General features: G+C 65.6%; 54 protein-coding genes and 1 tRNA gene (1 of these 55 cut by a window edge). 34 read left to right on the forward strand and 21 right to left on the reverse strand.

Going from position 1 to position 55,915, the window contains the following annotated elements; translation table 11 throughout:
- The first annotated feature begins 770 nt into the window (after positions 1-770).
- Positions 771-1,874 carry a hypothetical protein gene (locus DY468_RS11685; protein ID WP_164604983.1) on the forward strand — a complete coding sequence of 368 codons (1,104 nt, stop codon included), beginning with the start codon at positions 771-773 and terminating at the stop codon, positions 1,872-1,874.
- A 12-nt stretch (positions 1,875-1,886) separates the two neighbouring features.
- Here the strand turns inward: DY468_RS11685 and DY468_RS11690 are convergent, their stop codons facing one another.
- Entirely contained in the window at positions 1,887-3,173 is a 1,287-nt protein-coding gene (locus DY468_RS11690) for an MgtC/SapB family protein (RefSeq protein WP_246700954.1), read from the reverse strand.
- Between the two features lie 475 nt (positions 3,174-3,648).
- Between DY468_RS11690 and DY468_RS11695 the strand changes: the two genes are divergently transcribed.
- The 3 genes from DY468_RS11695 (at position 3,649) to DY468_RS11705 (ending at position 8,667) form a co-directional block, all read left to right on the forward strand.
- Positions 3,649-3,804, forward strand: a complete 156-nt coding sequence (locus tag DY468_RS11695) for a DUF3096 domain-containing protein (protein ID WP_013500996.1) — start codon at positions 3,649-3,651, stop codon at positions 3,802-3,804.
- A gap of 91 nt (positions 3,805-3,895) precedes the next feature.
- On the forward strand, positions 3,896-6,913 hold the full coding sequence (gene ppdK / locus DY468_RS11700) for a pyruvate, phosphate dikinase (RefSeq protein WP_164604984.1): 3,018 nt from the start codon (positions 3,896-3,898) through the stop codon (positions 6,911-6,913).
- Positions 6,914-7,236: 323 nt separating this feature from the next.
- Entirely contained in the window at positions 7,237-8,667 is a 1,431-nt protein-coding gene (locus DY468_RS11705) for a cell wall hydrolase (protein WP_164604985.1), read from the forward strand.
- 76 nt (positions 8,668-8,743) lie between these two features.
- Here DY468_RS11705 and DY468_RS11710 read toward each other — a convergent pair whose 3' ends face one another.
- From DY468_RS11710 to nadA, 4 genes are all read right to left on the reverse strand, one after another.
- Positions 8,744-9,406, reverse strand: a complete 663-nt coding sequence (locus DY468_RS11710; RefSeq protein WP_164604986.1) for a hypothetical protein — start codon at positions 9,404-9,406, stop codon at positions 8,744-8,746.
- 167 nt (positions 9,407-9,573) lie between these two features.
- Positions 9,574-10,449 (reverse strand): carboxylating nicotinate-nucleotide diphosphorylase, encoded by an 876-nt coding sequence (gene nadC / locus DY468_RS11715; protein WP_164604987.1) that lies wholly within the window; start codon positions 10,447-10,449, stop codon positions 9,574-9,576.
- Positions 10,450-10,464: 15 nt separating this feature from the next.
- Positions 10,465-12,081: an L-aspartate oxidase gene (locus DY468_RS11720; RefSeq protein ID WP_164604988.1), complete on the reverse strand. Its 1,617-nt coding sequence runs from the start codon at positions 12,079-12,081 to the stop codon at positions 10,465-10,467.
- A gap of 93 nt (positions 12,082-12,174) precedes the next feature.
- Positions 12,175-13,287 (reverse strand): quinolinate synthase NadA, encoded by a 1,113-nt coding sequence (gene nadA, locus DY468_RS11725; RefSeq protein WP_164604989.1) that lies wholly within the window; start codon positions 13,285-13,287, stop codon positions 12,175-12,177.
- A 354-nt stretch (positions 13,288-13,641) separates the two neighbouring features.
- Between nadA and acuI the strand changes: the two genes are divergently transcribed.
- Together acuI and DY468_RS11735 are read left to right on the forward strand one after the other, a co-directional pair.
- Entirely contained in the window at positions 13,642-14,628 is a 987-nt protein-coding gene (gene acuI / locus DY468_RS11730; RefSeq protein WP_164604990.1) for an acrylyl-CoA reductase (NADPH), read from the forward strand.
- A gap of 114 nt (positions 14,629-14,742) precedes the next feature.
- Complete coding sequence (locus DY468_RS11735) at positions 14,743-15,342, forward strand: hypothetical protein (protein WP_164604991.1); 600 nt, start codon at positions 14,743-14,745, stop codon at positions 15,340-15,342.
- Between the two features lie 65 nt (positions 15,343-15,407).
- Here the strand turns inward: DY468_RS11735 and DY468_RS11740 are convergent, their stop codons facing one another.
- A complete protein-coding gene (locus DY468_RS11740) occupies positions 15,408-16,733 on the reverse strand; it encodes an aminotransferase-like domain-containing protein (protein WP_349644270.1) in 1,326 nt (441 codons plus the stop codon).
- Positions 16,734-17,122: 389 nt separating this feature from the next.
- Here DY468_RS11740 and DY468_RS11745 point away from each other — a divergent pair, with 389 nt between their 5' ends.
- Positions 17,123-17,866, forward strand: coding sequence for an alanyl-tRNA editing protein (locus DY468_RS11745; protein WP_164604992.1), 744 nt, complete (start codon positions 17,123-17,125; stop codon positions 17,864-17,866).
- A gap of 2 nt (positions 17,867-17,868) precedes the next feature.
- On the opposite strand, the gene DY468_RS11750 is transcribed toward DY468_RS11745, so the two are convergent.
- The 4 genes from DY468_RS11750 to DY468_RS11765 all read right to left on the reverse strand — a co-directional run bounded on the left by DY468_RS11750 (position 17,869) and on the right by DY468_RS11765 (position 22,780).
- Positions 17,869-20,562, reverse strand: a complete 2,694-nt coding sequence (locus DY468_RS11750; RefSeq protein ID WP_164604993.1) for a DUF2339 domain-containing protein — start codon at positions 20,560-20,562, stop codon at positions 17,869-17,871.
- Positions 20,563-20,613: 51 nt separating this feature from the next.
- Positions 20,614-21,594, reverse strand: coding sequence for an NUDIX hydrolase (locus tag DY468_RS11755; RefSeq protein ID WP_164604994.1), 981 nt, complete (start codon positions 21,592-21,594; stop codon positions 20,614-20,616).
- On the reverse strand, positions 21,591-22,097 hold the full coding sequence (locus DY468_RS11760) for a tyrosine phosphatase family protein (protein ID WP_164604995.1): 507 nt from the start codon (positions 22,095-22,097) through the stop codon (positions 21,591-21,593). Before DY468_RS11760 ends, DY468_RS11755 begins: the two co-directional genes overlap by 4 nt.
- A 65-nt stretch (positions 22,098-22,162) precedes the next feature.
- Positions 22,163-22,780 carry a YfbR-like 5'-deoxynucleotidase gene (locus DY468_RS11765; RefSeq protein WP_164604996.1) on the reverse strand — a complete coding sequence of 206 codons (618 nt, stop codon included), beginning with the start codon at positions 22,778-22,780 and terminating at the stop codon, positions 22,163-22,165.
- A gap of 183 nt (positions 22,781-22,963) precedes the next feature.
- Between DY468_RS11765 and DY468_RS11770 the strand changes: the two genes are divergently transcribed.
- Positions 22,964-23,125: a hypothetical protein gene (locus DY468_RS11770; protein WP_164604982.1), complete on the forward strand. Its 162-nt coding sequence runs from the start codon at positions 22,964-22,966 to the stop codon at positions 23,123-23,125.
- A 6-nt stretch (positions 23,126-23,131) separates the two neighbouring features.
- On the opposite strand, the gene DY468_RS11775 is transcribed toward DY468_RS11770, so the two are convergent.
- Entirely contained in the window at positions 23,132-23,788 is a 657-nt protein-coding gene (locus tag DY468_RS11775) for a DNA-3-methyladenine glycosylase I (protein WP_164604997.1), read from the reverse strand.
- Positions 23,785-24,666, reverse strand: a complete 882-nt coding sequence (gene ygfZ / locus DY468_RS11780; RefSeq protein WP_164604998.1) for a CAF17-like 4Fe-4S cluster assembly/insertion protein YgfZ — start codon at positions 24,664-24,666, stop codon at positions 23,785-23,787. The genes DY468_RS11775 and ygfZ overlap by 4 nt, the downstream gene beginning before the upstream one ends.
- Positions 24,667-24,813: 147 nt before the next feature.
- Between ygfZ and DY468_RS11785 the strand changes: the two genes are divergently transcribed.
- Together DY468_RS11785 and DY468_RS24620 are read left to right on the forward strand one after the other, a co-directional pair.
- On the forward strand, positions 24,814-26,148 hold the full coding sequence (locus DY468_RS11785) for a dihydroorotase (RefSeq protein ID WP_164604999.1): 1,335 nt from the start codon (positions 24,814-24,816) through the stop codon (positions 26,146-26,148).
- A gap of 511 nt (positions 26,149-26,659) precedes the next feature.
- Positions 26,660-26,815, forward strand: coding sequence for a hypothetical protein (locus DY468_RS24620; RefSeq protein WP_165825304.1), 156 nt, complete (start codon positions 26,660-26,662; stop codon positions 26,813-26,815).
- A 25-nt stretch (positions 26,816-26,840) separates the two neighbouring features.
- Here the strand turns inward: DY468_RS24620 and DY468_RS11790 are convergent, their stop codons facing one another.
- The 4 genes from DY468_RS11790 to DY468_RS11805 all read right to left on the reverse strand — a co-directional run bounded on the left by DY468_RS11790 (position 26,841) and on the right by DY468_RS11805 (position 28,612).
- A complete protein-coding gene (locus tag DY468_RS11790) occupies positions 26,841-27,104 on the reverse strand; it encodes a hypothetical protein (RefSeq protein WP_164605031.1) in 264 nt (87 codons plus the stop codon).
- Positions 27,105-27,234: 130 nt separating this feature from the next.
- Positions 27,235-27,612 (reverse strand): TIGR02301 family protein, encoded by a 378-nt coding sequence (locus DY468_RS11795; RefSeq protein WP_164605000.1) that lies wholly within the window; start codon positions 27,610-27,612, stop codon positions 27,235-27,237.
- Positions 27,613-27,674: 62 nt separating this feature from the next.
- A complete protein-coding gene (locus DY468_RS11800; protein ID WP_164605001.1) occupies positions 27,675-28,118 on the reverse strand; it encodes an NUDIX hydrolase in 444 nt (147 codons plus the stop codon).
- Positions 28,115-28,612: a hypothetical protein gene (locus DY468_RS11805; RefSeq protein WP_164605002.1), complete on the reverse strand. Its 498-nt coding sequence runs from the start codon at positions 28,610-28,612 to the stop codon at positions 28,115-28,117. The genes DY468_RS11800 and DY468_RS11805 overlap by 4 nt, the downstream gene beginning before the upstream one ends.
- Positions 28,613-28,673: 61 nt before the next feature.
- On the opposite strand from DY468_RS11805, the gene DY468_RS11810 reads away from it, so the two are divergent.
- The 3 genes from DY468_RS11810 to DY468_RS24995 are packed head-to-tail and all read left to right on the forward strand — an operon-like array spanning position 28,674 to position 29,996.
- Positions 28,674-29,447, forward strand: a complete 774-nt coding sequence (locus DY468_RS11810) for an SOS response-associated peptidase (protein WP_164605003.1) — start codon at positions 28,674-28,676, stop codon at positions 29,445-29,447.
- Between the two features lie 25 nt (positions 29,448-29,472).
- Positions 29,473-29,703, forward strand: coding sequence for a hypothetical protein (locus tag DY468_RS11815; protein WP_164605004.1), 231 nt, complete (start codon positions 29,473-29,475; stop codon positions 29,701-29,703).
- Positions 29,700-29,996: a type II toxin-antitoxin system RelE/ParE family toxin gene (locus tag DY468_RS24995; RefSeq protein ID WP_164605005.1), complete on the forward strand. Its 297-nt coding sequence runs from the start codon at positions 29,700-29,702 to the stop codon at positions 29,994-29,996. The genes DY468_RS11815 and DY468_RS24995 overlap by 4 nt, the downstream gene beginning before the upstream one ends.
- Before the next feature lie 2 nt (positions 29,997-29,998).
- Here DY468_RS24995 and DY468_RS11825 read toward each other — a convergent pair whose 3' ends face one another.
- Both DY468_RS11825 and DY468_RS11830 read right to left on the reverse strand, forming a co-directional pair.
- Entirely contained in the window at positions 29,999-31,426 is a 1,428-nt protein-coding gene (locus tag DY468_RS11825; RefSeq protein ID WP_164605006.1) for an FAD-binding oxidoreductase, read from the reverse strand.
- Between the two features lie 119 nt (positions 31,427-31,545).
- Positions 31,546-32,532: an L-threonylcarbamoyladenylate synthase gene (locus tag DY468_RS11830; protein ID WP_164605032.1), complete on the reverse strand. Its 987-nt coding sequence runs from the start codon at positions 32,530-32,532 to the stop codon at positions 31,546-31,548.
- A gap of 243 nt (positions 32,533-32,775) precedes the next feature.
- Between DY468_RS11830 and DY468_RS11835 the strand changes: the two genes are divergently transcribed.
- The 4 genes from DY468_RS11835 to DY468_RS11850 all read left to right on the forward strand — a co-directional run bounded on the left by DY468_RS11835 (position 32,776) and on the right by DY468_RS11850 (position 36,182).
- A complete protein-coding gene (locus DY468_RS11835; RefSeq protein ID WP_164605007.1) occupies positions 32,776-33,678 on the forward strand; it encodes a helix-turn-helix domain-containing protein in 903 nt (300 codons plus the stop codon).
- A 125-nt stretch (positions 33,679-33,803) separates the two neighbouring features.
- Positions 33,804-35,090 (forward strand): MFS transporter, encoded by a 1,287-nt coding sequence (locus DY468_RS11840; RefSeq protein WP_164605008.1) that lies wholly within the window; start codon positions 33,804-33,806, stop codon positions 35,088-35,090.
- Entirely contained in the window at positions 35,083-35,985 is a 903-nt protein-coding gene (locus tag DY468_RS11845) for an amidohydrolase family protein (protein WP_164605009.1), read from the forward strand. Before DY468_RS11840 ends, DY468_RS11845 begins: the two co-directional genes overlap by 8 nt.
- Before the next feature lie 120 nt (positions 35,986-36,105).
- A tRNA-Pro gene (locus DY468_RS11850) sits at positions 36,106-36,182 on the forward strand.
- A gap of 305 nt (positions 36,183-36,487) precedes the next feature.
- Here the strand turns inward: DY468_RS11850 and DY468_RS11855 are convergent.
- Both DY468_RS11855 and DY468_RS11860 read right to left on the reverse strand, forming a co-directional pair.
- On the reverse strand, positions 36,488-37,009 hold the full coding sequence (locus DY468_RS11855) for an SseB family protein (protein WP_164605010.1): 522 nt from the start codon (positions 37,007-37,009) through the stop codon (positions 36,488-36,490).
- A 34-nt stretch (positions 37,010-37,043) separates the two neighbouring features.
- Positions 37,044-38,915, reverse strand: a complete 1,872-nt coding sequence (locus DY468_RS11860) for a sigma-54-dependent Fis family transcriptional regulator (RefSeq protein WP_164605033.1) — start codon at positions 38,913-38,915, stop codon at positions 37,044-37,046.
- Positions 38,916-39,236: 321 nt separating this feature from the next.
- Here DY468_RS11860 and DY468_RS11865 point away from each other — a divergent pair, with 321 nt between their 5' ends.
- The 10 genes from DY468_RS11865 to DY468_RS11910 all read left to right on the forward strand — a co-directional run bounded on the left by DY468_RS11865 (position 39,237) and on the right by DY468_RS11910 (position 49,043).
- Positions 39,237-40,280, forward strand: a complete 1,044-nt coding sequence (locus DY468_RS11865; protein ID WP_164605011.1) for an NAD(P)-dependent alcohol dehydrogenase — start codon at positions 39,237-39,239, stop codon at positions 40,278-40,280.
- Between the two features lie 41 nt (positions 40,281-40,321).
- A complete protein-coding gene (locus DY468_RS11870; protein WP_164605012.1) occupies positions 40,322-40,699 on the forward strand; it encodes a hypothetical protein in 378 nt (125 codons plus the stop codon).
- Positions 40,699-40,974 (forward strand): hypothetical protein, encoded by a 276-nt coding sequence (locus DY468_RS11875; protein WP_246700956.1) that lies wholly within the window; start codon positions 40,699-40,701, stop codon positions 40,972-40,974. Before DY468_RS11870 ends, DY468_RS11875 begins: the two co-directional genes overlap by 1 nt.
- A gap of 108 nt (positions 40,975-41,082) precedes the next feature.
- Entirely contained in the window at positions 41,083-42,756 is a 1,674-nt protein-coding gene (locus DY468_RS11880; protein ID WP_164605013.1) for an aromatic/alkene/methane monooxygenase hydroxylase/oxygenase subunit alpha, read from the forward strand.
- Between the two features lie 105 nt (positions 42,757-42,861).
- The gene (locus tag DY468_RS11885) at positions 42,862-43,905 is read left to right on the forward strand and encodes an NADH:ubiquinone reductase (Na(+)-transporting) subunit F (RefSeq protein WP_164605014.1); all 1,044 of its coding nucleotides are present in this window, start codon (positions 42,862-42,864) and stop codon (positions 43,903-43,905) included.
- A 67-nt stretch (positions 43,906-43,972) separates the two neighbouring features.
- On the forward strand, positions 43,973-45,037 hold the full coding sequence (locus DY468_RS11890) for an aromatic/alkene monooxygenase hydroxylase subunit beta (protein ID WP_164605015.1): 1,065 nt from the start codon (positions 43,973-43,975) through the stop codon (positions 45,035-45,037).
- 79 nt (positions 45,038-45,116) lie between these two features.
- Positions 45,117-45,476, forward strand: a complete 360-nt coding sequence (locus tag DY468_RS11895; protein WP_164605016.1) for an MmoB/DmpM family protein — start codon at positions 45,117-45,119, stop codon at positions 45,474-45,476.
- Between the two features lie 96 nt (positions 45,477-45,572).
- Complete coding sequence (locus DY468_RS11900; RefSeq protein ID WP_164605017.1) at positions 45,573-46,613, forward strand: amidohydrolase family protein; 1,041 nt, start codon at positions 45,573-45,575, stop codon at positions 46,611-46,613.
- A 4-nt stretch (positions 46,614-46,617) separates the two neighbouring features.
- On the forward strand, positions 46,618-47,382 hold the full coding sequence (locus tag DY468_RS11905; protein WP_164605018.1) for a metal-sulfur cluster assembly factor: 765 nt from the start codon (positions 46,618-46,620) through the stop codon (positions 47,380-47,382).
- 32 nt (positions 47,383-47,414) lie between these two features.
- The gene (locus DY468_RS11910; protein ID WP_164605019.1) at positions 47,415-49,043 is read left to right on the forward strand and encodes a molecular chaperone GroEL; all 1,629 of its coding nucleotides are present in this window, start codon (positions 47,415-47,417) and stop codon (positions 49,041-49,043) included.
- Between the two features lie 234 nt (positions 49,044-49,277).
- On the opposite strand, the gene DY468_RS11915 is transcribed toward DY468_RS11910, so the two are convergent.
- Positions 49,278-51,257 (reverse strand): sigma-54-dependent Fis family transcriptional regulator, encoded by a 1,980-nt coding sequence (locus DY468_RS11915; RefSeq protein WP_164605020.1) that lies wholly within the window; start codon positions 51,255-51,257, stop codon positions 49,278-49,280.
- Between the two features lie 431 nt (positions 51,258-51,688).
- On the opposite strand from DY468_RS11915, the gene DY468_RS11920 reads away from it, so the two are divergent.
- The 7 genes from DY468_RS11920 to DY468_RS11950 all read left to right on the forward strand — a co-directional run.
- The gene (locus tag DY468_RS11920) at positions 51,689-52,084 is read left to right on the forward strand and encodes a VOC family protein (protein ID WP_164605035.1); all 396 of its coding nucleotides are present in this window, start codon (positions 51,689-51,691) and stop codon (positions 52,082-52,084) included.
- 181 nt (positions 52,085-52,265) lie between these two features.
- Positions 52,266-52,526, forward strand: a complete 261-nt coding sequence (locus DY468_RS11925) for a PH domain-containing protein (protein WP_164605021.1) — start codon at positions 52,266-52,268, stop codon at positions 52,524-52,526.
- Between the two features lie 124 nt (positions 52,527-52,650).
- Entirely contained in the window at positions 52,651-53,325 is a 675-nt protein-coding gene (locus DY468_RS11930; protein WP_164605022.1) for a Crp/Fnr family transcriptional regulator, read from the forward strand.
- A 113-nt stretch (positions 53,326-53,438) separates the two neighbouring features.
- Positions 53,439-53,627 carry a YgaP family membrane protein gene (locus DY468_RS11935; RefSeq protein WP_110788005.1) on the forward strand — a complete coding sequence of 63 codons (189 nt, stop codon included), beginning with the start codon at positions 53,439-53,441 and terminating at the stop codon, positions 53,625-53,627.
- A gap of 77 nt (positions 53,628-53,704) precedes the next feature.
- Positions 53,705-54,082, forward strand: a complete 378-nt coding sequence (locus DY468_RS11940) for a carboxymuconolactone decarboxylase family protein (protein WP_164605023.1) — start codon at positions 53,705-53,707, stop codon at positions 54,080-54,082.
- 133 nt (positions 54,083-54,215) lie between these two features.
- On the forward strand, positions 54,216-55,295 hold the full coding sequence (gene ribB, locus DY468_RS11945) for a 3,4-dihydroxy-2-butanone-4-phosphate synthase (protein ID WP_164605024.1): 1,080 nt from the start codon (positions 54,216-54,218) through the stop codon (positions 55,293-55,295).
- 60 nt (positions 55,296-55,355) lie between these two features.
- Positions 55,356-55,915 carry the start of an acyl-CoA dehydrogenase gene (locus tag DY468_RS11950; RefSeq protein ID WP_107354472.1) on the forward strand. 655 nt of this gene lie beyond the right edge of the window, so 560 of the gene's 1,215 nt are visible here — the first part of the coding sequence; it begins with the start codon at positions 55,356-55,358; the stop codon falls past the right edge of the window.

Genomic DNA, 55,915 nt, shown 5'->3' on the forward strand with positions numbered 1-55,915 from the left:
TTTTCCAGGCGCCGGTCACCGAACCGTCCCAAACCAACATCCATCTGCTCCTCCTCGTCCGCGACCGATATCGAGTCAGAGAAAGCTGCCGCCCGCAACAGACAAAGCAGATGTGTGAATGTCGTAGGGCTCGACCCGGCAATCCATCCTTCTTTGTGAAGAGTCTTCGCAGACGCGCTACGCGCGTGATGGATGCGCGGGTCGAGCCCGCGCATGACGCCGGGTGTGGGGCTGCCTCCTTGCCGTGGCCGCCACGAGTCATTCCGGGGCGCTCGCGTCAGCGAGCGAACCCGGAATCTCGATGTGGTCGTGCTCGGCACACGCCACGCGCCACGCGCCTCGCTGCGTCACCCTCTGCAATAACTTCGAGATTCCGGGTCTGCGTGCTGTCGCACGCATCCCGGAATGACGGTGCTTGTGGCGAAGGTGTCCGGCGTCTGCTCCGCCCTCACCACGAGTCATTCCGGGGCGCCGCGTAGCGGCGAGCCCGGAATCCATAACCACCGATGTTGGTGGTGGAGCAGGGCGTGTCGACGGCTGTGCCTCCCGGTGAGTTCAGCGAGTATGGATTCCGGGCTCACCAGCTTCGCTCGTGCCCCGGAATGACGGAAGGGGGAGGGCGTGTCCTCGAGGAAGACCCCCGTACCCCTCAAAACCTGCACCGATCAGCAACATTACGAAACAATTAACCGGTCGTTAACCATGTCCTGACAGGTTGGCGGTCGGTAACGGTTCCTTAACCGTCCTCCTCGGCAGCGGGGCGCTACGCCATGACCAGCATCACCAACGGGCTGAACAATTACGCGCAGTACGGCGCCGCCTATGCGCGGACCGCCGGCGTGCAGACCTCGCTGGCCACGATCCTGAACGGCAGCGGCGACGACGTGCTGCCAAACGCCAGCAACAATGCGGCGACGCAATTGACGCTGTCGGCGGCGGCGCGGGCGCAGCTCGCCGGCGGCTCGTCCAAGGACTTCTCCGCGGTGATCAGCGATAGCCGCGCCGCGATCGACAAGCTGTACAAGGCGTCGGGCGTCGCGGCGCCTTACGATGCCAGCGGCAAGCCGACCATCGATCTGTCGGGGCTGGACCGCCGGGCGCTGTTCGCGATCGCCTCCAATGCCGGCGGCGGGTTCACCGACGCCGAGCAGACGCTGGCAGCGGCCACGCGTATCGCGCAGTTCAACGACGCGCTGTCGCCGGCGACGCAGACCGCCAATCTGATCGGCGACTTCAGCACCGTCTACAAGGCGGCGGCGAGCTATCTCGACAGCGCCTCCAGCGAAGAGAAGGCGACCGCGACCTGGCAGACCGAGCGCGCCGCGATCACCAAGGGGCTGGCGGCGACGCAGAGCGATCCGTCGAAGATTCCCTCCGGCATCAGCAACGATCCGGTCGCCGCCTATCTGGCGCGCTATCCGTCCGGCAGCACCACCACGGCCAAGGATTTCGGCAGCGTCGCCAAGCAGGCCCGGGCCGCGCTCGACGATCAGGCCAAGCAGGCCACCGCCGCTGGCAAGCTGCTGGTGTACGATCCGGCGCGCAAGACCGGCCAGCAGGCGGATCTCTCGGCGCTCGACAACCGCGCGCTGTCGGCGATCTCGCTCAACAAGGACGACCTGTTCTCCAAGGAAGAGGTGTTCGCCGCCAAGCGCGAGCTCGACGGCCGCAATCGCGCCAGCATTCTGGCGGCGCTGAAGCAGAGCCAGACCTCCGGCAATCCGGCGGATTTCAGCCTCGGCCTGCTCAACACCTATGCGGGCATGAGCGCCGAGGAGCGGACCGCGACCAACTGGACGCCGGCATTCCGCGACAACGCGGTGCAGAGCTACAAAGCCACCAACTCGCTGCTGTCGATGCTGAAGCGCGGGTAGGCTCGCCGCCGCTCACGCTGCGATCCGCGCGAGCCACGCCGCCAGCGCGACACCGCCGATCGCCAGTCCCACCAGCACCACTGCACTCGGCCAGGTCCGCCGGCCTCCGAACGCGACCGCATAGGCGGCCTTCAGGACGTTGTTGGAGGAGGCCGCGATCAGCACCGCGATTGCCACCGCATGTTCGCCGATGCCGGCGGTGCCGCCCTGCGCCAAGTTGAGTACGAAGGGGTCGATGTCGGAGAAGCCGACGATCGCGGCCAGCCAGTAAATGCCCTGCGTGCCGAATTCGGTTTTCACCCAGGTCGAGGCCAGCGAGATCGCCACGAACAGCACCGCGAACACCGCGGCTGCGCCGAGTTCCAGCGGGTTGCCGCGCTCCGACGGCTGGGTGGCTTCGCCGCCCGGCGCCTTGATGATCAGATATTGCAGCGCTGCAATCGTCAGGGCGACCGCGGCGAGCCCGAGCATCGGTGCCGCAAGGGCGCGCGCCAGTGTCATGTTGAACACCGCGATCACCACCAGGATGCGCAGATACATGATGCCGGTCGCGAGCGTAATCCCGGCCGTCGCCTGACGCCGGAACGTTTCGCTAATGGCAGCCTGCCGCGCCAGCACCACGGTGGTAGCGGTCGAGGAATACAGCCCGCCGAGGCCGGCCATCCACAGCCCTTGCGCGGCGCGTTGCCAATAGCGCTGCGCCAGGTAGCTCGCATAGGACAGCGCCGACACCAGCGTCAGCGCCAGCCACACCTGGCGCGGCGTGATGCTGGTGAGTGTCGTCACCGGCTCCGCCGGCAGCAGCGGTAGCACCACTCCGCTGAGGATCAGGAACTGTGCCGCGGTGGTGATCTCGCGGGTGTCGACCTTGTGCACCAGCCGGTGCAGCCAGTCGCGCCCTGTCAGCAGCATCACGGCCGTCACCGTCACGCCCACCGCGACCCAATGCGGCAGCGCCAGCGCGATGGCACCGAGCAGATAGGCGTGGACGTTGAGCAGCAGCACCACCAGCCCGGCGTTGCGTTCGCCCTGATCGTCACGTTCGCGCAAATGCACCGTGTAGAAGATCGACAGCCAGACCCCGAGCACCAGCAATCCGCCGGTGAAGCCGACCAGATGGGTGGGATCGAGCCAGTACAGCACGCCGCCGCCGAGCGACAGCAGCGGGAAGGTTCGCACGCCACCCGGGCGCGCGGATTTGCGCTGCTCGAAGAACTCCTCGAACGCGAAGCCGAGAAAGAAACTCAGCAGCAGCAACAGCGCCAGACTGTGCACGGAGGGCGTTGCGATCATCGGCATCGGCAAGGGGCCGTCCCTACGCGGAACGAGTATGGCGCGGGGGAGGGCCGCGACGCCGGCACGCGAACCGTGCCGGCACGGAACTCTAGCAGCCAGCGGGAGGTGGGAGAAGCGATCTCGATCTGCCGCGCCGGACATGGAAGAGCCCCGCCCGGCGGGGGAACGGGACGGGGCTCTCCGATCCAGCCGCATCGGTTGCGTCCGGACCCACGTTCAAGCGACTTGTGCATCCACCTGAACGATCGGATTGCAGCGTTCGGGACAGCGAGCGCAGCGTATGTGTTGTGAAGGCAATGCGGGGCTCCCGGCGATGTTCCTTGCAGCGATGTCGCATCCGCGGTGATTTTTGCGGTGCAGGGAACCGGGGACCGTGCGTCGGCGTCAACAGCCGCCGGTATCGTTCCTCGCTGGCGTCCGCTACCAATTCGCATGCGATTCGATCGTGATCGCTTCCCTCCGCCGGAGACCGTCTGCCATGACAATCACCACTGCCCACATTCCAGCCATTGTTGCGCTGATCGCCGGTATCCTGATTCTGGTGATGCCGCGGCTGCTGAACTTCATCGTCGCGATCTATCTGATCTGTGTTGGATTGATCGGGCTCGGAGCGTTGCGTTTCTTGCATCTTTAGTCGTCTCGGGTTCCGCCGCCTTGCTTGCGACTGCCAAAACGTGGTCTAAAGCGCCCGTTTTCTGTTCCTCTTTCGCGGACCGTTGAGAGCCATGGCTAAAGCCGCTTCGAAGAAGAAGACCGCCCCGAAATCCAAGTCTTCCGGGACTGCGCGTGGAAAGGGCGCTGCCGCGTCGAGTGCACGCAAGGCAGTGGCGAAGAGCCCGCCGAAGCCGGCCAAGAAGGCGGTTAGCAAGCCGGCGGCCAAACCCGCCGCAAAGGCCCCCGCGAAGTCGAAAGCCGTGACCAAGCCGGCCGCCAAGACCGCGACGAAGACCGCAACCAAAGCCACGGTGACCAAGGCCGCCGCCAAGCCCGCGACCAAGCCGGCCGCGAAGGCCGTTGCCAAGCCCGCCAAAAAGGCCGCGGCGAAAGCAGTCGCCGCGCCGAAGGCCGGAAAGTGGGTCTACACGTTCGGTGACGGCAAGGCCGAAGGCCGCGCCAACATGCGCGACCTGCTCGGCGGCAAGGGCGCCAACCTCGCCGAGATGGCCAATCTCGGCCTGCCGGTGCCTCCGGGCTTCACCATCCCGACGTCGGTCTGCACCTACTTCTACGCCAACGGCAAAACCTATCCGAAGGAGCTGCAGTCGCAGGTCGAGCGCGCGCTCGAGCACGTCGGCAAGCTCACCAATAAGAAGTTCGGCGACGCCAAGAACCCGCTGCTGGTGTCTGTCCGCTCCGGCGCCCGCGCCTCGATGCCGGGCATGATGGACACCGTGCTCAACCTCGGCCTCAACGACGAAACCGTCGAGGCGCTGGCGGAGAAGTCCGGCGATCGGCGCTTCGCCTACGACAGCTATCGCCGCTTCATCACGATGTATTCCGACGTGGTGCTCGGTTTCGAGCATCATCACTTCGAGGAAATCCTCGACGCCTATAAGGACGCCAAGGGCTTCACCCTCGACACCGATCTCGATGCCGACGACTGGGTCGACCTGGTCGGCCAGTACAAGGACGCGGTGGCGCGCGAGACCGGCGAGGACTTCCCGCAGGACCCGCACGCCCAGCTCTGGGGCGCAATCGGCGCGGTGTTCTCGTCGTGGATGAACGCCCGCGCGATGACCTACCGCCGCCTGCACGACATTCCCGAGTCGTGGGGCACCGCCGTCAACGTTCAGGCGATGGTGTTCGGCAATATGGGTGAAACGTCGGCGACCGGCGTCGCCTTCACCCGCAACCCGTCGACCGGCGAAAGCCGGCTGTACGGCGAGTTCCTGATCAATGCGCAAGGCGAGGACGTCGTCGCCGGCATCCGCACCCCGCAGGACATCACCGAGCATGCCCGCATCGAGTCCGGCTCCGACAAGCCGTCGATGGAAATGGCGATGCCGGAGGCCTTCAAGGAGCTGACGCGGATCTACACCCTGCTTGAGAAGCACTACCGCGACATGCAGGACATGGAGTTCACGATCGAGCAGGGCAAGCTCTGGATGCTGCAGACCCGCGGCGGCAAGCGCACCGCCAAGGCGGCGCTGCGAATCGCGGTCGAGCTCGCCAATGAAGGCCTGATCAATCGCAAGGACGCCGTCACTCGGATCGAGCCGGGTTCGCTCGATCAGCTCCTGCATCCGACCATCGACCCCAACGCCAAGCGCGACGTCATCGCCACCGGCCTGCCGGCCTCGCCCGGCGCCGCCTCGGGCGAGATCGTGTTCTCGTCGGACGAAGCCGCCAAGCTGCACGCCGACGGCCGCAAGGTGATTCTGGTCCGGATCGAGACCAGCCCTGAAGACATCCACGGCATGCACGCTTCGGAAGGCATCCTCACCACCCGCGGCGGCATGACCTCGCACGCCGCCGTGGTGGCGCGCGGTATGGGCAAGCCCTGCGTCTCCGGTTGCGGCACGATCCGCGTCGATTACGGCCGCGGCACGATGATGATCGGTTCGCGCACCTTCAAGGCCGGCGATATCATCACCATCGACGGCGGCAACGGTCAGGTGCTGGCCGGCAAGATGCCGATGATCGAGCCGGAGCTGTCGGGCGACTTCAACACGCTGATGAGCTGGGCCGACGAAGTCCGTAAGCTGAAAGTGCGCGTCAACGCCGACACCCCGGCCGACGCCCGCACGTCGATCAAGTTCGGCGCAGAGGGCATCGGCCTGTGCCGCACCGAGCACATGTTCTTCGAAGAGACCCGCATCCGCACCGTGCGCGAGATGATCCTCGCCGAAGACGAGCAGTCGCGCCGCGCCGCGCTCGCCAAGCTTTTGCCGATGCAGCGCGCCGATTTCGTCGAGCTGTTCGAGATCATGAAGGGCCTGCCGGTGACGGTGCGCCTGCTCGATCCGCCGCTCCACGAGTTCCTGCCGCACAGCCACGCCGAGATCGAGGAAGTGGCGCGGGCGATGAACGCCGATCCGCGCCGGCTCGCCGATCGCGCCCGCGAGCTCGCCGAGTTCAACCCGATGCTCGGCTTCCGCGGCTGCCGTCTGGCGATCGCCTATCCGGAGATCGCCGAGATGCAGGCCCGCGCGATCTTCGAGGCCGCCGTCGAGGCCGAGAAGCGCACCGGCGAGCAGGTCGGCCTTGAGGTGATGGTGCCGCTGATTGCGACCCGCACCGAGTTCGAGCTGGTCAAGGCCCGGATCGACGCCACCGCGCATGCGGTGAACCGCGATACCGGCAGCGACCTGAAGTACCAGGTCGGCACCATGATCGAACTGCCGCGCGCCTGCCTGATGGCCGGCGATGTCGCCGAGAGCGCCGAGTTCTTCTCGTTCGGCACCAACGATCTGACCCAGACCACCTTCGGCATCAGCCGCGACGACGCCGCCAGCTTCCTCGGCACCTACATCGAGAAGGGCATCTTCACGGTCGATCCGTTCGTCTCGGTCGACCGCGACGGCGTCGGCGAACTGGTTCGGATCGGCGTCGAGCGCGGCCGTAAGACTCGCGCCAACCTCAAGGTCGGCATCTGCGGCGAACACGGCGGCGATCCGGCGTCGGTGGCGTTCTGCCACGAGATCGGCCTCAACTACGTGTCGTGCTCGCCGTACCGCGTGCCGATCGCGCGCCTTGCCGCCGCGCAGGCCGCGCTCGGCAAAGCGGTCGCCAGCCAGGCGTAAGCGGCGCTTCGCCAATTGAACGGACTTGAAGTGGCCGGGCATCGTCCCGGCCATTTTTCTTTCGGGCCGTCATGCGATCCATTCGCCGGTCCGTGCGCAACGTTTCGTTAACGACGTTTTGTAGCTCTATCTTTACCACCGTCGTGAAGCCGCGATTCACCATGCGGTCGCGTAGTTCCGCCAACTAACAGCTTGCCGTTGCGTGTTGCACGCGTGCATCGGTCATTAACGCACGGGCAACTTTAATCGGATAACAACGCAAACGATCAACTTGTCCGAAACCGTCGGACTTGATCGCGAGTAAGCGTTGCGTGAGCGTATCGATGTCAGTCATGCGTAACCGGTCGAAGGGCGCACGGATTGCGTCCTTCGGCCTCGGGGTCTGTGTCTTCGCGGCGCTGCCCAATGAAATCGGCCACCAGGATATCGCGTCGCTGCTGGTTCGGCAGACCGGCGTCACCGAACGCTGGCAGAAGCGGATGTTCGCTTCGTCGCTCGGTTCCGTGCAGGTCGCGACGTTCTCGTTCGGCCGGCCGATCGGCACTTGGGCGCCGCAGCTCGGCGCGTCGCGTCTCGTCAGCATCGAGGGCCGCAGCGGCGGCCTGGCCACGACCCGCAACCCGCTGCTGGAGCCGCCCTCGCGCTATCAGGCCTCTGACTATCCGAAGGTCGACCGCACCCTGAAGGGGGACCGTCTGGCGCTCGCCAAACCGGAACAGACGCCGCATCTGGAAGTCGCGCCGGAGACGGACGATGCAGGATCGCAGGCGCCGAACGTGACCGGCACCAAGACCAGCGAGCAGCCCTCCGATACTGAACCGAACATCGCTGTCTCCGCCGCCGACGCAGCACCTGCGCTCGATCCCGAGCTCGCCGAAGCGCTGCAGTCGGAACCATTGCCGCAATACGACGGATCGCTACCGCTGGATGCGCAGCACCAAGGGGCTGCGCCTGCCGCCACCGCGACACCGCGCGATCCGTTCGCGCTCAAGACTGCCAGCCTGTTCTTCGGCACCGGCTCGCTCGGTGGCATGGAGGAGACGCTGGAACAGTGGCAGCCCGGCCAAGAGCCGATCATCGTGTCGCCGAATGCCGCCGATCCGGACATGAAGTCGCCGCAGGCCGCCCTCGGCGATCCGAACGCGGCCGGCGAGACGGTGGCCGGCAAGGGGCAGGTCAACACCGACCACCACGTCAAAACGCCGGCCGAACGCCTCGGCCTCGTCGCCGGTTCGAAGCTGTGGGCCAAGCATGAAAAGTGTTTGGCGGAAGCGGTGTATTTCGAATCCCGCGGGGAAAAGGTGCGCGGCCAGATCGCGGTGGCGCAGGTGGTGCTGAACCGCGCGTTCTCCGGATTCTACCCCACCAACGTCTGCGGCGTCGTGTACCAGAACAAGAACCGCCGCTACGCCTGCCAGTTCACCTTCGCCTGCGACAACGTCGCCGACGTGGTCCGCGAACCGGAGATGTGGGATCGCGCCCGCAAGATCGCCCGCGCGATGCTCGACGGTAAGCTGTGGCTGCCCGAGGTCGGCAAGTCGACCCATTACCACGCGTACTGGGTGCGGCCGTCGTGGGTCCACGAGATGAAGAAGATGTACAAATTCGGCGTACACACCTTCTATCGTCCGCGCGCCTGGGGCGACGGCAGCGATGCCCCGAGCTGGGGCAGCGCGGCCGAAACCGCCTCGATCTCCGCCCGGCTCGCCGAAGCCGCCAAGAGTTCGGCCGAGATTCAAGCCAAGGGCAATTGATCGGCGCGGTACCGGCGTCCGCCAGGCCGGACGGTCCGGCCGGCGGCTGTTGTCACTTGATCGGCGCGGCTTGTGGTCAGGCGCTGAGGTCGGTCTGGCGTTCCGACGACGACGGCGATGAGTGATAGGATGCCGCGCCCTGCGCCGAGGTGCGCTGGCCCGCCTCAACCATCGCGGCGAACGCGGCGTCGAGTTGCTCCCGGCTGTAGGTCGAGGACGTACTCTCGCGCGGCTTCCATTGCGCCTGCGTAATCGCCGTGGAGGCTTTCTCGACCGTGCCGCCGAGCCGCCTAGCGTAGTTCTCCGCCCGCCACTGCGCGAGATTCGGACCGAGCAATCCGGGTGGGTCCTGCAGGTCGCCGACTGCGCCCGCGGCACGGTTGGACATTTCCGAGACGCCGCTGTTGTAAACGGTTGCGACCACCTTTCCGTCGACCTTGATCTGGGCGTAGGTATTCTCGGGTGCATTGTCCGCCGGGCCCGCCGGGGGCTCGTTTGCGCGCTGCATTGTCAGCCAGGCCGTTGCCAGCATGTCGCGCAGCTCCGGAACATCCAACGCCGAGATCGGTGTTCCTCCGGTCAAACGTTTGACCTGCGAGACGTCGATCCTGAATCCGCCTGCATCGCTGCTGGATGTCGTCGTCGCCGCGTTGTCGGATGCCGTCGTGCTACGCGTCGAGCCGGTGACTGCCGAGGGGCGCGCATAGGCCGAATTCTGGCTGACTCCCGTTGTGATCATCACCTGTCCTCGCGGTCTTCCGGTCAACGCCTCAAAAGATACGAGGCAAGTTCCGGGCCGCCGAGGAGCGTTGAAAGTGCGAGCCTTTTTGATCGAGGCAGCGCGACCAGCCGGCAATTCCCGCCGTGCGCGGCAGAAAATTCCGAACGCTGGTCGCGCTGAGGCTGCTACGCGTCGATGTCCAGCGCCACGTCGAAGTTCGGTGCCGAGTGCGTCAGCGCACCGGAAGAAGCGTAGTCGACGCCGGTGGCGGCGATGCTGCTGATCGACTCGCGCGTCACCCCGCCGGAGGCTTCGAGCACGACGCGGCCGGCGCTCATCGCCACCGCCTGCTTCAAGGTGTCGAGATTCATGTTGTCGAGCAGCACGACGTCGGCGAGGCCGGTATCCAGCACCTCGCGGAGCTGATCGAGGGTGTCGACCTCGATCTCGATCTTGACCAGATGGCCGATCTTGGCCCGCGCCGCTTCCAGCACGGGGCGGATGCCGCCGGCCACCGCGATGTGGTTGTCCTTGATCAGGATGGCGTCGTCGAGGCCGAAGCGGTGGTTGAAGCCGCCGCCGCAACGCACCGCGTATTTCTCCAGCGCCCGCAATCCGGGTGTGGTCTTGCGGGTGCAGCAGATCCGCATCTTGCTACCAGCGGTGTGGCGGACGTAATCGGCGGTGAGCGTCGCGATGCCCGACAGTCGGCCGACGAAATTCAGCGCGGTGCGCTCGCCGGTCAGCACGGCGCGAGCCGGGCCGGAGATCGTCAGCACCTGAATACCTGCCGCCACCGTGTCGCCGTCGCGCGCATGCGCGGTGATGGCGACTTCGGCCGAGAGTTGCCGGAAGGTTTCGATCGCCAGCGGCAACCCGGCGATCACGCCGGCCTGGCGCGCGACCAGAATCGCGTGGGCCTGGGTCGCTTCCGGAATCGTCGCAATCGAGGTCACGTCGCCGGCGCGGCCGAGATCCTCATCGAGCGCGCGGCGCACCGCGTCGGTGATCGCCAATGGCGACAGGAATGCATCGGGATGCAGCAGCGCAGACGGCAACATGAAAGGTGGTCCTGATCAGGCGAGCGCGGATTGCGCAGAGAGGCGAGGCGAGGGCGCGGCACCGCCTCCGAGCGCCGCGGCACGTTCGCGCGCCTCGGCGAGCGAGGTGGTCGTGCGCGTCGCCTGTGCCGGGTTCTCGGCCGGATAATCGGCGCGATAGTGCGCGCCGCGGCTTTCGGTGCGCGCCAGCGCCGCAGTGGCGACCAATAGAGCGGTGGTCGCCATGTTGGCGAGCGTCGTCGAGGTCGTTTCGGCCTCCAGCGCCGCGAAGGTCCGTACCGCTTCGGCCAGCCCGTCGCGGTCGCGGATCACCCCGACCTTGCCGGCCATGGTCTGCCGCAGCAGCAGCTCCTGCGCCGGATCGATCGGCGTGGTGGCCGGTTCGTGCGTCTCGAGGCGCGATTTGGTGGCGGAGAGCTCGGTGCCGGCGATGTCCTCGGCGATCCGCGCCGCATACACCACCGCTTCCAGCAGCGAGTTCGAGGCGAGCCGGTTGGCGCCGTGTGCGCCGGTGCAGGAGACCTCGCCTGCGGCCCACAGCCCACGCAGCGAGCTGCGGCCGTTCATGTCCACCGCGATGCCGCCCATGTGGTAGTGGGCTGCCGGCGCGATCGGAATCGGCTGTGTGGCCGGATCGATGCCGGCCGAGATGCAGCTCTCGTACACGGTCGGGAAATGTTCGGCGAAATGCGCGCCGAGCGCCTTGGTGGCATCGAGATAAGCGCCCCGCCCGGAAGCCACTTCTGCGAACACGCCGCGGGCGACAATGTCGCGCGGCGCCAGTTCGGCGAGCGGATGCGCGGCCAGCATGAAGCGCTCGCCCTGGCCGTTGATCAGGATCGCGCCTTCGCCGCGCAGCGCCTCGGTGGCGAGCGGGGCGGGATCGCGGCCGACCATGATGGCGGTCGGATGGAATTGTACGAATTCCGGATCGGCAACTCGCGCGCCGGCACGCGCCGCGATTGCCAGCCCGACGCCGCGGGCTTCGATCGGATTGGTGGTCACGGCATAGAGATGTCCGATGCCGCCGGTGGCCAGCACCACGGCGCGTGCCGGGATGTGCATCGGCGTGCCGGCGGCTTGGCCGACCTTGCGCAGCCGCAATCCGGCGACCGCATCGTCGTGCATCATCAGCCCGTCCGCAAACCAGCCTTCGATCACTTTGATCGACGGCGTGGCGCGCACCGTCTCGGTGAGTGCGCTGATGATTGCCTGTCCGGCCATGTCGCCGCGGACGTGAACAATGCGCCGCGCCGAATGCGCCGCTTCGCGCGCCACCGCCAGACGGCCTTCAAGGTCGCGGTCGAACGGCACCCCGTAGCTGAGCAGATCGTGGATGCGTGCGGCCGCTTCGCCGGCGAGGCGATGCGCCACCGCCTCGTCGACCAAACCTGCGCCGACCGCGATGGTGTCGGCCGCGTGCGATTCGGCGCTGTCGCCTTCGCCGACCGCGGCGGCGATGCCGCCCTGCGCCCAGGCGGTGGAGGCGCCTTCGCCGAGTGGCGCGGCGCTGATCACCGTCACCGGACGCGGCGCCAGCTTCAGCGCACAGAACAGGCCGGCGAGACCGCCGCCGACGATGACGACGTCACCATGGACGCCAAGATGTGCGAACTCGGGCGTGCTGCTCATGCGGCGATCCAACTCTCACGCGACTGTCCGCGAACGCCTTCGATGCACAGCGATGGCGGCACGGACGCCGCCATTCGTCGCGAGCCTACAGGCTCAGTTGTTCAGGTTGATCATCCGCTCAACCGAGCGCCGAGCCGGCGCGATGATGGCGGGATCGACCGTCACTTCCTCACGCAGGTACACCAGGCTGTCGAGGATCTTCGCCAGCGTGATCCGCTTCATGTGCGGGCACAGATTGCACGGCCGCACCATTTCGACGTCGCGCAGCTCGGCCTGGACGTTGTCGGCCATCGAGCACTCGGTGATCATCACCACGCGCTTGGGGTGCTTGGTTCTGACCCAGTCGATCATGTGCGCGGTCGAGCCGGTGAAGTCGGCTTCGGCCAGCACGTCCGGCGGGCATTCCGGATGCGCGATGATCTTCACGCTCGGATCGGCCTCGCGATAGACGCGCAGCTCGTCGCCGGTGAAGCGCTCGTGCACTTCGCAGGCGCCCTTCCAGGCAATGATCTTCACCTTGGTCTGGGAGGCGACGTACTTCGCCAGATACTGATCCGGCACCATGATCACGCGGTCGACGCCGAGGCTTTCCACCACCCGCACGGCGTTGGACGAAGTGCAGCAGATGTCGACCTCGGCCTTCACGTCCGCGGACGTGTTGACGTAAGCCACGACGGGCACGCCGGGGAATTTTTCGCGCAGCAGACGGACGTCCGCGCCGGTGATCGACGAGGCGAGCGAGCAGCCGGCGCGAGAATCCGGGATCAGCACGCGCTTCTCCGGGTTCAGGATCTTCGAGGTCTCGGCCATGAAGTGCACGCCGCACTGCACGATGGTCGAAGCCTTCACCTTGGTGGCTTCGATCGCGAGCTGCAGCGAGTCGCCGACGATGTCGGCGACGCAGTGGAAGATTTCCGGCGTCTGGTAGTTGTGCGCCAGGATCACGGCGTCGCGCTCGCGCTTCAGCTCGTTGATCGCCTTGATGTAGGGCGCCATGAACGGCCATTCGACCGGCGGGATGACGTTCTGCACCTTCGCATACAGATGCGCGGTCGCAGCTTCGACGTCCGGTGTCCAATCGAGCGACGGCATCGGCAGCGCGCGCGCCTTCTCCGCGACGCTCAGCGGTGCGCGAATCAGTGCCCCCTGGCGCGCGTGCGGCGGCAGGCCAAAATTCTCGGGGCCATAGAGTTCAGCAAGCGGCATCGACGCCTCCCCTGGTACGTGACCCAATATATACTCAATTTGAGCATATTCCGGGCTTGAGAAATCCGGCCACGAAGGGCCGGCATCCTTCCATCCGCTGCGCTTTGAACCGCTTCCTCGAGCTTCCCGCGCCAGCGGGCCCCGCTTCTGGAACTCATGAGGAAACGACTTATCCTCATTAAGAGCAAATCTAATATAACACGCGCAGTCGGGTTCCGCCAGAGGCCGAAAGAGCTAAATCGTCACAGCAGGGTCACGCAATTGCATCGCTGCGGCGCACCGTGACCTTTACAGGCGGCCATCTGGTTCTCTAACTCACGTCGGCACTGACAACCACAATTCAAGGGGAGTGGAATGGCGACGTTCAAGGCAATCAGGATCGACAAGGCCGAGAAAGGCACGACGGCAGCGCTGACCCAGTTCGACGAAGCCGAGCTGATGGATGGCGATGTCACCGTGGCGGTCGAATGGTCGACCCTGAACTACAAGGACGGTCTCGCCGTCACCGGCAAGGCGCCTGTGGTGCGCCGCTTCCCGATGATCGCCGGCATCGATTTCGCCGGCACTGTCCTGGAATCCACCCATCCCGACTGGAAGGCCGGCGACAAGGTGGTGTGCAACGGCTGGGGCATGGGCGAAACCCATCTCGGCGCCTATGCGGAGAAAGCCCGCGTCAAAGGCGACTGGCTGGTGCGCTTGCCGCAATCCCTGAGCGCGCGTGACGCGATGGCGATCGGCACCGCCGGCTACACCGCGATGCTGAGCGTGCTGGCGCTGGAGAAGCACGGCCTGACCCCGAAGGACGGTCCGGTGGTCGTCACCGGCGCGGCTGGCGGCGTCGGTTCGGTGGCGATCGCGCTGCTGTCGAAGCTCGGCTATCACGTCATCGCGTCGACCGGCCGTGCGTCCGAAGAGGCTTACTTGCGTCAGCTCGGCGCTGCCGAGATCATCGACCGCAACGAATTGTCCGGCCCGGCCAAGCCGCTGGCGAAAGAACGATGGGCCGGTGGTATCGACAGCGTCGGTTCGACCACGCTGGCCAATCTGTTGGCGATGACCAAGTATCGCGGCGCCATCGCGGCCTGCGGCCTTGCCGCCGGCATGGACCTGCCCAGCTCGGTCGCCCCGTTCATTTTGCGCGGAGTGTGTCTTTACGGCATCGACTCGGTGATGTGCCCGCTGCCCGACCGCAAACGCGCCTGGGAGCGGCTCGCCACCGACCTCGATCCGGCAAAACTCGCGGAAATCACGCAGGAAATCAGCCTCGACCAGGTCATCGAGGCCGGCGCCAAGGTGCTCGCTGGCCAGGTCCGCGGCCGCATCGTGGTGAAAATTACGTAGGGGATCGGTTACTTCGTTCAGACTTTACCAACCAAGCTGCGCCATTCTTGCCTCAGTTTGTATGGTAAGGATCGGGTTAAACGAGTTCCACCCGCTCCCAGTAGGAGTACAGGCATGTTTGCGCGTTTCGTCTTCGGCACCGTGATCTCAGGTGCTGTAGTCCTTCCGGCGATGGCCGGTTCGATGAATGCGGACGAGGCGCGCAAATTTGTCGCCAACAAGGTGTTCGCCTTCACCTGCTTCGATGGAACACGCGGCGCAGGCCGCGTGTTCGATGACGGCGGCGCTGCCGGCCAAGTCCAGTTCTCCGGCTCCGGCCCCAACCGCTTCATGCGCCTGCCGGGCAACACGCTGCAGGTCCGCGGCGAGTCAATCTGCGCATCGATCAAGGGCATCCCGTTCGAGCCCTGCTTCAATCTCAACAAGACCAGCGAGCGCAGCTTCCGTGGCTCGGTGTCGGGGATGGGCTTTGCCTACTGTGACTTCCGTCACTCCGGCCGAATCCAGCTCGCCCGCGCGATTTCGCACTCGCATACGCAGAGCCGCCCACGCTCGCTGCATGCCCCCGGTGTTCAGCAGCGCGCCGAAGTGACCGCCAGCGTGCCGGTACCGCGCGTCGAGTCGGCCCGGCTCGATCCGCCCAAGGCGGACAACGTCAAGGCCGAAACCGCCAAGGTCGAAGCCGCATCCGAACTGCGCCGCTCGACGGACTAACTGAAACCGTCCGCCCGCCGCCCGCATCACGTTTCAGAGTCGGCGGCCTTGTCATGCGGGCCGTGTCACGCGGGCCATGTCACGCCGATCGCTGCGAGCCGGTCCAATGCGCGGCCGAGTTCAGCGCGCGTCTGTGCTGCAGTCAGGCTGATCCGAATCCGCGCCGGCGCCTCGCGAGTAACCGCGAAGGTCGCGGCCGAGACGACCTCGACACCGACAGCTCGGCAAGCGGCCACCGGATCTGCCATCTCCGGCGGCACCGCGAGCCACGCATGCGGCGACGGCGTCGAGCTGCTCGTTCGACAATTCGGCAGAACGCGGCGTGCGAGCCGGTGGCGAACACCTACCTCGTCGCGCTGCCATTCGGCGCGGCGCAGGGCGGTGCCGTCTTCCATCCATCGGCAGGCAATCTCCGCCATCAAGGGCGCCAACGGCCAGAGCGTCGTCTGCGGTTCGGCCGCGACGGCGCGCGCGACCGGTCCGGCCCCCGCAACTAATCCGAAGCGCAGGCCGGCGGCCACCGACTTCGAGAAACTCGTGACCAGTGTGCAGCGGTTCGGCAGCAGCGTCGCCAAAGGCGGCGTTGCCGCCAGCGCGCCGTAGATATCGTCTTCGATAATCTGCAGATCGCGCCGCTCGGCGATCCCGGCCAGCTCGGCACGCCGCGCTTCGCTCATCGTCGCACCCGTCGGATTCTGCAACGCAGGAACCAGCACCACGACGCGCGCCGATGTCGCCCGCGCGGCGCGGTCGAGCGCCTCCGGCAAGATTCCCTGCGCGTCCATCGCGACGCCATGTAGCGGCAGACCGAGCTGGCGGGCCAATGCCTTGATACCAGGGAAGGTCATCTCCTCGACCAGCACCGGTTCGCCGGCCGTGCAGATGGCGAGCAGCACCGCGAGCAATGCCTGCTGTGCGCCTGCCGTCGGCACGATGTCGGTGGGACGCAATTCGAGACCGCGCGCGGCGACCCAACTCGCTGCGGTCGCGCGGCTGCGGGCAATGGGCGCGGGTGTCGGGTGATCGAGCGCGGCAGCCAATCCTCCATCGCGTGCGATGTCCGCCAGAGCCAGATCCAGATCTGTGGTGGACGGATCGATTGCCGGAACGTTGGTGGAGAGATCGATGAGGTGCGGAGCAGAGTTGTCGTTCGGCTTCTTGAGCACGAACAGGACAGCTTCGCGGCTTTCGGACAGCACGTAGGTGCCGCGTCCGACTTCGCCGGAAATCAGATGTCTCCGGGTCGCTTCGGCGTAAGCCCGCGACACCGTGCTGACATTAAGCTCGAGGCTCCAGGCGAGTTCACGATGGGTGGGGAGACGGTCTCCCGGTCGCAACGCGCCGGTCGCGATCGCCTCGGCCAGAGCCTCGACGATGGCGACGTAGCGCACGGGATGTCTGCCGGTAATGTCGGGTATCCACATTGTTTGCCAGACAATGTTTTGATTGACCCGCACAATGCGTCTGCAGATGATGCAAATCAACCTCTGGTCGTGTTGTTAGTTCGGCCAAGAGGGACGCGTGGTGCGAGCCGCTGAGCAGGAGGTCGCATGGTAACATCCCGGCCGTGTTCCTCATGAAAATCGATGCACCACGTTCGAGGTGTGTTCAGGACTAGTCCCGGCCTGATTCGCCTCTGATACCAACGATCCAAACGCAATGAGATCCGGAGCGCGATTGAATCTCCGGCGGTGGCCGCGCTGCGCGCGACATCGCCAGAGCACGGCTGTCGCGTGGGCTCACCCGATCGCCCATACTGTTTGTCCGCAACCGAGGCGCCATGACTATCGTCCCCACGATCAAGCTGTTCGAAACCGATGCCTATGTTCGGGAACTGGAGACGACGATCGTCGACCAGTCCGATACTGGCGTGTGTCTCGAGAAGACGATCTTCTATGCGGAGAGTGGCGGCCAGCCGGGTGATATCGGCGAATTGGTCCTGGACGGCGGCGAGCCGCTGCTCGTCGCCGATACGCAATATATCCCCGGCCGTCTCCGGATTGCTCATGTCCTGGCGACGCCGCCTGACCGGAGCCTGATCGGCGCCAAGGTGCTGGCCCGGATCGATTGGGAGAGGCGATACCGGCTGATGCGTCTCCACACCGCTCTGCACCTGTTGTGCAGTCTCGTCGATGCGCCGGTGACGGGATGCGCGATCTATCCCGATTATGCGCGTCTCGATTTCGATATCGAGGCACCGCTCGATCGTCAGCTATTGACGGACCGCATCAATGCGCTGGTCGGCAGCGATCTGCCGGTCGAGATTCAGCACCTGAGTGGCGACGAGATGTCGGCCATGCCGTCGCTGGTACGAACAGTTCAGGCTGCGCCGCCGCAGACTGGCAGGCAGCTTCGACTGGTGAGCATCGGCGACATCGACCGGCAGCCGTGTGGCGGCACTCATGTGGAATCGACCGGCGAGATTGCAGGCCTCACTGTAACCAGCGTCGAGAAGAAGGGACGCCGCAACAGGCGCGTCAAGATCGCCCTTGCGGCTTCAACCGAGCCCTCGACCGCCGGCTGAGGTCAATCGTCACTCGGTCGATTCGACGACGAGTCCGGCGGCGGCTGCAATGGCGCAGTCGCCGCCGCAGCGGGGCGCGTCCGGAACAGGATGCGCTGATACAGCCAGCCGATCGCCACCAGCACCACGCCGAGGCCCATGAACGACAGAGCGCGGTACACGCCGGTCAGTGTCGACATGTCGATCAGGAAGGCTTTGCAGATCGTCAGCCCGATCACCACCGCCGACGCCAGACGCGCGCGCTGCGAGTCGAACACAAGACCGGCACCCAGCAGCAGCACGCCGCAGCCGAGCCAGGCCAGCGAGTAGGTGTACTGTTCGGCGTCGCTCGGATCGCCGAGCGACAGCACGGGGCCTTGATACAGCCGCCGGATTTCCAGCGTCACGTAAGCGAGCCCCATGATCAGCGCCAATGCGGCGAAGCCGTTGGCGTAGGCCGGGCGCCGCACGCCCGCCACCGCGTAGGACAACAGCAGCGCCAGCACGGCCGGCAGCGCATAGCCGAGCAGCAGGCTGTTGATCACAACGCCACCGATATAGTTCGACCAGAACGCGGGGTTCTCCAGCAGCAACAGGCCGAAAACGCTGCCCAGCGTCGCGAAGATCGCCAGCACGATAGCGGCGACGTTGTGCACCGGGCTGTGGCTGCGCAGCCGCAGCCGTTCGAGGCCGATCGCCATTGCCAGCGTCACGCAGACCTGCAGCGCGACCTCGGTCAATCCCGCGTTGTCGCGATAGACATCGCCGCCATTGACGGCGTGGCGGATCTCCATGAACGCCAGCAGCACGGTGAACAGGATCGCCGCCGATTCCACCATGCGGAGCGGCTTGTCGTCGCCGCGCCGGCGCATCCAGATGCTGGCGAGCCAGAACGAGGCCGCCGGCACGCCGTAGCCCCACAGCAGCCAGTTGAACACCGGCGTGGTGCCGACCGCGTCGCCGACGATCCTTGGTTCATAGCCGATCCGCGCCACCACGATGCCGGCGAGGATCGCGGTGAGCCAGCGCAGGAACGGGATCGGGCGCTGCAGCGAGATCCACGCGGTCGCCGCGGCCATCAGCGCCAGCGCGATGGTGAGCCAGCCCTTCTCCAGCGCAAAGGTCAGCGCCAGCGCCAAGGCGGCGAGCGTTCCGGTCGCGAACAGCGCGATCGAAATCTGCAGCCCGGGCCGGTTGTCGCGTTTGCTCAGCCGTTCGGTCGCCAGACCGAACACAGCCGCGAGCACAACAGCGACGATCGTGAACGGAATCGAGCGATCGAGATGTGCGATCCGCGCGTACAGCGCGATCACCAGCGCCAGCGGTGCGAACACCCCCGAGGCCGCCCAGATCACCGGCACACCGGCGTTCGGGGAACGGCCTTGAGCCAGGATGCCAAAGCCTGCAAAGCCGAGGCCGAACACGGCGGCGGCGATCAGATGGGTGGTCACTGCGCCTGCCAGCGGATCGGCGCCGATGCCCGGCAGCGCGCCGCCCGGCAGCACCAGCAGGTCGGGATTGCTGCGCACCACCCAGGACAGGAACACCAGGCCGACCAGAGCCGCAGCGGCTCCGACCGCGGCGGTCGCGGCTGCCGCGCGCCAGGCGATGGCGAGCGTCGCGGCAATCAGCACCGCAAACACCAGCAGCGCCGCATCGCTGTGCGCGCTGGCGACGACGATCAGCGCGGCACCGAGCAGATAGGTCGCGAGCGATGCCGACGAGACCGGTTCGATCCGGCCCGGCTCGATCGACGGTCCGAACAGCAGGCCGCACACCACCAGCAGCGCGGCGAGCACGAAGCCGGTCACGACATGGAACGCATGCGGGGCCACCAGTGTCTCCAGGCCTTCGAGGCCGGGCAGCGTCCACAGCAGCGCAAGTACGACCGTCGTCACCGCCAGCCATCGCCACAGCCGGATGCGCGCGAGCCCGAACGAGGCGGCGGTCACGACGGCGAGATAGATGTACAGCGCCCAGTAATCGGGCTCGCCCGACGACACCAGCACCGGCGTCGCGAAGCCGGCGACGACGCCGAGCCCGGCGAGCGCCGGTCCGTGCAGCAGCGCTGCGGCCATCGTGCCGAGTGCGACGAGGCCGAGCAGGATGAAGGCGGTCGCGGGGACGAGGAAATCATACAGCGCGTAGGCCGCATACACGGTCGCGAACGCCACCGCGGTGCCGGCTGCGGTGAGGATCGCCGGAATGTTGGCGATCGGCAGCGCGGCGAGTTGCGCCACGCTTTCCTTGCGGCGGGTCCATTCGCCGGCGATCAGCAGCGCCAGCGCGAACAGGCCGCCGAGCAACACGCGCACGCCGGGGCCGAGCAAGCCCTGCTCGATCGAGTAGCGCACCATGAAGAAGCCGCCGAGCGCCAGCGTGAGGCCGCCGACCCACACCACCCAACGTGTGCCGATCCGCTCCTCGAAGCCGGGCTTCTCCGGCTCGGGCGCCGTCGCGACGGGCTTCGTTTTGGGCGGAGACGGTTGGGCTGCAGCGATCGTTGCAGCAAGCTCCGGCACCGGCTCGACATCCGGGGCCAGCGGCGCCTCGTTGACTGCGGCAGGCGGAGCCTTGGCGGCCTGCGGTGCTGCCGGGAGCGGTTGTCCAGCCGCAAGGGCGTCGAGCCGGGCGCGCAGTTCGCGGATCTGGGTCTGTCCCTTGCGGGCGGTCACCAAGGCGACGATGGCGATCGCGAAAGCGAGTAGTTCGAACATCCAACCTCCAGGCGAGCGGCCCGGACGGTGGGGCGTTTCGCGTTGACCTTATTACCGCCGGCCGCGCACGCGCAGGCCGGGGGCGGGGCGTTCCTGCAGCACCTCGCGGCGGAAGCGGAACAGCGCGGCGGGACGCCCGCCGGTTCGTGTCGACATCTCGCCGGTCGGTTCGACCAGCGCGCCGGCTTCCACCAGGCGGCGGAAATTCTGCTTGTGCAAATGGCGGCCGGAGATCGCTTCGACCGTATGCTGCAATTCGGTGAGTGTGAACTCGGGCGGGAGAAGTTCGAAGACTACCGGGCGGTATTTCAGCTTGGCGCGCAGCCGCGCGATCGCGGTCGCGAGGATGCGGCGGTGATCGAACCGCATCGCCATGCCGAGCATCGGCATCTTGCTGCGCGACAGCGCCGCGGGGCGGCCGTCGCGGCGCGCCTCCTCGATCAGCCCCGCCTCGTACAATAGCTCGTAGCGGTCGAGCACGCGCTCCTCGTCCCAAGGCGCGCCATCCATGCCGAAGAACAGCCGCACGCGGTCCTTGCGCGCCAGCGCCCGCGCCGTATCCGGCTCCTCGGCCTGCGCCGCCCAGGCGGTGAGTTCGGGAATGATGTCGCGCGCGATGATCGCGGGCTGCTGCTCGCGCCAGTCTTCCCACGGGAAGAAGCGGTACCACGGCTCGAAGGTGGCGCCCGCCGCGCGTGCGGCGTTGTCGGCGGCGCGGGTCAGCGCCAGATAGCCGATCGAGGCGACGTGGACCTCGGTGTCGCCGAGCCGCGCGTGACGGCCGCGGTCGCCGAAGGTGTAGAGCTGCTCGACATAGCCGAGCCGCAGCCCGGTCTGCTCTTCCACCCAGGCTCGCAGACCGATTTCGAGGGTGCGGTGGGTGATGGCGTCGAACGGGCCGTAGGGCAGGCCGGCGCCGCCGCTGCCGCCCGAGGCGGTCAGGATCATCGGCTCGTTGGCCTCGATCGCGACGATCGCCGCGGTCAGGCCTATCTCGATCGGAACCGTCGCCTTCTCGCTGACCTCGCTCATTCGAGGTCGACGCGGAACGGCACGCCCTCGATGCTGAGATCGCCGGGCCCGATCGCCTCGAGGGCGCGCAGCATCCGTCCCTGCCGCCCCAGCGCCCGGTCGGCGAGTGCCACGATCAGCCGATTCGGCGATGCGCAGGGCGAGGCGCGGCGGATCTGACGGGCGATCGTCACCTCGTCGCGGAGCGGATTGAGCGCGCAGGCGGCGGCGAACGCGCTGGCGGTGGAGCGGCTGATCCCGGCGTAGCAATGCACCACCAGCGGAGCCGATCGGTCCCAGCCCCGGACGAAATCGAGCACCCGGGTGATGTGCTCGAGGTTCGGCGCGTTGAAGCCGTCCATCACCTCGGTGATGTCGTCCATCTCGATGCGCAGATGGTTGGCCTCCAGCACCGAGGCTGGCCGCTGCACCTGGCCGACATTGGCCATCACCGAGAGCACATGGCTGGCCTCGGTCGCCGCAACGGTCGGATGCAGGGCTGCGAGCGAGCAGACGTGAATCATGGGCCTTTCCGAAGTTGGCGCAATCCTAATCCTGCGCCGCGGGCGGTGAAAGCGCGATGACGGCCTCAATCCTGGAGGCTCTGGAACCGGGCCAGCAGCCGCTTTTCGGCCTTTCCGGCCGGCCACGGCGTCAGATAGTCCTCGACCATCGCCTCCGGCAGTCCCGGATCGTTGCCGAACAGCCGCTTGGCCTCGGCCTTGGTGAAGCCGGCCAAATGGGTCGCTTCGAGGTAGGCGGAGCCGCGGTCGGCGGCCTTGATCTGGCGTTCGATCGCCTCGTCCAGCACCGCCGGCAGGCCGAAGCGAATGTGGATCGCGCCGAGCAGGCGCTTTTCCACCCGCTTGTAGGATTCGCCGATCACCGCCTTGAATGGCGAGATCATGTCGCCGATCACGTATTCCGGTGCGTCATGGAGGAGAGCCGCGAGCCGCAGCCTGGCGTCGATCCGCGGGTTCTTCTCGCGCATCACCGCCTCGACCAGCAGCGTGTGCTGCGCCACCGAGAAAATATGCGCACCCGAGGTCTGGCCGTTCCACCGCGCCACCCGGGCGAGGCCGTGGGCGATGTCGGCGAATTCGACGTCGAGCGGCGACGGGTCGAGCAGGTCGAGCCTGCGGCCGGACAGCATCCGCTGCCAGACGCGGGGCGAAGCTTGCGGCGATTTCTTCGGCGAAGACGGCATGAGGATTCGAAACGAGACAATCTGAGCGGACGCGCCGCGGCGGCGGAGATGTGACCGCCATATAGGCAGCCTTGCCCGAACTAAGCCACCGTGTCGGCCCAGTTCTGCACGATCTTGAGAGTACGATCGATGTCCTTGTGCTGGTGGGCGTATTGCACCAATGGGGACGACACGATGGGGAGATTGGATCGCTGTGATGGGGAGCGGTTGCGGTGCGGTGATGCGGACGATCTGGCCGCACCCGCGGTGACGCCGCGGGATCTGAAGAAGGAAAACGAGGCGCTGAAGGAACTGGTCGTCAGCCTCTCCGAACTGGTGATGAAGCGTGTGGCCGATCGGCGCTGAGACAGCTCAGCGCTGACGCAAGGCAGGCTGCTTCGCCGGCGCCGCAGAACGCCGCGCCGGCTTCTTCATCGCTCCGCAGGTGGCGTGGCAGTGGCAGTCGACCAGATGGTCGTTGACCATCCCGACCGCCTGCATGAACGCGTACACGATCGTCGGACCGACGAACTTGAAACCGCGCCCCGCCAGCTCCTTGGAGATCTTCACCGACAGCGGTGTCGATGCCGGCACGCTCGCGGTGGTCTTGAATGTGTTCACCTTCGGCGCGCCGCCGACGAAGTCCCACAGCAGTTTCGAGAAGCCCGGACCTTCTTCCTGAATCTCAAGCCACGCTTTGGAGCTGCCGATCGCTCCTTCGATCTTGGCACGGTTGCGAACGATGCCGACGTCGTTCATCAGCGCAGCCACCTTGTCGGCGTCGTAGCGCGCAATCTTGGCCGGATCGAAATCGTCGAAGGCACGGCGGAAATTGTCGCGCTTGCGCAGGATGGTGATCCACGACAGCCCGGCCTGGAAGCCGTCGAGGATGAGCTTCTCGTACAGCGCGCGGTCGTCGTATTCCGGCACGCCCCATTCGGTGTCGTGATAGGCGACGTAGAGCGGATCGTCGCCCGGCCATGGGCAGCGGACGAGGCCGTCGGCACCGATACGTGCGGAGCGCGTCATGTCCCGGTCTTCCGCTGCGTCGGTGTCAGTTCGTCGGGATTGGCGATCTGCAAGGTGATGCCGGCTGCGCTGAGCGGCAGCGACGCCTCGCGTGCCTCGGCGACGCGGTCGATCCGCAGCAGTGCGAGCCCGCGGCCCGTGGCCGAGGATCCCATCGTGCCGACGCTCTTGTCGCCGGCGGTGATCTCGCTGCCCGGCTGCGGCGCGGCGCCGTCGAAGGTGACGCGCACGATGCGAGTGCGCGCGGTGCCGCGGTGGTGCATCCGCGACACCACTTCCTGGCCGATGTAGCAGCCCTTGCTGAAGTCGACGCCGTGCAGCCGGTCCATATTGGCTTCGTGCGGAAACGCGTCCGCATAGCCGAAGTCGAGGCCGCCGGCCGGGACGCCGCAAGCGATGCGATGCGCCTCGTACTCGTCCGCCGCCGCTATCGTGGCGCCGAGTGCTTCGGCGGTTGCGCTGGCCAGGATCTCAGGCACCAGGATGCGCCAGCCGAGCTGTTCGGCGCGGGGGTCGCGGAAGCCCATCTCCGGCGGCTGCGACGGTTCGCCGCCCCACAGGGCCAGCACGCCCAGCCGGTCCGACAGGTTCTCGATCAGCACCTTGGCGCGCAGCTTGTAGAATTTCAGCTTGGTGGCGAGCGCGTCCGTGAGCGGTTTCGGACAATCCAGCAGAAAGCCGCCGTCGTCCTCGGTCGGAAGCTCGGTGATCAGGAAATCGGTCACGACCTTGCCCTGCGGCGTCAGCAAGGCGCCGAATCGGCCGGAGCCGGGCTCCAGCTTGGTGAGGTCGGTGGTGACCAGACCGTTCAGCAGGTGCCGCGCGTCGGGGCCGCTGATCTTGAGAACGCCACGGTCGGCGAGGAAGGCTGCCTTCATTGATCTCTCTCGTGACGCCGGCCGGAAACATCCTTGCGTTCACGGTCCGGCCGACTAAGACATCCCAAAGTAGGCGGCCGGGCGCTGGTCAACAAGGCTTTGCAAGACCCGCGCCGTTCGGCTCCACAACGGGCACCCGAGGACGCGATGACCGGTACATTCGACATCATTCTGAAGGGCGGCACCATCGTCAACCAGGACGGCGAGGGCACCTCCGACATCGGCATCAAGGACGGCCGCATTGCCGCGCTCGGTTCGCTCGACACCGCAAAGGCGGGCGAGACGATCGATTGCCGCGGCCTGCATGTGCTGCCGGGCGTGATCGACACCCAGGTGCATTTCCGCGAGCCCGGCCTGACCCACAAGGAAGATCTCGAAACCGGCTCGCGCAGCGCCGTGATGGGCGGCGTGACCGCGGTGTTCGAGATGCCGAACACCAATCCGCTGACGATCACCGAAGAGACCTTCACCGACAAGGTGAAGCGCGCCGAGCATCGCATGCACTGCGACTTCGCGTTCTTCATCGGCGGCACCCGCGACAATGTCGAGGACCTGCCCAAGCTCGAGCGCGCCCGTGGCTGCGCCGGCGTCAAGGTGTTCATCGGCTCGTCGACCGGCAGCCTCTTGGTCGAGGACGACCCGAGCCTCAAGCGCATCCTGTCGGTGATTCAGCGCCGCGCCGCGTTTCACGCCGAGGACGAGTATCGCCTCAACGATCGCAAGGGCGAACGGATCGAGGGCGATCCGCGGTCGCATCCGGTGTGGCGCGACGACGTTGCCGCGTTGCAAGCGACGCAGCGGCTGGTCGCGATCGCGCGCGAGACCGGCAAGCGTATCCATGTGCTGCACGTGTCGACCCGGCAGGAGATGGAGTTTCTGCGCGAGCACAAGGATGTCGCGTCGGTCGAAGTGACGCCGCATCATCTGACGCTGGTGGCGCCGGAGTGCTACGATCGGCTCGGCACCAAAGCGCAGATGAATCCGCCGGTGCGCGATGCCTGGCACCGCGACGGCATCTGGCACGGGCTGGCGCAGGGCGTGGTCGACGTGCTCGGTTCCGATCACGCGCCGCATACGCTGGAAGAAAAGGCCAAGACCTATCCGGCCTCGCCCTCGGGCATGACCGGCGTGCAGACCTTGGTGCCGACCATGCTGGACCACGTCAATGCCGGCCGGCTGTCGCTGGCGCGCTTCGTCGATCTCACCAGCGCCGGCCCGGCGCGCTTGTTCAACATCGCCTGCAAGGGCCGCATCGCCGCGGGCTTCGATGCCGACTTCACGGTGGTCGATCTGAAGCGCAGCGAGACCATCACCAACGACTGGGTGGCCTCACGCGCCGGCTGGACTCCCTATGACGGCGTTCGCGTCACCGGCTGGCCGGTCGGCACCTTCGTGCGCGGCGCCCGGGTGATGTGGCAGGGCGAACTGACGACGCCGTCGCGCGGCGAGCCGGTGCGGTTTCTCGAGACGCTGAAGCCGTAAGTGGTCACGTCAGCCCAACAGTTTTGATTCCTGCGGCTACCGCGTCAGGTTCGGATAACTTGGCCTTGGCGAGATTGACGGCCGGACTACGCGACGTGCGAAGTACCGGGGCGGACGAAAGTTCCCGAGGCGGCCTGTAGTACTCGCCGATCCGCGCCTCGGACGAATACGTGTTTGTGAAAGCACAGAGTGCGGGGGCCGCCGATTGTGCGGATAGGCCCCCGCCGTCCACTCCGATCTTCCGGCCACCCGCTGCCATCGCGCTCTTCACCGATCACTTCAGTCTGCCCCCGCGTCGTTTTGTCCTCGGCTCCGGGGAACTCCGGTGGGGTATTTTGCGTATCCCCTGCACGATCATCCTCAGCGATGATCGGAGCCAGAATGATTCGGTTCGCGCCGGGTGCGCGGCAGGACGATTGGTTAACAGGAAAGCAACTTAACGGGCGCAGCATTTCGCGTCGCACGATCGCCGGGATCGTCGATTGACCGATACGCCGAAGGGGGATTCCAGATGGAAGCTCAGAAGACCGCGGTCGAAGCGATCGTCGCATTGACCGGATACGACCGTTCCGTGGTGGCCGAATTCATTCGCCGGTTCTATCTCGCCGGCGTCCGCGATCCGAAGCGGCTGACGTTCAAGGGGCTGCAGGCCTTCGCCCGCACCTGAGTCGTCCTGCGCGCGGTGATTCGCGTTACTGCCTGGCCAAGCCGATCGAGAATTCGCCGTTGAGCACGCGGCCGGGAAGGCCTTCGACGAATTTTGCCACCGCGTCTTCGCCATAGGTGGCGACCAGCTCGGCGAAGGCCGTGAACAGGCTGGCTTGCGCCAGACAGTCGCCGTCCACCCCCTCGTGCAGGGCTTCGGCCCATGCCTCGCTGAGATAGTTTAGGGCGGTCTGCTTCTGCTCGCGGTCGGATTGGACGTCGTGGTCGATCGGGTAAGTCGTGAGGCTCATGAACTTCAGCATGCTCGGCGCGCTCCCCCAGCGAAGCGCGGTGGGGTAGTGTTAGCATGCGGGTGCCGAACGCCTAGGCAGTTCTTTAGGAAAGGTTAACGGGCCTGTTGAAACCGCGCTGCAAGAGCGGTCAGTTCGCGTACCGAGCGGTGAGGTCGCGGGAAAGCTTGGAGCCCTCCTCCAGATACCGCCGGACCGCCACGGTCGCCGCCGGCGTGCAGGTTCGGTAGGTCTGCTGGAACCCGTTATAGCCCCGATTGAAGGCCGCGATCAGACGGGTTCGCCGCTCGCCGGAGGGGGTCTCGGCATCGATCAGCGCCTGCATCTCGTTGCGCCATTTCGGGCCGTCGTTGCCGCCGCAGATCCCGCGCAGGTAATGCAAGGTCCCCATAATCTCCGCGAGCCGCTGCAATTCGGCGTCGAACGGCGCTGCCCCGTCCTGCGCGCGCGCCGGGGCGAGCCCGCAGCAGGCCAGGATCATCAACACGGCGAAGGAGCGCTTCAGCATGGCCGGCCTGATAGGCCGTTTCAACGGCCGCAGCAAGGTATCGGCGGGCCCTGGCGGCGCCATTAGGTTCCAATCAGAGCGCGGGCGTCCTCAACCAGGTCGGCCAGCCCCTCGGTTGTCGGGAATGAGGCCAATTCGGCGGGGGCGATCCAGCGCGCATCGTCCAGCTCCTCGTTGAGCTGCGGTTCCCCGCCAGCCCAGCGCGCGGCAAACACCATGATGACGTAATGCCCTGCCGCACTTGCGGCGGACGGCAGCACCTCGCGCCGTCCGGCGAGGCCGACGATCTCGATCGGCAGCGCGGTTTCCTCGTCGACTTCCCGCACGACCGCCTGTTCCAGCGTCTCGCCGAATTCGACCCGGCCGCCCGGCAGCGAGTACAGGCCCTTGCCCGGCATCCTTGCCCGGCGCACCAGCAGGAGGCGGCCCTCCCGGAAGATGGCGGCGCTGACGGCGAGTTGCGGGTGGCGCGGCTGCGCCGGTGCGGCTTCGGTCACGGCGGTCAATGGGCCATGATGTAGTCGACGTCGGCTTCGCTGCCTTGGCCGTTGATGATGCCGCCGGCGCGGCCGATCAGCGGCTTGATCCAGCCCACCGCACTCTCGGCGAGCTTGGCCCGGGTGCCGTCCTGCGAGGCCTGGCGCATCGCTTCGCCGACGGCTGTGAGGATGGCCGTCATGTTGTTGGTGATGTCGTCGAAATCGGATCTTATCCCTGGATCGGCCGTGTCATAGGCTTCGATCGCGAGATCGCGTGCCTTGAAATTCGACGCCTTGAAGTGTTCCGCGTAGGAGAGGGGATGCCACGACAGGAAGTCTTCCGAGCATTCCGGCATGTCCGGAATCATTTCGAGCAGCATCACGGCTTCGTTGAAGTGATTCAGGTAGTCGGTGGCCAGACCGGTCTTCGGATTGATATTGGCGGCAGCAAACTGAGCCGCCCGCGCCTCGTCGTATCGGGAGGGCGCAGTTTGCGCAGCTGTGGATTCACTCGACGCCATCGGCGGCATTTTTGTTTACCGAAGTTAACAAGCACTGAACACGCCACCGGATCCTGACAGCATGTGCGGACGCTTCGTGATCACCTCGGCTCCCGCCGCTATCCGACAGCTGTTTGGCTACGCCGATCAGCCTAATTTTCCGTCACGCTACAACATCGCCCCGACCCAGCCGATTCCGGTGGTCATCGCCGATCAGGGAACCCGGCGGTTCCGGCTGATGCGCTGGGGGCTGATTCCGTCCTGGGTGAAGGATCCGCGGACGTTTTCGCTGCTGATCAACGCGCGCGCCGAGACGGTGCAGGACAAGCCGGCCTTCCGCAACGCGTTCAGGCGCCGGCGCTGCCTGGTGCCGGCCGACGGCTACTACGAATGGAAGGCGGGCGGTTCGCGCAAGCAGCCCTATTTCATTCAACCGGCCGGCGGCGGGCCGATCGGGTTTGCCGCGCTGTGGGAGACCTGGACCGGCCCGAACGGCGAGGAGCTCGATACGGTGGCGATCGTTACCACCGCGGCGCGCGGCGGCCTGGCGGACCTGCACGACCGCGTCCCGGTGACGATCGCGCCGCATCACTTCGCGCGCTGGCTGGAGGCGGACGAAACCGACACCAACGCGGTGATGGCGTTGCTGCGTCCACCAGGGGAGGGCGAATTCGTCTGGCACCCCGTGTCGACCGCAGTGAACCGCACCGCCAACGACAACCCGCAGCTGATCCTGCCGATTGCCGTTGAAGAGGTCGATGCCCCTCCGCCAGTCGCTACGGAGCCCTCGCCACCGAAGCGCACGGCGCGGCCCAAGATTTCGGCGGACGACAGCGGGCAGGGCTCGTTGTTCTGAGCTGCCGACATGGTAGGATAGCTCCATGACAGACGAGCAGGTCAAAGAGATTTTGGATCGCGTGCTCACTTGGCCCCGCGAGCGCCGCGAGGACGCGGCGCAGTTGTTGCTCGCATTGGAAGCGCGCGAGGGCGAGTTCTATCAGCCTGACGACGACGAGTGGGCTGCGATTGAACAAGGGTTGGCTCAAGCTCGTCGCGGCGAATTTGCTTCTGCCGACGACATCGCGGCACTGCTGTCGCCGCCCCGCGCGTGAGGGTCCGGTTCACCCGGCGAGCAACCGACGACCTTCGTGAAATCCTCGGCTATTTGGACGCGCGCAGTCCTGCCGCGGCCGATCGGGTCCGACAGGCCATCTTGGAGACGGTCCGATTGATTGCGGACCGTCCTCATATCGGATTGCGCAACGCCAGAGCGCCCGCGCTGCGAAGCTGTCTTGTCGGCCGCTATCCCTACCGCGTTCACTATTCGGTCGAGAACGCGGAGGTTTGGATCATCCACATCCGGCATTCGGCGCGCCGGCCGTTTGATCCGGACTGGTCCGACTGAAGCTACACCACCTTGCCGGGATTCATGATGCCGTGCGGGTCCAGCAGGGCTTTGATCGACCGCATCAGTTCGATCGCGGTCTTGTCCTTCACCTCGGCGAGCTCGTCGCGCTTCATCACGCCGATGCCGTGTTCGGCCGAGATCGAACCGCCGAGCCGCAGCACGACGTCGAATACCACTTGGCTGACATCGTGCCAGCGGGCCAGAAACTCGGCCTTGTCGGCGCCGACCGGCTGGCTGACGTTGTAGTGAATATTGCCGTCGCCAAGATGGCCGAACGGCACCGGGCGCGCACCCGGGATGAGGGCGACCACGGCGGCATTGGCTTGTTCGATGAACTGCGGCACCGCGGCGACCGGCACCGAGATGTCGTGCTTGATCGAACCGCCTTCCGGCTTCTGCGCCGGCGAGATCTCCTCACGCAGCTTCCAGAACGCCTGCTGCTGCTGCACCGAACTTGCGATCGCCGCGTCCACGACGATACCGTCTTCGAAGCCGCGCTCGAGGATCGTCTCCAGTGCGGCGCGGGCGTCGTCGCGCGGCGACGACAATTCGATCAGCACGTACCACGGATAGCGCGCTTCGAGTGGATCGCGGTTGTTGGCGTGGCGCACCGAGAAATCGAGCGGCGTCTCCGCGATCAGTTCGAAGCTGGTCAGGTTGCCGGCCGCCTCTCCTTGCGCGATGCCGAGCAGCTTCAGCGCGTCGTCCGGCGATTGCAGGCCGACGAACGCGGTCTCGACCGCCCGCGGCTTCGGAAACAATTTCAGGGTTGCCGCAGTGATGATACCGAGCGTGCCTTCGGCGCCGATGAACAGATCGCGCAGATCGTAGCCGGTGTTGTCCTTCTTCAGCTTGGACAGCAGGTTCATCACCCGGCCGTCGGCGAGCACGACCTCGACGCCGAGCGCCATGTCGCGCGCCAGCCCATAGGCGAGCGCCGCAGTACCGCCGGCATTGGTGGAGAGGTTGCCGCCGATGGTGCAACTACCTTGCGCGCCGAGCGACAGCGGAAACAGCCGGTCCACCTCCGCGGCCTTCTCCTGCACCCGCTGCAGGATGGCGCCGGCTTCGACCGTGATGGTGTTCGACGAGGTATCGACTTCACGGATCTTGTCCATCCGCTTCAACGAAATCACCACCTCGCCATTGTGCGGAGTCTGCCCGCCGACGAGGCCAGTGTTGCCGCCCTGCGGCACCAGCGCGACGCGCGCCTCGTTCGCCAGCTTGCAGATCGCCACGACTTCCTCGGTCGACCCCGGACGCAGCACCAGCGGCGAGTGGCCGCGATACAGATTGCGCTCCTCGGTGATGTAGGCTTCGAGCTCCAGAGGATCGGTCAGCGCATGCTTATCGCCGACGATCGCGGTGAAGCGCGCGATCAGCTCGGGCGAAAGAGGTGCGGGCGAGAGCGGGCTGACGATATTCATGGTGTTTCCTCTTCCCTGTCGTTGCGAGGAACGAAGCGAGCCGATCCGAAGCGCGTCTCAGACGCTTCTCGATTGGTCCGTTTCGCGCGCGACGACGTCGCGATGGATTTGTTTGTTGGTCATGGGCGCGGTGCCGCTGCACGGCGCAGGCGATCGTTGATCGCTTCACCGAGCCCGTGGTGCGGGATCGGCATCACCGCGATGCCGCGAGCGCCGTGATCATCGAGCGCGCGGAGAGCGCCGAACAGATGTGCGGCAGCTTCTGTGAGATCGCCGCCGGGCGACAGGTTGTGCACGGCAACGGTCGTCTCCGCACCCGGCAGCACATCAGGACCGAATGCGAGCAGAGCTTCGCCCGGCTTCACCTCGGTCGCGTTCAGCCGCACCGTTGCGCGCGGCGCGTAGTGCGAGGCCAGCATGCCCGGCGCGAGCGGCGCGTGATCATTGGCGTTGTTAGTTACTGCTGGTGCGCCCAGCTTGTGACCGAGCACGCGTTCGATCGCTTCGCGCGGCAGACCGCCGGGGCGGAGCAGGACAGGTGCGCCGAGGCAACTGACGATCGTCGATTCGACGCCGACCATCACCGGCCCACCGTCGACGATCACGTCGATCCGGCCGTCGAGATCGGAAGCGACATGCGCCGCGGTGGTCGGCGACACGTGACCGGACCTGTTGGCGGACGGCGCCACCACTGGCCCGCCGAAGGCGCGCAGCAGGGCCTGTGCCACCGGATGCGACGGCACGCGGAGGGCGACGCTGTCGAGGCCGGCGGTGGCGAGATCGCACACGGAGCAATTCACCGCCTTCGGCAGTACCAGCGTCAGCGGTCCCGGCCAGAACGCTGCGGCGAGGCGCAGCGCGGCGGCATCGAACCGCGCGACCGTGCGTGCGGCTTCGAGGCTGGCGACGTGAGCGATCAATGGATTGAATGACGGCCGACCCTTCGCCGCGTAGAGCCGCGCCACCGCTTCAGCATTGGCCGCATCGGCACCGAGCCCGTACACCGTCTCGGTGGGGAACGCGACCAGCCCGCCGCCGCGCAGCACGCGCGCAGCTTCGTCCGCATCGGTCGCGGCCAGCGTCTTGGTGATCAGGTCGAGCATCATTTCGGGTTTCATATCGCAAATCGGGCGGTTGCGAAGTAGCAAAGTCGACGTGCTGCGATGCGCCGCGCGTGGAAGCTCTGCGATCGCGCCTTGTGGCTTGCGGTCTCGCGCAAACCGCGAATCCGGCCGATCCGCGCGCGAAAACCCCGTCAAATGGGCAGGTTAGGCGGCGTTTCGGGCCGGGGCTTGCAAGCTCCGCCAATATAGAGTGAGGATATTTCGTTCAAACAGGCGCCCCTTCTGATGCAGCTCAATCCTCTCCTTCATGCCGAACGCGTCACCGGCCGAAGGCAATCGGCCTTGATCGATCTGTGGTCGACCACGGGATTTGCCGCGGCTGTCAGCGAGGTGACGGGGCCGCATATCTACGAGTTCGGCGAGCTGCCGGTGCCGACCGTGGCGATCACGCTGTACGACGTGCGGCGCCACGTTCTGATGGAAAACGGCAAGGTTCGCCGCGACGCGCCAGTGCGGTCCGGGCGGTTTCGCATCGGTCAGCCGGGCCGGCGCGTGGTGGTGGACGCGATTCCGGACACCCAATGGGGCAAGCTGCTGCTGCTGTATCTCGGCGAACCGCTGCTGAAAGACGTCGGCGCGTCGCTCGGCTCCGCCGGTCCGATCTGCCTGCGCGACACCGCGTGGGACGTTGACGATCCGCTGCTGGAAGTGTCGGCCAAGCGCCTGGTCGAGGCGAGCGACAGCGGCGACCGGCCGAACGCGCTGCTCGCCGAGCAGCTGGCCTATACACTCGCGCTGCATCTGACCGATCGCTATTCGGCGCCGCGCGCCGTGACCGCGGACCAATCCGCACCGCTGGAAGCACCGGTGCGCGACCGTATCACCGAGTTCGTCCGTGCCGATCTTGGTGCGCCGATCACGTTGGCGGCGATGGCCGAGGTCGCGGGCATGAGCCCGTCCTGCTTCATTCGCAGCTTCAAGCGTTCCACCGGCATGACGCCGCATCGCTTCGTGGTGGAACAGCGCGTCGCTGCCGCCCGGCGGCTGCTCGAGACGTCGGATCTGCCGATCGTCGAGATCGCGCTCGGCGTCGGCTTCTCGTCGCAGTCGCATTTCGGCGTCGCGTTCCGCCAGGTCACCGGTGAAAGCCCCGCTCGGTATCGCCGGACGCAGCGCGGGCGCGAGTAATTTTTCGACAGAAAGCCGCGGACACCGCGGGACGCTGACAATTTTCCGGCAGACGTGTTCTCACGATTGCGAAATTTGTCGCCGACGAGCGGTCGCCCGGTGAAGGCGAGCGAGGGAGGATACGTATGACGACATCTTCGAGCACGGTCGCGCCGATCACGGACACCAGCCTGACCGGCTTCTACAAAGACATGACCGTTACCGAGAAGCGCACGTTCTGGGCCTGTGCCACAGGCTGGGCGCTCGACGGCATGGACTTCATGATCTACCCGCTGGTGATCGGCACGATCATCGCGCTGTGGAAGGTCGATGCCGGCGCGGCCGGTCTCGCGGGCACGGTGACGCTGCTGGCCTCCGCAGTCGGCGGCTGGGCGGCGGGTTATCTGGCCGACCGGATCGGCCGCGTCCGCACGCTGCAGTTCACGATCATCTGGTTTTCGTTGTTTTCGCTGCTGTGCGCGTTCGCGCAGAACTTCGAGCAATTGCTGATCCTGCGCGCGCTACTCGGCTTCGGCTTCGGCGGCGAATGGGCGGCCGGTGCCGTGCTGATCGGTGAGACGATCCGTCCGCAATATCGCGGCCGTGCGGTCGGCTCGGTGCAGTCGGGCTGGGCGGTCGGTTGGGGCATGGCGGTGCTGGCGCAGGCTGCGCTGTTCTCGCTGTTGCCGGCCGACCAGGCGTGGCGCTGGATGTTCGCGATCGGCGCGCTACCGGCGCTGCTGGTGCTGTATCTGCGCGCCTATGTGAAAGAGCCCGAGGTTGCTGTGGAGGCTCGTGCCAAGGTTACGGCGGCGGGTGGTAGCCGTTCGATCCTGGCGATCTTCCAGGGCCGGATCCTGAAGACTACCATCCTGGCCTCGCTGGTCGCGACCGGCTGCCAGGGCGGTTACTACGCGATCACCTTCTGGGTGCCGCGCTTCCTCACCACCGAACGCAAGCTCTCGATCGTCGGCTCGACCGGCTATCTGGCGACGCTGATCGTCGGCTCGTTCGTCGGCTATCTGGTCGGTGCGTGGTTCGCCGATCGGTTTGGCCGTCGCAGCCTGTTCCTGACGTTCTCGCTGGGCGCGATGGTGGTGGTGCTCGCTTACACGCAGCTTCCGCTTTCCAACGAAATGCTCTGGGTGCTCGGCTTCCCGCTCGGCTTCTTCGCCTCGGGCTACTTCTCCGGCATGGGTGCGTTCCTGACTGAGCTGTTCCCGACCAGCCTGCGCGGCTCGGGCCAGGGCTTCTGTTACAATTTCGGCCGCGGCGTCGGTGCGCTGTTTCCGTTCCTGGTCGGCTATCTGTCGCAGGTCACGACGCTCGCCAATGCGATCTGCCTGTTCGCGGTGTTCGCTTACGTGCTGTTCTTCGCCGCCGCCTATGCGCTGCCGGAGACCCGCGGCAGGGTGCTCAGCGCCGATGAGTAAGGCTGATACGTCCAAGGAACCGGCTCCGGCGTGTCCGGGGCCGGATCCGGCCCCGCGGCGGCCGACGCGTTACGTCGTGCCGCCCGGCGCGGTCGATACCCATGCCCACGTCATCGGGTTGCCGCCGGATTATCCGTTCGTGGATGTCCGCAGCTACACGCCGCCGGCGGCGACGCCGGAGTCCTATCTGGCGATGCTCGATGCCACCGGCATGACCTACGGCGTGGTGGTGCAGGTCAGCGTGCACGGCACCGACAATCGGCTGATGCTGGAGACGCTGCAGGCGCATCGCGATCGGCTGAAGGGCATCGCGGTGATCCCGCTCGGGCTGCCGGACAAGGAACTGGCGGCGCTGAAGGATGCCGGCGTCGTCGGCCTCCGCCTGAACATCCTGTATGGCGGCGGCATCGGGTTCGAGCGCGTCGGCGAATATGCGGCGATGGCCAAGGAGCTCGGCTGGCATCTGCAGTTCCTGATCGACGCCAAGGATCTGGTGCCGCTGGCGCCGCAGCTCGGGGATCTGCCGGTGCCGTTTATCGTCGATCACTGGGGGCACTTCCCGGTGTCGCGCGGGATCGATGATCCCGGCTTCCGGACGCTGGTGTCGCTGGTGCGCGACGGCGCCTGGGTCAAGCTGTCGGGCGCCTATCGGAATACGGTGGCGGGATTCCCCTATCTCGACACCATTCCGTTCGCCCGCCTGTTGCACGAGACGGCACCGGATCGCTGCGTCTGGGGCAGCGACTGGCCGCATGTCGCGACCTGGCAGCACATGATGAACGTCGGCGAGTTGCTCGATCTGCTCGCCGACTGGGTGCCGGACGCGGCTGCGCGTGACCGCGTCTTCACCGACAACGCCTACCGGCTTTACGGCTTCACGCCCGTTCAGGGCTGAACTTTCACGGGTCCAACCGCCGCTCCGACCGGAGGCGGCGGTTGGATAAAAATCCTGCAGAATATCCCATAGGAACGCTTGCGAAGCCGAAAGGCGGACGCTATAAGCCGGGCCTCTTGTCGGAGTGTGGCTCAGCCCGGTAGAGCACTGCGTTCGGGACGCAGGGGTCGCAGGTTCGAATCCTGCCACTCCGACCAAGATTTTCAATGGCTTCCAGAGCTTTCAGTGGCTCGCTGCCAAATTCTCCCGATCCGTTTCTCAACATGCAGGCAATGTCTCGCTGGGGGCGGGACCTGGCGATACGCTTGTGTTGGGCGATAGGCGATCGCTGCCATTGTTTCGCATCCTGAACGGTCATCGAGAACGTTCGAGGCGCTTGCAAACAATCGACAGTGCATTTGCCTGCGCTTGTCATGTTGAGGACGGCGTCGATCCTTCACGGGCCGAACACTGACCCCACAGCGCGCTGCGCCGGCTGCTTGGTGGCGAGAGCGCCGCAACTCTATTCTCTGTGCCCAGAGCTTTTCGGGATGATCCGACCCGGCGGGACTATGGGAGTCTTGCCAGAGGCGTGACCTTGCGTCGGCGACGGAGAATGTCGTCGGCCGGATGTCGCACCGACCGCTGCGAAGATCTTGCCGCCGGTGATCATTTCGATCTCCGGCGCGGGCAGAGGCTTTTGGCATTCGGACGATGGATTGAGCCAGAAGTTCGACCCCGGCAGCATCGCGAACAAATCCGCGGCGACAGCGCCGAGACAGCTTTCGGGTTCCCTGACGTATTCGGAGATGCGCAGCTGCGAGGTGAAGGCCGGATGCCAACGTAGCCCCTGAAATTCGACCGTGGCGACGTTGATGGTCTCCTGTGGCTGCAGCGCACGGCTTTCGCCGGGCGCAACGGGCGCCTCCGGCACCAGGATGTAGATCTCGGTGTTGAGCAGCGCCTGATAGAATGCCGGCGCGGCATCCGGATCGCGAGCGGCGGCCTGCATCAACGCTTCGAGATTGTTCTGCGGTTCGAACACGGACGTCCTCCCTGCTGGTGTGCGACGTGACCCATCAATCCGGCTCGCGCAGCGCGCGATAGATCATGTTGCGCGACACGCCGAGCCGGCGCGCCGCCTTGCTGACGTTGTTGCCGGCTTCGGCATAGGCGCTGAGCAGTTGCGCGCGCTGCAGATCGCGCAGCCCGCGCTTGAGACCGCCGCCGCTCGGTACGCCCGCAGACAGCCGCTTGGCGGAGAGATCGCCAAGCGCGGTTTTGACCGCGGCCTCGCCGATCAGGCAGCCTTGTTCGGCGAGCGATAGCCGCGACAGTACGTTGCGCAATTGCCGGATGTTGCCATGCCATTCGAGCTCGGTCAGCCGTTCGATTGCGCCCGGCGTCAGCCGTGCCGACGGATCGATCCGGGACATCACATGCCTTGCGATGTCGGCGAAGTCGGATCGCGCGCGCAGCGGCGGTAGCGTGACCTCGAGCGTGTTCAGGCGAAACAGCAGATCGGCACGGAAGCGGCCCTTGGCGATCGACTCGTCGAGATCGGCATTGGTGGCCGACACCAGTTGCACGTCGACCTTGCGCTTGGCGCCGCCGACCGGGCGCACCGTCCAGTCGTCGAGGAAGCGAAGCAGCACCGCCTGCAGCGACACCGGCATGTCGCCGATCTCGTCGAGAAACAGCGTTCCGCCATCGGCCTCCCTGAACAGTCCGGTCGATCCGCCCTTGCGCGCGCCGGTGAACGAGCCCTCGGCGTAACCGAACAATTCGGCCTCGATCAGACTGTCGGGCAGCGCCGCGCAGTTCACCGGGACGAATGATCCGCTGCGGCGGCTCGCAGCGTGGGCATGGCGGGCGAGCTGTTCCTTGCCGGTGCCTGTCTCGCCGCGCACCAGGATCGGCATCCTGCGCGCCGCCGCGTTCTCGACCTGGCGCACGATCGCCGCGATCGCCGGATCGGCGGAAACGAATTCGATGGCGGGCTGCGGCTGCGGCGCCGGGACGCGCGGCTGCGACAGCATCGGGAACTGACGCGTGTTCTCGATGGTGGCGACGAACTGGCTGCCGACGTCGTCCTCCAGGCTCTGCCGCTCGCTGCGCCGGCCTTCGTCGACGAAGCGGGTGAAGTTGGTCCGGAACACATCGGCGAAATGGCGTCCGGCCGCGGCCGGCAACCCGTGTAGGAGCACGCGCGCCGCACGATTAGCGGCGAGAATGCCGCCATCCTCGTCGATCGCGAGCAGGCCGGCGCTCAGCGTGTGCAAGTACTCGCCGCGATTGTGAAACGCGATCAGAATGTTGCCGCGGTGATACTCCCGAAACAGCCCGTTTTCGATCTGCGTCGCCGCCATTCCCACGAGAGCCTGGGTGTGGGTCTGGCGCGACAGACAATCTGACGAGGCGTCGAGGATGCCGGTGAGTTCGCCGTCCGGCGCGAAGATCGGAGCCGCGACGCAGGTCAGGTTGTTGTAGCGCGGAAAGAAGTGCTGATCGCCGTGGACCGCGACCGGCCGCTTGAGATGCGCCGCGGTGCCGAGCCCGTTGGTTCCGCAATGACGCTCGGTCCACAGCGCGCCGGGCCTGATGCCCGCCGCGTCGGACGCGTCGCGGAAGCTGCGATCGCCGATGATGTCGAGCAGCAGGCCTTCGGCGCTCGCGAAAGCCACCATGAAATTCGAGCCGGAGATCTGCTGATGCAGCGTGTGCATCTCGGCCAGCGCCAATCCGCGCACCAGCGAGCAGCGTTGTTGCTCCTGGCGCAGCGTGGCCGGGTTGACGAACTCCGGCGGCGGCGGCTGCCGCATATCGAGTCCGAGTGCGATGCAGCGCATCCAGCTGTCGTAAATATCGACCGGCATGTAGCCGGCGGGTGAGCCGCCGCGTTGCTCGAGCGCCAAGCCGATATTGTCGAGGCGACGCCCGGCCAGCAGCATCGACTGCCCTCCCTGATCCAGCATCAGACGTTCCTCCGTCCCGCGAGCCATATTCGGCTTCTCGTTGCGGCGTTCGAATTTCAACATATTCCAACTAAGCAAAATTCCAAAACGGTCGTTCCCCGCGAGAAGTGTTCCGTCGCGGAACACCAGTGTTCACCACGCTGGTCCGATGCGGATCGTGCCTGCGCTGCAGCACTTTCTGGAAGTGTATGCAATTCAGTCTGTTAGTCGCGTGGCATGGCTCTTGCTGTTGTTAGTTCGTCGCCGGCGTCAACATGGTGACGGAACAAAAATAATTTCCAGGGAGCGAAGGGTTCAATGAAAGCCGCGGTTCTGCATGAATTCGACGAGAAGCTGACAGCGAAGGAATTCGTCAAATACGAGGACGTGGCGGACCCGAAGATCACGCGGCCGTCGGACGTCGTGGTGCGGATCGGCGGCGCGGGCGTGTGCCGGACGGATCTGCACATCGTCGAAGGCATCTGGCGCAGCAAGGTTGACGTCAACCTGCCTTACATCATGGGCCACGAGAATGCCGGCTGGGTCGAAGCGATCGGCCCCGGTGTCGAAGGCATCAAGGTCGGCGATCCGGTGATCTGTCATCCGCTGGTGACCAGCGGTCACTGCCTGGCGTGTCGGCGCGGCAACGACATGCACGCCGACGGCAGCGTGTTCCCCGGCATCAATGCCAATGGCGGCTACGCGGAGTATCTGCTGACGGGGCAGCGTTCGCTGATCAAGTTGCCGAAGACGCTCGCGCCGAAAGATGTAGCTCCCTACACCGACGCCGGTCTCACCGCGTATCGAGCTGCCAAAAAGGCGTCGCGGCATCTGTTGCCCGGCCAATACGTTGCGGTCATCGGCGCCGGCGGCCTCGGTCATATCGGCATTCAGGTTCTGGCGGCGTTGTGCGCCGCCGAAATCATCGTGGTCGATCGCGACGACAAGTCGCTCGAACTCGCCAAGACCTGCGGCGCGCACCATCTGGTGAAAGCCGACGGCAACGAGGTCGAAGCGATGCTGGCGCTGACCGCCGGGCGCGGTGCCGAAGCCGTGATCGATTTCGTCGGCGAAGGCGAGGCCGTCGCCCGCGGTCTGGCGATGACGGCCAACGACGGCTTCTACTACGTGGTCGGCTACGGCGGAAAAATCGAACTGCCGACCATCGACCTGATCACCTCGGAAAAGACCATCGTGGGCAATCTGGTCGGCAGCTATGCCGAGCTTGTCGAACTGATGACGCTCGCCGATCGCGGTCTCGTTCAGCTTCACACCAAGGAATACAAGCTCAGCGCCGCCAACGACGCGCTGCACGATCTGCATCATGGCCGCATCCACGGCCGGGCCGTGCTGGTGCCATGACGAACCGCTGCGAGGCGGTTCGCTCGCCGCCGCAAACCTGGATGGGCGACATGACCAAGAGCAGTGCGGACGATCCGCCGGATGCCGACAGGTCGGATCGCGACGCGGCCCGCGCTAGCATGCTGGCACGGCACCGGCTGATCGAAGCGATCATCCGCAACAACGAGGCGCAGCTGCGCAATGATAGCGCGCGCGGCGGCGCCGAGATCGAACTGCATTGCGCGCTCCGCGACAGCAAACTGCCGGATGCGGGGACCGACGCGACTGCCGAAGTCGAGCGGATGACCGCGCGACTGCGGCAGTTGCGGGACGAACACGAACGCCTCGTCGCCGAACGCGAGTGGCTGAACGCCTCGCTGCTCGAGTTCGACGCGGGACCACAGGGCGGGGGCCACAACCACCGAACGGGAAACGCATGATGACCAGCAACAGCATCGGGACTGCGGGGAAGGGACCGGGCGCAGACGGCTTCGCGCCATCCGACCCGATCGAACTCAGCGACGAGGACCGCTCTAAAGACGGCTTCTTCGTGCAGCTCGCGGGCGTCGCCGAGGCGATGATCGCCGAGCACGGCAAGGACTTCGCGATGGGCGCGCTCGTGCTCACGGCGCGGTTCATCGCCGAAGGCAAGCCCCTCACCAAGGGCGCTGCGAGTCTCGACCCGGCCCAGCGGCCGGTTTCCGGCCCGTCCTGAACGACGGACCTCCGACCATCGGACGCCACCGCTCTAACCGCGACAACACCGGCTTCCGACCAACAAAGGCAGAGAGTGAAGTCAACGCAACGTCCAAGGGAGAAGTAAATGTCCGAGACACTGACGCTGAACAAGATCGTGAACCAGAAGGGGATCAGCACTGCGGAAGCCGCGAATCGGGTGTCCGATCTCGGCTGGACGCCGAGCTACGTCCAGGAGGCGATGACCTTCCCGACCGACTACAAGATCTCGCGGGTGCCGCGCGACCCGATGAAGCAGGTCTTGCGCTCCTACTTCCCGATGCAGGAGGAGAAGGACAATCGCGTCTACGGCGCGCTCGACGCGGCGCTGCGCGGCGACATGTTCCGCAATGTCGAGCCGCGCTGGGTCGAATGGATGAAGCTGTTCCTGGCGATCATTCCGTTTCCGGAGATCTCCGCGGCGCGGTCGATGGCCATGGTCGGCCGGCTGGCGCCGGGCGAGGAACTGCGCACCGGCTTTACCATGCAGATGGTCGACGAGTTCCGCCACTCCACGATTCAGATGAATCTGAAGAAGTGGTACATGGAAAACTACATCGATCCGGCCGGCTTCGACATCACCGAAGCGGCATTCGGCAAGTGCTACGCCACCACGATCGGCCGGCAGTTCGCCGAAGGCTTCCTCACCGGCGACGCCATCACCGCCGCCAACATCTACCTGACGGTGGTGGCCGAGACCGCCTTCACCAACACGCTGTTCGTCGCCATGCCGTCGGAAGCCGCCCGGAACGGCGACTATGCGCTGCCGACCGTGTTCCTGTCGGTGCAGTCCGACGAATCGCGCCACATCGGCAACGGTCACTCGATGCTGATGGCGATGATCCACGATCCGTCGAACCACCAGCTGCTCGAGCGCGACCTGAAATACGCATTCTGGCAGAACCACGCCATCGTCGACGCCGCGATCGGCACCTTCATCGAATACGGCACCACCAACCGCGACAAGAACAAGGAATCCTACGCCGAGCTGTGGCACCGCTGGATCTACGAAGACTACTACCGGACCTACATGCTGCCGCTCGAAAAATACGGCATCAAGATCCACCACGACGACGTCGCCGAGGCCTGGGACCGGATCGTCAAGAAGAATTACGTCCACAAGACCGCGCAGTTCTTCTCGGTCGGCTGGTCGTTCAACTTCTGGCGGATCGAAGCCCAGACCGAGAAGGACTTCGAATGGTTCGAGCACAAGTACCCGGGCTGGTACGCCGAATTCGGCGATTACTGGAAGTGGTACGCGAAGCTGTCGAAGCCGGGCGAGAAGGTGATCGCCTTCAATTCCGACGTCGGCTACGTCTATCCGCACCGCTGCTGGAGCTGCATGGTGCCGTGCCTGATCCGCGAGGATTTCTGCTGCGACGAAGTCGACGGCAAGGTCTACACCTACTGCTCGGAAGGCTGCCGCTGGACCCACAAGGTGGCGTTCGCCGCCGAGTACGAAGGTCGCGCCACGCCGGCGATGGGGCGCTTCAGCGGTCGGCGCGAGTGGGAGGAGTGCTACCACGGCTGGGATCACGCCGACGCCCTGGTCGATCTCGGCTTCGTGCGCTCCGACGGTAAGACGCTGGTGCCGCAGCCGCACCTGCGTTTCGAGCAGAAGGACATGTGGACGCTCGACCACGTCCGCGGCAACACGCTCGGCAGCCCGCTGCGCGCGTTCCGTGCATTGAAGCCCGGCGCCGAACGCGACGCCGCCGTCGCCGAGTATCGCAAGGGCTTCACCATCAACCCCTGCAACTGAGCGAGGTCGGAAGGCGAGGGGGCCGCTCAGCGCGGTCCCCTGGTCCCCCGCCGATGCGGCGCCGCGCGCGCTGTGAGCTTCGTTCCCCTAACCAGGCCGAGATCCATGTCGGAAACCACCACCACCTACAAGGTCCGCCTCGAGCCGGTCGGCATCGAGATGGATGTCGAGGAAGGCGAGACCGTGCTGGATGCCGGCTTTCGCCAGGGCATTGCGCTGATGCATGGCTGCAAGGAAGGCCAGTGCGGCTCCTGCAAGGCGCGTGTGCTGAGCGGCGATATCGAGATGCTGAAGTATTCGACCTTCGCGCTGCCCGATTACGAGCGCGAGAACGAACACGTCCTGCTCTGCAAGACCCACGCCTACAGCGATCTCGAAGTCGAGCTGCTGAATTTCGACGAAGAGCTGCTGTCGCATTCGATCGCGGTGAAATCGTTCGAGGCGCGGCTCGCCAAGGTGACGGCGCTGACCCACGATATTCGCCTGCTCGAAATCGACCTCGACAAGCCGATGAAGTTTTGGGCCGGTCAGTATGTCGATCTGACGCTGCCCGACGTCGGCGTGACGCGGGCGTTCTCGATGGCCAATGCGCCGGTCGACGGCACGCGGCTGTCCTTCATCATCAAGAAATATCCGAACGGCCTGTTCTCGTCACAGCTCGACGGCGCGCTGCAGCCTGGCGCTGTGCTGCAGGCCAAGGGGCCTTACGGCACCTGCTTCCGCCGCGAGGGGCGAACCGGCCCGCTGCTGCTGATCGGCGGCGGATCCGGGATGTCGCCGCTGTGGTCGATGCTGTCGGATCAGGTGCAGAGCGGCGATCAGCGGCCGGTGCGGTTCTTCTACGGCGCGCGCACGCGGGCCGATCTGTTCATGCTCGACGAGATCGCGGCGGTGGCCAAGGCCCTGCCGGACTTCCAGTTCATCCCGGCGCTGTCGCATGCCTCCGCCGACGATCAGTGGGACGGCGAGACCGGTTTCATTCACGAGGTGGTGCAGCGGCGGCTTGCCGCCGAGTCTCTGAGCGGGGTGATCGACGCTTACGCCTGCGGGCCGGTGCCGATGATCGATGCGGTGCTGCCGGTACTGCAAATGGCGAATGTCGAGCCCGATCACATCTTCTTCGACAAATTCACGCCGGCCACGCGCTGACGGCCGATGCTTTCCACGACGACCGAACGCCGTTCGGCGAGATTAATCATAACCCAGGGAGGATGACATGAGTGCGAGCCCACAGACCGTGCAGAAGTCCGGTGCCGCCGGATCGGCGATCTTCGCCGGATCCGACAGTCGTAAGTACAATTACTACGAGCCCAAGGCCCGCAAGGCGACGCATTACGAGGACATGACCGTCGACGTGCAGCCCGATCCGGAGCGCTATCTGCTGCAGGATTGGATCATCTCGTTTCCGGACGGCACGCCGACCTATTCCAAGACCTGGACCAAGGCGCTGAGCTCGAACTGGCATCAATTCCGCGCCGTCGATCAGGAGTGGGAGCGCACGCACTATCAGCGGCAGTCGACGATCTGCGGCATGGTGCAGGGCGTCATCGAGAATGCGCGCAAGTCCGGCGCGCCGAAGCGCTTCGACGCCGCATGGGTCAAGGTGCTGCAGGATCATCTCGGCGCCTACAAGCACGCCGAATTCGGGCTCGGCACCTCGCTGATGCAGGCGCAGCGCTACGGCTACACGCAGATGATCAACAACGCGACGCTGACCAATTCGTCCTACAAGCTTCGCTTCTCGCAAGACCTGACGCTGTATCTCAGCGAGATCGGCATGGATCTCGGCAACTTCGACCACACCGCAGGCAAGACGCACTGGCTCGAAGATCCGATCTGGCAGGGGACCCGCAGGGCGATCGAAGCCATCATGGGAGCGACCGACTATCTCGAGCAGTATCTCGCGACCAACCTGGTGTTCGAGCCGCTGGTCGGCGAGCTGTTCCGCAGCGGCTTCATCATGCAGATGGCCGCGTCGCAGGGCGATTTCGCGACGCCCTCGGTGGTCGCGGCGGCGGAAGCGGACTATGAGCGCAATCTCGCCAACACCGTCGAGCTGGCGCACATGCTGACGCACGACAAGGAGCACGGCGCGCACAACACCAAGCTGTTCAACGGCTGGATCGCCCATCACGGCGCGCTCGCCAAGGAGGCCGCCGCCAATCTGCAGCCGATCTGGTCGCAGCCGCGCGTCAAGGTGTCGAGCTTCGACGACGCGCAGGAGCGCGCGCACAACCGGATCCAGACGATCTGCTCGCAGGTCGGCCTCAAGGCGCCGTAGCGGCCTCACCGCGGCGCGCGGACAGTCGTCCGGGCGTCGCTCGACCCCCTTCAAGCCATCACCTGTTCAGGAGAACGACATGACCGAGGCCGCGACCAACATCTTCAAGTCGATGAAGGACATCAAATTCGAAGAGACGATCTCGCATCAATGCGGGGTCACGATGAACGACAGCGTCGAGGCGCGCGCCATCGCCGAAGTGATGGAGCAGAAGGCCGGCGTCAAGGTGACGTTCATGCCGGCGATGATCCGGATCGACGGCGAGGGCAAGCTGGTCTTCAAAATGAGCGAGATCAGCGAAGCGCTCGGCCGCGAGATGACACCGTATCTGTTCGAGATCTCGACCTCCACGCATTACGGCCGAATGGTGATGGTCGACGACGACACCGTGGTCTGCTTCGGCGACATGAACGAAGCGCTCGCCTACATCGAGCACTGATGCGGCGCAGGGCCGGGCACAGTCCGGCCCTGCCTGACAGAGATCCAACGATCAACAATCGATGTGCCCAACGCGGCACGACCAGGGAGAAGCGCGATGTACAGGACCGCATCAGGGGAAGAGATCTTTGTGATCGACGGCCACACCCATTTCTGGGACGGCAGCCCGGCGAACCAGAAGAACATCCACGGCAAGCAATTCATCGAGTGTTTCTATGCCTATCACGCCAATCTGAGCCCGCCCGACGAAAAGTGGACGCTTGAGCAGTTCGAGAAGTACGACGCCAGGACGATGCACGACGATCTGTTCGTGCGTGGCTACGACGATATGGCGATCTTGCAATCGACCTATCTGACCGATTTCTACAACCACGGCTTCAACACTGTGGAGCGTAATGCGGCGTTGAAAAGCGAGTATCCGGAGCGCTTTATCCTCAACGGCGCGTTCGACCCGCGCGACGGCAACAAGGGACTCGAGCAGCTGCACGCCGACGTCGAGAAGTACAAGCTGACCGGCGTCAAGCTTTACACCGCCGAATGGCGCGGCGAGTCGAAGGGCTACCGGCTCGACGACAAGGAGTCCTATACGTTCCTCGAGGCCGCAGAGAAGCTCGGCATCAAGAATATTCACGTCCACAAGGGCCCGACCATCATCCCGCTGAACAAGGACTCGTTCCATGTCGGCGATATCGACGACGTCGCGACCTCGTTCCAGGGGCTCAACTTCATCGTCGAACACTGCGGCCTGCCGCGGCTCGACGATTTCTGCTGGATCGCCACCCAGGAGACCAACGTCTATGGCGGCCTCGCGGTGGCGTTGCCGTTCATCCACACCCGCCCGGCCTATTTCGCGCATGTGATGGCCGAGCTGCTGTTCTGGATCGGCCCGGACAAGATTCTCTATGGCAGCGACTACGGCATCTGGACGCCGAAATGGCTGATCGATCGCTTCATGGCGTTCGAGATTCCGGAGGAGCTCAGCAAGGAAACCGGCGCGGTGCTGACGCTGGAGACCAAGAAGAAGATCCTCGGGCTCAACGCGGCACGGCTCTACAACATCGATATCGACGCCCAGAAGCAGCGGATCGGTGCGGCCGGCGGCTACGATCACCTCGCCGCAGCTCACGCGGCGGAGTGAGGCGATGACTGCCGTGACGATCGCAGATCTTGAGGCCGAGGTCTGGCGCGCATTGGAGACCATCACCGATCCGGAGCTCGACGAATCGGTGACGGATCTGAAGTTCGTCACGGGGGTCGATGTGGATGCGGGTTACCGCGTCCACATCGGCTTCCGCCTGCCGACCTATTGGTGCGCCGCCAACTTCTCGTTCCTGATGGCCGACGACATGCGTACCGCGGTGCTGCAGCTGCCGTGGGTGCGCTCGGTCGAGGTCACGCTCGGCGAGCACATGTATGCCGACAAGATCAACACCGGCCTGAAGGAGGGGCGGTCCTTCGAGGAGACGTTCGGCGAGGAAGCCGATGGCGATCTCGTCGAGGTGCGGCGAACCTTCCTGCTGAAGGCATTGCAACGTCGGCAGGCGGCGCTGCTGGCGCATCTGATCGATCAGGGCTTCGCGCCGACGATGCTGGTCGATCTGACTTACCACGAACTCGCGGCGCTGGATCTCGACCAGGCGGGTGCCCGGCTCGTCGCGCGCTACCTGGAACGGCGTCCGGTCGTCGCCGGCGCCAATGCGGGTCTGGCCTTCGTCGATGTCGAGGGACAGCCGCTGCAGGCCGAGACGCTCGCTGCCTATGTTCGCGCGTTGCGGCGCGTCGACGTCAACGCCGAGTTCAACAGCGCGCTGTGCAGAGGGTTGTTGCATGTCCGCTTCGATACCGAGACGCCGCTAACGTCCCGGCGCGCAAAACCGCAGGACCAGACGCAACGCGCGCCCGTTTAGCTCGCACACAACAAAAACCAGGGAGGATCACGATGGCTAAGATGATGCTTCACGATGCCCCGGCGCGCGAAGCGCTGGGACGCGGGGTCGCCAAGCTGGCGAAAGCAGTCAGCGGAACGCTCGGGCCGAAGGGGATGAATGCCGTCATGGACCGGCCGATCGGTACGCCGCTGGTTTCGCGCGACGGCGTCAGCATCGCGGCCGAAATCGAGCTGGAATGCCCGTTCGAGAATATGGGGGCGCAAGTGCTGCGCGAGGTCTCGAAGCAGACCAACGAGGTCGCCGGCGACGGCACCACGACGGCGACCGTGCTGGCGGATTTCCTGGTGCAGCAGGGTCTCAAGCTGCTCGCCGGCGGTGCCAACGCGGTCGAGCTCGTCGAGGGGGTGGAAGCCGCCGTCGAGGAAACCATCAGGGCACTCAAACGCGCAGCGAAACCGGTCGACGGTCCGAACGGCATTCGCGCCATCGCCACGATCGCTGTCAACGATGCCCGGCTCGGCGCGATGGTCGCAGAAGCGTTTGCGCGCGCCGGCAATCACGGCATCGTCGCGGTGGAGTTCGGCTCCACGGTCGAGACCACGCTGGAAGTCGTCGAGGGCATGGCGTTCGAGCGCGGCTATCTCTCCCACCACATGGTCACCGACGTGGAGCGCATGCAGGTGGTGCTCGACGAGCCCTACATCCTGATGACCGACCACAAGATCCAGACCAGCGATCAGCTCGCCGGTGTGTTCGCGCTGATCGAGAAGAGCGGGCGACCGCTCCTGATCATCGCCGAGGAGGTGGCACCGCCGGTGATCATGATGCTGCTGTCGCGGCGCGAGAAGACCAACATCAAGGTCGCGGCGATTCACCCGCCGGAATATGGCCACTGGCGCAAAGCCATGCTGGAAGACATCGCGGTCGCGACCGGCGGCCGGGTGATTTCACGTGATCTCGGCGGCACATTGGAACGCGCCAAGCTCGAGGATCTCGGCGCAGCGCGGCAGGTGCGGATCTCGTCCTCTAAGACGTTGATCACGGCAGGCCACGGTAAACCTAACGAAATCGAAGCTCGCCGCGCGCAGGTGCTGCGGCAGTACGAGGCCGCTCCGGAAAACATCGAACGCGATAAATTCCAGGAGCGATTGGCCAAGCTTTCCGGTGGTACGGCGATGATACTCGCCGGCGGCGCCACGCCGGTCGAACAGAAACGCCGCGCGCAACTGATCGAGGATTCGATCAACGCCACCCGCGCGGCGATCGAGGAGGGCATCGTGCCCGGCGGCGGTGTCGCCTTGATCAGGGTCGCCCCCGAACTCGATGGCTTGATCGGAAAGCTCGAGGGCAGCGCGCGGCAGGGCGCGGAGCTGGTGCAGCGTGCGCTGAGCCAGCCGCTCGCCTGCATCGTTGCTAATTGCGGCCGCGACAGCTCCGCCGCTGTCGACAAAGTCGCCAAGGCCAGCAACGGTTACGGCTTCGACGCACGCACCGGCACCACGGTCGACATGATCAAGTCCGGCATCATCGATCCGGTGAAGGTCAGCTACTCGGCCGTCCGCAACGCCGGCTCTGTCGCCGCACTGATCCTGACCACACAGACGCTGATCGCCAAGAAGCCGGAGGTTCACGACATCACCGCCGAACCCGCCCGTGGCGGCGGCGCGGAGCTGCTGTGAGAGTGCACTCGTCGGTGCAGCCCTCGGAAAGCTTCCACTGATTGAAGCGATACGACCGTGACCACGTGCCGGGCTCCTCATCCCGAGGAGCCCGGCGAAGCCGGGCGTCTCGAAGGATGGGCCACGTTCGACTCGCGGCCCATGGTTCGAGACGGCGCTGCGCGCCTCCTCACCATGAGGTTGTGCCCGTTGAGAGCGTCTCGGTGAATCAAGAAGTATACTGTTGGATAGCGATCACCGCGGCGCCGTCTGACCCAGCGCGCGGTACACCGTGTTGCGGGATACGCCGAGGCGGCGGGCGGTTTCGCTGACATTGCCGGCGGTCTCGGCATGCACCGCGAGGATGCTGGCGAGCTGCATGTCCTGCAACGATCCGAGCTTCGTTGGTGGTGTCTGGCCGATCAGGTCGGCAATCGTCGCCGATCCCGGCTCGTCGCCGCAGGCGAGGGCGATGCGCGCCAGGATGTTGCGCAATTCGCGGATATTGCCGGGCCAGGATCGTGCCGCAAGCGATGCGATCGTCTGTGCTCCGACGTTGCAGCGCGGATCGATGCCGTCGATCAGATGTCGCACGATCGACTCGAAGTCGGTCCGATCGCGCAGGCGCGGCAGGGTGACTTCGACCGTGTTGAGCCGATACAGCAGGTCGGATCTGAAACGGCCCTGGGCGACCGCGTCCTCGAGTCCCGCATTGGTGGCCGAGACCAGAAAGACATCCACCCGCTTGCGTGCGCCGCCGACCGGCCGCACCGTCCAATCGTCGATCAGACGCAGCAGCACTGCCTGCAGTGCGATCGGCATGTCGCCGATTTCGTCGAGGAACAAGGTCCCTCCGTCGGCTTCCTGCACCAGCCCGGGCGCGCCGCCGCGGCGGGCGCCGGTGAACGCGCCCTCGGCGTAGCCGAACAGTTCGGCCTCGATCAGGCTGTCCGGCAGCGCCGCGCAGTTGACCGGCACGAAGGCGCCGGTTCTGCCGCTGGCGGCGTGGGCATGGCGGGCGAGCTGTTCCTTGCCGGTGCCGGTCTCGCCGAGGATCAGGATCGGCACTTTTCGGGCGGCAGCGATTTCGACGCGGCGGACGACGGCCTGCACCGCCGGATCAGCAGCGACGAAGCTGGTCGCCGGCGAAGGGGAACGGCGCGATTGCCGATTCGCAGGACGGGCACAGTCCGGACGCTTTGTGGCCGGATCCTCGCAAAAGCGTAAGCCTGGAGGCGGCGCCGGCCGCGCTTCCGAATTCGGTCGGCGATCACCGGGCGGATCCGCCCGCTGCGGGCTGCGATCCGAGCCGCTGGGCCGCCGCCTCGCGTGCAGCACGATCACGGCGCCAATTCCGGTGTCCTCATGGGCGACGAGATCGAAGCTGGCGCTCGGAATCAGCTCCTTCAGCTTCGTCGGCCAGTCGGTGAAGTCGAGCTGCTTGAGGATCCGGGTCGGCGGATCGTGGGCGCCGCCACGCCGGCTGTCGGCGATTGCCTTGCGGGCAATCTCGCTGCCGTGAAGGATATTGCCGCGCCGATCGATCAGCAGACATTCGTCGGCTGCCCAGATCGCGCGGTTGGCGAGATAGTGCTGCAGCAGGCGTTCGTGATCTTCCTTGATGGCGCGGGCCAGCACGCTTTCGACCTGCTGCCCGACGCAGACCGCGAGCGCCAGGCTGTGCGGATTGAAAGTCGCAGCCGGTCCGGAAATGTCGACGATGCCGAGGACTTCGCCGTCGATTGGATCGCGTACCGGAACCGCCGCGCAAGTCCAGCGCTGGACTTCGGTGCAGAAGTGCTCGGCGCCGTGGATCTGCACCGGCCGCGCTTCCGCCATCGCCGCGCCGATCGCGTTGGTGCCGATATCGGCCTCGCTCCAGCGGCCGCCATGTTCGAGATGCACGGCCCGCCCGGCATCGATCACGCGCGCGTCGCCTTCGGTATCGATGATGAGACCCGATGGGTCGGTCAGGATCATGATTGAATGGGCATCGCTCAAAAACGTCCGAGAGTTCTCCAGCGCCGGACGTGCTGCGTGACGTAGCGCGCCGTGCTTGGCGCGCTGACGAAACAGCTCGGCTTCGGCGACCAGCGGAGCGGTCGCGCGGTCGACTGCGACTTGATGGCGACGTGAACGCTGCCACGAATTCGCCACAGGGGACCGCAGCTCGCCCGCCAGCGCGCCGCGTTCAACGAAGCGCTCCCAGGCGGCGCGAACGTCTCGCTGGTCCATGTCGGCTCCCTTGGCGTCATGGCATCCGAGGCGCCGATGAGCGGCGCCCAACCGGGCCGCTGCCCGGCTGCTCGCGATCACCTCGGCGAATTCGTTGACCCTCGACATGTCCCGCGCGAACTCGCTCAGTGTCTGTAAGGAGGCTGGCGAACTCGCGAATGGTGAACTTATACCTCCTCAGCAAAGTGGCAAGAAATAGTCCGTGCCGAATGCGGCAAGCCAAGAAGAAATCGTTGTTGCAATGCGGTTGCGAAGAACTTCTGGTTTGCATTGCGAGACGAGCGTGACTACCACGACGTGTAGCACGTTGCCGATACTGCTCGTTGTCGGCGCTGGCGTTCTTTGCGCGTTTCGTCGCACAATTGGCGTGACGACAACAGCGCCGCTGAGTGGCGCCTGCCCTGAATTCCGTCAGCAGAGGAAGGCCCGTAATGGCGAAGCCGGTTCATTCGATGGTTCGTGTGCTCGACGAAGAACGGTCGCTGAAGTACTACCGCGCGGCCTTTGGGCTGGAGCCAGCCGATCGTATCGCTTTCGACGATTTCACACTGATCTACCTGCGTCATCCGTCGTCTCCGTTCGAACTTGAACTCACCGTCAATGCCGATCGAACCGAGCCCTATCAGCTCGGCGATGGCTACGGCCATCTTGCGGTGGTGGTCGACGATGTGGCCGCGGAGCACGCGCGCTTTGAGCGTGAAAATCTCGCGCCCGGTCCGCTCCGGGAATTGCGGCACGATGGCGGCGTGTTGGCACGCTTCTTCTTCGCCGCAGATCCGGACGGTTACAAGATCGAGGTGATCCAGAAGGGGGGCCGGTTCGGTTGATGAAGGAGGCGATGGAGCCGCTGCGTCGGCGGCACATTGCAAGTCGAACAAGCCGGAACTCGAACAAGCCGCAATTGATGTGGTGCAACTGCGCGGCCGGGGCGTTGTCAAGAAATGACCATCGATTGGTCTCGGAACAACTCTCGCCTCGCTGACATTGATCCCCCAACAGGAGGTTCAGATGTCCAACCGCTTTCGTATCGCTTCGCTCGTTTACATGATGACCAACGCCGTGTTGTTCGGCGTCGGCATGGTGGCCGTGCTGACCATTCCGGCGCTTTCGCGGAACGCGATGGACTGGGTTCCGTTGGCGGTCGCGGCGAGCTTCATTCTGGCCGCGCCGATTGCGTGGTGGATCGCGCCGCGGCTGCGCGCCCGCTACTGGCGTCACCGGGACGGCGACGTCATTTCCGGCCCCTCGACGGCGACCGATAACCCCTGAGGCGTCGTCCGCTGTGGCGACCAGCCGCGGCTGGTCGCCACAGCGCCGTTGATCAAGATCAACTGGCGGCCACGGCTCTCGCCCGTATCCTCGGCGGCTCGAGCGTGAACCTTGGTCGGTTGTGATGAGTTTGCCTGCTGTCGATTGGTTACGCGGCTTCCCGGCACTCGGGGAGCTGCCGGAGACGGAGCGATCGTCCCTCGCGGGTACGGCGATGGCCATGAGCCTGCCGGCGGGCGCGTCGGTGTTCGCGCCGGACCAGCCGTGCGGCATGTTCATCCTGGTCTGCAGCGGCACGGTGCGCGTGTTTCAGCTCGATCCGGCCGGCAACGAGATCGTCCTCTACCGGCTTGGCCCCGGCAGTATCTGCATCCTGACGACATTGGCGCTGCTCGCCTCCGACAGTTACAGCGCGTTCGCGGTGACCGAGAGCCCGGTCGAGGCGGTCGGCCTGCCGGCCGCGACCTTTCACGATCTGATGGGGCGCTCGTCGCAATTCCGCAGTTTCGTGTTCAACGCCCAGGCCGCCCGCATGGCGGACCTGATGGCGGTGATCCAGAACGTCGCATTCGCCTCGATCGAGACCCGGCTGGCCTCGCGCCTGCTGGCGCTCGCCGCCGATGGGCGCGAGTTGTCGATCACCCATGCCCAGCTCGCTGCCGAAATCGGCTCGGCACGGGAGGTTGTCAGCCGTCACCTCAAGACCTTCGAGCGCCGCGGCTGGGTCAGTCTCGGGCGCGGCCGGGTGGAGCTGCGCAACGCCGCACCGCTGCGCGCCGCCGCCCGATCCGCCCACTGAGACTGCTTTTGCGGATTTTCGCTTCCTCGCGAGCGCCGGTGACTTGGTCACAGACCGTGACTCACCATCGCCGTACAACCAGCGCGTCACTCAACCGAGCGAGGGGAACGACAATGACTGTGAACATGGGAATGATCGATCGTGTGCTGCGCGCCATCGTGGGCGCCGGCCTGATTTATTGGGCGCTCACCACCGGGCCGATCTGGGCCTGGATCGGCGTCGTGCCGCTGTTGACGGCGGCGATCGGTTTCTGCCCGGCCTATACGCTGTTCGGTATCAAGACCTGCGCGACCAAGTCTTGACGCCGTCGACCCAAGTGTGGCTCTCGGGGCGGCGCAGCCCGTTCCCGGGAGTTGCCTTTTTCTGAATAGGGGAAACCATGCACAAGAATTGGATCGATCTGACGGGCGAGCTCTCGGTGGCGCTGCGCGAAGTCCGCACCGGGGCGCCGGACGTCATGAAGGGCTTCTCGGCGATCGCGCAGGCGGCGCTCAAGGCCAATGCGCTGGATACCAAGACCAAGGAGCTGATCGCTCTGGCGATCTCGGTGGCGACGCGTTGCGATGGCTGCATCGGCTTTCACGCCGAAGCCGCAGTCAAGCACGGCGCGACCCGCGACGAGGTGATGGAGACGATGGGCATGGCGATTTACATGGGCGCCGGTCCCAGCGTGATGTACGCCGCCCAAGCGGTCGAGGCTTACGATCAGTTCGCCAAGAAGAAGGCGGCCGCATCCGCTCCGTCCGCTGCGGAGTAACCACGAACCGCATTTGGCGACCAATTTCGCTCTGCGGTAGAGAATTTCACGCAAGGAGGCCGCCTTGGCGGCCCGCCTTGCGTCCTCGCCCGTGCTGCGTCATATGGTCGGGTCTTGTCCGAGAGATCCGACCATGGCGCATCCGATTCAAGAAGTTCTGCAAGCCTTCGCCGCCGGCGAAATCGTCGTCGTCACCGATGACGACGATCGTGAGGGAGAAGGCGATCTGGTGGTCGCCGCCTCGCTGTGCACCGCCGAGAAGATGGCGTTCATCATCCGTCATACCTCGGGCATCGTGTGCGCCCCGATCACCATGGACGATGCGCGGCGGCTGCGGCTCGACCCGATGGTTGCGCACAACGACAGCAACCATACCACCGCCTTCACCGTCTCGATCGACTACAAGCCGGACAACGGCACCGGGATTTCGGCGGACGAACGCGCCTCGTGCTGCCGCGCGCTCGCCAATCCGAATGCTGGCGCCAACGACTTCGCCCGCCCCGGTCACATCTTTCCGCTGATCGCGCGCGAGGGCGGCGTGCTGCTGCGCTCCGGTCATACCGAGGCCGCGGTCGATCTGTGCAAGCTCGCCGGTCTGCCGCCGGTCGGCGTGATCAGCGAATTGATGAACGACGACGGCACCGTCACCAAGGGCGCGCAGGTCGTCGAATTCGCCAAGAAGCATAATCTCAAGTTGGTGACCATCGCGGACCTGATTTCGTATCGTCAGGCGCGCGAGAAGTTGATCGAGCGCGTCGCGACGTTTTCTATCGATAGTCCGATCGGTCCGATGCAGGGCTATGCCTACCGTTCGCCGTTCGACGAAATCGCCCACGTCGCCTGTGTCTACAACGGCATCGGCGACGGCAAGAACGTGCTCACCCGGTTCCACAAGCCGAACATCGTCAAAGAACTCTTCACCGGTCCGCGGCGGATGCAGGCGGTGCTCGATCACTTCAAGGCGAACGGTTCCGGCGTGCTGGTCTATCTGCGCGATGGCGCCGCTGGCGTGCCGGTCGCGCCGCTCGACGAGCAGAAGACCGCCGAGGCCGACCGGCATCGGCAGTGGCGCGAGATCGGCGTCGGCGCGCAGATCCTGCGAGATCTCGGTGTGACGTCGATCCGGAATCTCACCACGTCGCAGATCGACTACAAGGGCTTGTCCGGTTTCGGCATCGAGATCGTCGGCACCGAGCACCTTGAAGGCACCTGACCGAGGTCTTACCCTCCCCATCAACATCGCCCGATGCGGCAAGGTCTGAAAGGACAATCGATGAGCGTGCGCGCGCAAACCAAGGACAAGCCGGCTCCTGCGAGCTTCAAGTGGGAGGATCCCCTCCTCTTGGAAGATCAGCTCACCGAAGACGAGCGAATGATCCGCGACACCGCGCGCGCTTACGCCCAGGACAAGCTGCTGCCGCGCGTCAATCAGGCCTATCTCGAAGAGAAGACCGATCGCGAGATCTTCAACGAGATGGGTTCGCTCGGCCTGATCGGCGTCACGCTGCCGGAGGAATACGGCTGCGCCAATGCCAGCTACGTCGCCTACGGCCTGGTGGCCCGCGAGATCGAGCGGGTCGACAGCGGCTATCGCTCGATGAACAGCGTGCAGTCGTCGCTGGTGATGTATCCGATCTACGCCTATGGCGACGAGAACCAGCGCAAGAAGTACCTGCCCAAGCTCGCCTCCGGCGAATGGGTCGGCTGCTTCGGCCTCACCGAGCCGGACGCCGGCTCGGACCCCGGCGGCATGAAGACCAAGGCCGAGAAGGTCGCCGACGGCTATCGCCTCACCGGCAGCAAGATGTGGATCTCGAACGCGCCGATCGCCGA

Origin of the sequence: Rhodopseudomonas sp. BR0M22, assembly GCF_010907035.1 — a bacterium.
Lineage (GTDB): Bacteria > Pseudomonadota > Alphaproteobacteria > Rhizobiales > Xanthobacteraceae > Rhodopseudomonas.

What these genes read in the sequence shown, in the direction of transcription:
- DY468_RS11685 (WP_164604983.1), top strand. Translation starts at nt 771, where the DNA reads ATGACCAGCATCACCAACGGGCTGAACAATTACGCGCAGTACGGCGCC.
- DY468_RS11690 (WP_246700954.1), bottom strand. Translation starts at nt 3,173, where the DNA reads ATGCCGATGATCGCAACGCCCTCCGTGCACAGTCTGGCGCTGTTGCTG.
- DY468_RS11695 (WP_013500996.1), top strand. Translation starts at nt 3,649, where the DNA reads ATGACAATCACCACTGCCCACATTCCAGCCATTGTTGCGCTGATCGCC.
- ppdK (WP_164604984.1), top strand. Translation starts at nt 3,896, where the DNA reads ATGGCTAAAGCCGCTTCGAAGAAGAAGACCGCCCCGAAATCCAAGTCT.
- DY468_RS11705 (WP_164604985.1), top strand. Translation starts at nt 7,237, where the DNA reads ATGTCAGTCATGCGTAACCGGTCGAAGGGCGCACGGATTGCGTCCTTC.
- DY468_RS11710 (WP_164604986.1), bottom strand. Translation starts at nt 9,406, where the DNA reads ATGATCACAACGGGAGTCAGCCAGAATTCGGCCTATGCGCGCCCCTCG.
- nadC (WP_164604987.1), bottom strand. Translation starts at nt 10,449, where the DNA reads ATGTTGCCGTCTGCGCTGCTGCATCCCGATGCATTCCTGTCGCCATTG.
- DY468_RS11720 (WP_164604988.1), bottom strand. Translation starts at nt 12,081, where the DNA reads ATGAGCAGCACGCCCGAGTTCGCACATCTTGGCGTCCATGGTGACGTC.
- nadA (WP_164604989.1), bottom strand. Translation starts at nt 13,287, where the DNA reads ATGCCGCTTGCTGAACTCTATGGCCCCGAGAATTTTGGCCTGCCGCCG.
- acuI (WP_164604990.1), top strand. Translation starts at nt 13,642, where the DNA reads ATGGCGACGTTCAAGGCAATCAGGATCGACAAGGCCGAGAAAGGCACG.
- DY468_RS11735 (WP_164604991.1), top strand. Translation starts at nt 14,743, where the DNA reads ATGTTTGCGCGTTTCGTCTTCGGCACCGTGATCTCAGGTGCTGTAGTC.
- DY468_RS11745 (WP_164604992.1), top strand. Translation starts at nt 17,123, where the DNA reads ATGACTATCGTCCCCACGATCAAGCTGTTCGAAACCGATGCCTATGTT.
- DY468_RS11750 (WP_164604993.1), bottom strand. Translation starts at nt 20,562, where the DNA reads ATGTTCGAACTACTCGCTTTCGCGATCGCCATCGTCGCCTTGGTGACC.
- DY468_RS11755 (WP_164604994.1), bottom strand. Translation starts at nt 21,594, where the DNA reads ATGAGCGAGGTCAGCGAGAAGGCGACGGTTCCGATCGAGATAGGCCTG.
- DY468_RS11760 (WP_164604995.1), bottom strand. Translation starts at nt 22,097, where the DNA reads ATGATTCACGTCTGCTCGCTCGCAGCCCTGCATCCGACCGTTGCGGCG.
- DY468_RS11765 (WP_164604996.1), bottom strand. Translation starts at nt 22,780, where the DNA reads ATGCCGTCTTCGCCGAAGAAATCGCCGCAAGCTTCGCCCCGCGTCTGG.
- DY468_RS11775 (WP_164604997.1), bottom strand. Translation starts at nt 23,788, where the DNA reads ATGACGCGCTCCGCACGTATCGGTGCCGACGGCCTCGTCCGCTGCCCA.
- ygfZ (WP_164604998.1), bottom strand. Translation starts at nt 24,666, where the DNA reads ATGAAGGCAGCCTTCCTCGCCGACCGTGGCGTTCTCAAGATCAGCGGC.
- DY468_RS11785 (WP_164604999.1), top strand. Translation starts at nt 24,814, where the DNA reads ATGACCGGTACATTCGACATCATTCTGAAGGGCGGCACCATCGTCAAC.
- DY468_RS24620 (WP_165825304.1), top strand. Translation starts at nt 26,660, where the DNA reads ATGGAAGCTCAGAAGACCGCGGTCGAAGCGATCGTCGCATTGACCGGA.
- DY468_RS11790 (WP_164605031.1), bottom strand. Translation starts at nt 27,104, where the DNA reads ATGAGCCTCACGACTTACCCGATCGACCACGACGTCCAATCCGACCGC.
- DY468_RS11795 (WP_164605000.1), bottom strand. Translation starts at nt 27,612, where the DNA reads ATGCTGAAGCGCTCCTTCGCCGTGTTGATGATCCTGGCCTGCTGCGGG.
- DY468_RS11805 (WP_164605002.1), bottom strand. Translation starts at nt 28,612, where the DNA reads ATGGCGTCGAGTGAATCCACAGCTGCGCAAACTGCGCCCTCCCGATAC.
- DY468_RS11810 (WP_164605003.1), top strand. Translation starts at nt 28,674, where the DNA reads ATGTGCGGACGCTTCGTGATCACCTCGGCTCCCGCCGCTATCCGACAG.
- DY468_RS11815 (WP_164605004.1), top strand. Translation starts at nt 29,473, where the DNA reads ATGACAGACGAGCAGGTCAAAGAGATTTTGGATCGCGTGCTCACTTGG.
- DY468_RS11825 (WP_164605006.1), bottom strand. Translation starts at nt 31,426, where the DNA reads ATGAATATCGTCAGCCCGCTCTCGCCCGCACCTCTTTCGCCCGAGCTG.
- DY468_RS11830 (WP_164605032.1), bottom strand. Translation starts at nt 32,532, where the DNA reads ATGATGCTCGACCTGATCACCAAGACGCTGGCCGCGACCGATGCGGAC.
- DY468_RS11835 (WP_164605007.1), top strand. Translation starts at nt 32,776, where the DNA reads ATGCAGCTCAATCCTCTCCTTCATGCCGAACGCGTCACCGGCCGAAGG.
- DY468_RS11840 (WP_164605008.1), top strand. Translation starts at nt 33,804, where the DNA reads ATGACGACATCTTCGAGCACGGTCGCGCCGATCACGGACACCAGCCTG.
- DY468_RS11845 (WP_164605009.1), top strand. Translation starts at nt 35,083, where the DNA reads ATGAGTAAGGCTGATACGTCCAAGGAACCGGCTCCGGCGTGTCCGGGG.
- DY468_RS11860 (WP_164605033.1), bottom strand. Translation starts at nt 38,915, where the DNA reads ATGCTGCTGGCCGGGCGTCGCCTCGACAATATCGGCTTGGCGCTCGAG.
- DY468_RS11865 (WP_164605011.1), top strand. Translation starts at nt 39,237, where the DNA reads ATGAAAGCCGCGGTTCTGCATGAATTCGACGAGAAGCTGACAGCGAAG.
- DY468_RS11870 (WP_164605012.1), top strand. Translation starts at nt 40,322, where the DNA reads ATGGGCGACATGACCAAGAGCAGTGCGGACGATCCGCCGGATGCCGAC.
- DY468_RS11875 (WP_246700956.1), top strand. Translation starts at nt 40,699, where the DNA reads ATGACCAGCAACAGCATCGGGACTGCGGGGAAGGGACCGGGCGCAGAC.
- DY468_RS11880 (WP_164605013.1), top strand. Translation starts at nt 41,083, where the DNA reads ATGTCCGAGACACTGACGCTGAACAAGATCGTGAACCAGAAGGGGATC.
- DY468_RS11885 (WP_164605014.1), top strand. Translation starts at nt 42,862, where the DNA reads ATGTCGGAAACCACCACCACCTACAAGGTCCGCCTCGAGCCGGTCGGC.
- DY468_RS11890 (WP_164605015.1), top strand. Translation starts at nt 43,973, where the DNA reads ATGAGTGCGAGCCCACAGACCGTGCAGAAGTCCGGTGCCGCCGGATCG.
- DY468_RS11895 (WP_164605016.1), top strand. Translation starts at nt 45,117, where the DNA reads ATGACCGAGGCCGCGACCAACATCTTCAAGTCGATGAAGGACATCAAA.
- DY468_RS11900 (WP_164605017.1), top strand. Translation starts at nt 45,573, where the DNA reads ATGTACAGGACCGCATCAGGGGAAGAGATCTTTGTGATCGACGGCCAC.
- DY468_RS11905 (WP_164605018.1), top strand. Translation starts at nt 46,618, where the DNA reads ATGACTGCCGTGACGATCGCAGATCTTGAGGCCGAGGTCTGGCGCGCA.
- DY468_RS11910 (WP_164605019.1), top strand. Translation starts at nt 47,415, where the DNA reads ATGGCTAAGATGATGCTTCACGATGCCCCGGCGCGCGAAGCGCTGGGA.
- DY468_RS11915 (WP_164605020.1), bottom strand. Translation starts at nt 51,257, where the DNA reads ATGGACCAGCGAGACGTTCGCGCCGCCTGGGAGCGCTTCGTTGAACGC.
- DY468_RS11920 (WP_164605035.1), top strand. Translation starts at nt 51,689, where the DNA reads ATGGCGAAGCCGGTTCATTCGATGGTTCGTGTGCTCGACGAAGAACGG.
- DY468_RS11925 (WP_164605021.1), top strand. Translation starts at nt 52,266, where the DNA reads ATGTCCAACCGCTTTCGTATCGCTTCGCTCGTTTACATGATGACCAAC.
- DY468_RS11930 (WP_164605022.1), top strand. Translation starts at nt 52,651, where the DNA reads ATGAGTTTGCCTGCTGTCGATTGGTTACGCGGCTTCCCGGCACTCGGG.
- DY468_RS11935 (WP_110788005.1), top strand. Translation starts at nt 53,439, where the DNA reads ATGACTGTGAACATGGGAATGATCGATCGTGTGCTGCGCGCCATCGTG.
- DY468_RS11940 (WP_164605023.1), top strand. Translation starts at nt 53,705, where the DNA reads ATGCACAAGAATTGGATCGATCTGACGGGCGAGCTCTCGGTGGCGCTG.
- ribB (WP_164605024.1), top strand. Translation starts at nt 54,216, where the DNA reads ATGGCGCATCCGATTCAAGAAGTTCTGCAAGCCTTCGCCGCCGGCGAA.